The organism is Rhodococcus sp. 27YEA6 (genome assembly GCF_044908235.1).
In the GTDB taxonomy this organism is placed as follows: domain Bacteria; phylum Actinomycetota; class Actinomycetes; order Mycobacteriales; family Mycobacteriaceae; genus Rhodococcus_F; species Rhodococcus_F qingshengii.
Genome location: NZ_JBIYCY010000008.1, coordinates 55338 through 113008, shown reverse-complemented (window position 1 = coordinate 113008; position 57671 = coordinate 55338). Strand labels below are relative to the sequence as shown.

Annotated in this window: 56 protein-coding genes and 1 pseudogene (2 of these 57 cut by a window edge); 25 read left to right on the top strand and 32 right to left on the bottom strand. The window is 63.1% G+C overall.

Annotation, left to right across the window (positions count from 1 at the left end; genetic code table 11):
* On the bottom strand, positions 1-49 hold the 5' portion of the coding sequence (locus tag ABH939_RS20910) for a cyclase family protein (protein WP_007735859.1). 905 nt of this gene lie to the left of the window's left edge; only the first 49 of its 954 coding nucleotides appear in the window; the start codon lies at positions 47-49; the stop codon falls past the left edge of the window.
* 115 nt (positions 50-164) lie between these two features.
* Between ABH939_RS20910 and ABH939_RS20905 the strand changes: the two genes are divergently transcribed.
* Positions 165-1091: a TetR family transcriptional regulator gene (locus tag ABH939_RS20905; protein ID WP_404650066.1), complete on the top strand. Its 927-nt coding sequence runs from the start codon at positions 165-167 to the stop codon at positions 1089-1091.
* A 22-nt stretch (positions 1092-1113) separates the two neighbouring features.
* On the top strand, positions 1114-2865 hold the full coding sequence (locus ABH939_RS20900; protein ID WP_404650065.1) for an oleate hydratase: 1752 nt from the start codon (positions 1114-1116) through the stop codon (positions 2863-2865).
* Between the two features lie 7 nt (positions 2866-2872).
* Here ABH939_RS20900 and ABH939_RS20895 read toward each other — a convergent pair whose 3' ends face one another.
* Both ABH939_RS20895 and ABH939_RS20890 read right to left on the bottom strand, forming a co-directional pair.
* Positions 2873-3250, bottom strand: a complete 378-nt coding sequence (locus ABH939_RS20895; RefSeq protein WP_003943558.1) for a DUF5313 family protein — start codon at positions 3248-3250, stop codon at positions 2873-2875.
* Positions 3251-3280: 30 nt separating this feature from the next.
* Positions 3281-4252, bottom strand: coding sequence for a GlxA family transcriptional regulator (locus ABH939_RS20890; RefSeq protein ID WP_007735863.1), 972 nt, complete (start codon positions 4250-4252; stop codon positions 3281-3283).
* Between the two features lie 71 nt (positions 4253-4323).
* On the opposite strand from ABH939_RS20890, the gene ABH939_RS20885 reads away from it, so the two are divergent.
* The 3 genes from ABH939_RS20885 (at position 4324) to ABH939_RS20875 (ending at position 7719) form a co-directional block, all read left to right on the top strand.
* Positions 4324-5640: an MFS transporter gene (locus tag ABH939_RS20885; RefSeq protein WP_030536659.1), complete on the top strand. Its 1317-nt coding sequence runs from the start codon at positions 4324-4326 to the stop codon at positions 5638-5640.
* A 78-nt stretch (positions 5641-5718) separates the two neighbouring features.
* Positions 5719-7272: a succinic semialdehyde dehydrogenase gene (locus ABH939_RS20880; protein ID WP_003943578.1), complete on the top strand. Its 1554-nt coding sequence runs from the start codon at positions 5719-5721 to the stop codon at positions 7270-7272.
* A 3-nt stretch (positions 7273-7275) separates the two neighbouring features.
* A complete protein-coding gene (locus ABH939_RS20875) occupies positions 7276-7719 on the top strand; it encodes an SRPBCC family protein (RefSeq protein WP_030536658.1) in 444 nt (147 codons plus the stop codon).
* 61 nt (positions 7720-7780) lie between these two features.
* Here ABH939_RS20875 and ABH939_RS20870 read toward each other — a convergent pair whose 3' ends face one another.
* Positions 7781-8737: a proline dehydrogenase family protein gene (locus tag ABH939_RS20870; protein ID WP_064688029.1), complete on the bottom strand. Its 957-nt coding sequence runs from the start codon at positions 8735-8737 to the stop codon at positions 7781-7783.
* A gap of 115 nt (positions 8738-8852) precedes the next feature.
* Between ABH939_RS20870 and ABH939_RS20865 the strand changes: the two genes are divergently transcribed.
* Positions 8853-9257: a hypothetical protein gene (locus ABH939_RS20865; RefSeq protein ID WP_228232358.1), complete on the top strand. Its 405-nt coding sequence runs from the start codon at positions 8853-8855 to the stop codon at positions 9255-9257.
* Positions 9258-9266: 9 nt separating this feature from the next.
* On the opposite strand, the gene ABH939_RS20860 is transcribed toward ABH939_RS20865, so the two are convergent.
* The 4 genes and pseudogenes from ABH939_RS20860 to ABH939_RS20845 form a co-directional block, all read right to left on the bottom strand.
* Complete coding sequence (locus tag ABH939_RS20860; RefSeq protein ID WP_007735878.1) at positions 9267-10082, bottom strand: siderophore-interacting protein; 816 nt, start codon at positions 10080-10082, stop codon at positions 9267-9269.
* A gap of 144 nt (positions 10083-10226) precedes the next feature.
* Positions 10227-11466: pseudogene (locus ABH939_RS20855) on the bottom strand (DUF222 domain-containing protein).
* Between the two features lie 92 nt (positions 11467-11558).
* Entirely contained in the window at positions 11559-12176 is a 618-nt protein-coding gene (locus tag ABH939_RS20850; RefSeq protein WP_003943536.1) for a response regulator transcription factor, read from the bottom strand.
* On the bottom strand, positions 12173-13375 hold the full coding sequence (locus tag ABH939_RS20845; protein ID WP_312639017.1) for a sensor histidine kinase: 1203 nt from the start codon (positions 13373-13375) through the stop codon (positions 12173-12175). The genes ABH939_RS20850 and ABH939_RS20845 overlap by 4 nt, the downstream gene beginning before the upstream one ends.
* A 114-nt stretch (positions 13376-13489) precedes the next feature.
* Here ABH939_RS20845 and ABH939_RS20840 point away from each other — a divergent pair, with 114 nt between their 5' ends.
* The 3 genes from ABH939_RS20840 to ABH939_RS20830 all read left to right on the top strand — a co-directional run bounded on the left by ABH939_RS20840 (position 13490) and on the right by ABH939_RS20830 (position 15825).
* A complete protein-coding gene (locus ABH939_RS20840; protein ID WP_234551151.1) occupies positions 13490-14536 on the top strand; it encodes an ABC transporter permease in 1047 nt (348 codons plus the stop codon).
* The gene (locus ABH939_RS20835; protein WP_404650063.1) at positions 14533-15273 is read left to right on the top strand and encodes an ABC transporter ATP-binding protein; all 741 of its coding nucleotides are present in this window, start codon (positions 14533-14535) and stop codon (positions 15271-15273) included. The genes ABH939_RS20840 and ABH939_RS20835 overlap by 4 nt, the downstream gene beginning before the upstream one ends.
* Positions 15274-15384: 111 nt before the next feature.
* Positions 15385-15825, top strand: a complete 441-nt coding sequence (locus ABH939_RS20830; protein ID WP_003943598.1) for a PAS domain S-box protein — start codon at positions 15385-15387, stop codon at positions 15823-15825.
* A gap of 6 nt (positions 15826-15831) precedes the next feature.
* Here ABH939_RS20830 and ABH939_RS20825 read toward each other — a convergent pair whose 3' ends face one another.
* Positions 15832-16458 carry a TetR/AcrR family transcriptional regulator gene (locus ABH939_RS20825; RefSeq protein WP_003943606.1) on the bottom strand — a complete coding sequence of 209 codons (627 nt, stop codon included), beginning with the start codon at positions 16456-16458 and terminating at the stop codon, positions 15832-15834.
* 51 nt (positions 16459-16509) lie between these two features.
* Between ABH939_RS20825 and ABH939_RS20820 the strand changes: the two genes are divergently transcribed.
* Positions 16510-17481, top strand: a complete 972-nt coding sequence (locus tag ABH939_RS20820; RefSeq protein WP_404650062.1) for a hypothetical protein — start codon at positions 16510-16512, stop codon at positions 17479-17481.
* Here the strand turns inward: ABH939_RS20820 and ABH939_RS20815 are convergent.
* The 5 genes from ABH939_RS20815 to ABH939_RS20795 all read right to left on the bottom strand — a co-directional run bounded on the left by ABH939_RS20815 (position 17428) and on the right by ABH939_RS20795 (position 22572).
* On the bottom strand, positions 17428-18720 hold the full coding sequence (locus ABH939_RS20815) for a YcaO-like family protein (RefSeq protein WP_336870747.1): 1293 nt from the start codon (positions 18718-18720) through the stop codon (positions 17428-17430). The two genes, ABH939_RS20820 and ABH939_RS20815, sit on opposite strands and share 54 nt — an antisense overlap.
* Complete coding sequence (locus ABH939_RS20810) at positions 18717-20057, bottom strand: YcaO-like family protein (protein WP_404650061.1); 1341 nt, start codon at positions 20055-20057, stop codon at positions 18717-18719. The genes ABH939_RS20815 and ABH939_RS20810 overlap by 4 nt, the downstream gene beginning before the upstream one ends.
* Complete coding sequence (locus ABH939_RS20805; protein ID WP_404650059.1) at positions 20050-21480, bottom strand: CocE/NonD family hydrolase; 1431 nt, start codon at positions 21478-21480, stop codon at positions 20050-20052. Before ABH939_RS20805 ends, ABH939_RS20810 begins: the two co-directional genes overlap by 8 nt.
* The gene (locus ABH939_RS20800; protein ID WP_404650058.1) at positions 21477-22289 is read right to left on the bottom strand and encodes a hypothetical protein; all 813 of its coding nucleotides are present in this window, start codon (positions 22287-22289) and stop codon (positions 21477-21479) included. The genes ABH939_RS20805 and ABH939_RS20800 overlap by 4 nt, the downstream gene beginning before the upstream one ends.
* 94 nt (positions 22290-22383) lie before the next feature.
* Complete coding sequence (locus tag ABH939_RS20795; protein WP_228401636.1) at positions 22384-22572, bottom strand: streptamidine-related RiPP repeat protein; 189 nt, start codon at positions 22570-22572, stop codon at positions 22384-22386.
* Positions 22573-22664: 92 nt separating this feature from the next.
* On the opposite strand from ABH939_RS20795, the gene ABH939_RS20790 reads away from it, so the two are divergent.
* The 5 genes from ABH939_RS20790 to ABH939_RS20770 all read left to right on the top strand — a co-directional run bounded on the left by ABH939_RS20790 (position 22665) and on the right by ABH939_RS20770 (position 27524).
* On the top strand, positions 22665-23924 hold the full coding sequence (locus tag ABH939_RS20790; protein WP_209910774.1) for an MFS transporter: 1260 nt from the start codon (positions 22665-22667) through the stop codon (positions 23922-23924).
* 84 nt (positions 23925-24008) lie between these two features.
* Complete coding sequence (locus tag ABH939_RS20785) at positions 24009-25076, top strand: iron ABC transporter permease (RefSeq protein WP_209910777.1); 1068 nt, start codon at positions 24009-24011, stop codon at positions 25074-25076.
* Positions 25073-25867, top strand: a complete 795-nt coding sequence (locus ABH939_RS20780) for an ABC transporter ATP-binding protein (protein WP_042453274.1) — start codon at positions 25073-25075, stop codon at positions 25865-25867. The genes ABH939_RS20785 and ABH939_RS20780 overlap by 4 nt, the downstream gene beginning before the upstream one ends.
* Entirely contained in the window at positions 25864-26844 is a 981-nt protein-coding gene (locus ABH939_RS20775) for an ABC transporter substrate-binding protein (protein ID WP_404650056.1), read from the top strand. Before ABH939_RS20780 ends, ABH939_RS20775 begins: the two co-directional genes overlap by 4 nt.
* Positions 26841-27524 carry a SagB family peptide dehydrogenase gene (locus tag ABH939_RS20770; protein WP_075831745.1) on the top strand — a complete coding sequence of 228 codons (684 nt, stop codon included), beginning with the start codon at positions 26841-26843 and terminating at the stop codon, positions 27522-27524. The genes ABH939_RS20775 and ABH939_RS20770 overlap by 4 nt, the downstream gene beginning before the upstream one ends.
* A gap of 1 nt (position 27525) precedes the next feature.
* Here ABH939_RS20770 and ABH939_RS20765 read toward each other — a convergent pair whose 3' ends face one another.
* From ABH939_RS20765 to ABH939_RS20750, 4 genes are all read right to left on the bottom strand, one after another.
* Positions 27526-27810: an SHOCT domain-containing protein gene (locus ABH939_RS20765; RefSeq protein ID WP_007735909.1), complete on the bottom strand. Its 285-nt coding sequence runs from the start codon at positions 27808-27810 to the stop codon at positions 27526-27528.
* Positions 27807-28259 (bottom strand): DUF6325 family protein, encoded by a 453-nt coding sequence (locus ABH939_RS20760; protein WP_007735911.1) that lies wholly within the window; start codon positions 28257-28259, stop codon positions 27807-27809. Before ABH939_RS20760 ends, ABH939_RS20765 begins: the two co-directional genes overlap by 4 nt.
* A 3-nt stretch (positions 28260-28262) precedes the next feature.
* On the bottom strand, positions 28263-29909 hold the full coding sequence (locus ABH939_RS20755; RefSeq protein WP_050657053.1) for an MFS transporter: 1647 nt from the start codon (positions 29907-29909) through the stop codon (positions 28263-28265).
* Between the two features lie 68 nt (positions 29910-29977).
* Positions 29978-31225: a hypothetical protein gene (locus ABH939_RS20750; protein ID WP_223304489.1), complete on the bottom strand. Its 1248-nt coding sequence runs from the start codon at positions 31223-31225 to the stop codon at positions 29978-29980.
* Positions 31226-31243: 18 nt separating this feature from the next.
* On the opposite strand from ABH939_RS20750, the gene ABH939_RS20745 reads away from it, so the two are divergent.
* Positions 31244-31831, top strand: a complete 588-nt coding sequence (locus ABH939_RS20745; RefSeq protein ID WP_065456370.1) for a DinB family protein — start codon at positions 31244-31246, stop codon at positions 31829-31831.
* Between the two features lies 1 nt (position 31832).
* Here ABH939_RS20745 and ABH939_RS20740 read toward each other — a convergent pair whose 3' ends face one another.
* Together ABH939_RS20740 and ABH939_RS20735 are read right to left on the bottom strand one after the other, a co-directional pair.
* The gene (locus ABH939_RS20740) at positions 31833-33395 is read right to left on the bottom strand and encodes a YfcC family protein (protein ID WP_221742491.1); all 1563 of its coding nucleotides are present in this window, start codon (positions 33393-33395) and stop codon (positions 31833-31835) included.
* Entirely contained in the window at positions 33392-34768 is a 1377-nt protein-coding gene (locus ABH939_RS20735) for a M20/M25/M40 family metallo-hydrolase (protein WP_080726737.1), read from the bottom strand. Before ABH939_RS20735 ends, ABH939_RS20740 begins: the two co-directional genes overlap by 4 nt.
* 150 nt (positions 34769-34918) lie before the next feature.
* Between ABH939_RS20735 and ABH939_RS20730 the strand changes: the two genes are divergently transcribed.
* The 4 genes from ABH939_RS20730 to ABH939_RS20715 are packed head-to-tail and all read left to right on the top strand — an operon-like array spanning position 34919 to position 41897.
* A complete protein-coding gene (locus tag ABH939_RS20730; protein WP_019746323.1) occupies positions 34919-35554 on the top strand; it encodes a TetR/AcrR family transcriptional regulator in 636 nt (211 codons plus the stop codon).
* A 24-nt stretch (positions 35555-35578) separates the two neighbouring features.
* Positions 35579-37276, top strand: coding sequence for an AMP-binding protein (locus ABH939_RS20725; protein ID WP_064073621.1), 1698 nt, complete (start codon positions 35579-35581; stop codon positions 37274-37276).
* Entirely contained in the window at positions 37273-40470 is a 3198-nt protein-coding gene (locus ABH939_RS20720; protein WP_404650055.1) for a carboxyl transferase domain-containing protein, read from the top strand. Before ABH939_RS20725 ends, ABH939_RS20720 begins: the two co-directional genes overlap by 4 nt.
* A 56-nt stretch (positions 40471-40526) precedes the next feature.
* Complete coding sequence (locus ABH939_RS20715; protein ID WP_404650053.1) at positions 40527-41897, top strand: sulfatase; 1371 nt, start codon at positions 40527-40529, stop codon at positions 41895-41897.
* Here ABH939_RS20715 and cysC read toward each other — a convergent pair.
* From cysC to ABH939_RS20675, 8 genes are all read right to left on the bottom strand, one after another.
* Positions 41894-43774, bottom strand: coding sequence for an adenylyl-sulfate kinase (cysC, locus tag ABH939_RS20710; protein WP_058038087.1), 1881 nt, complete (start codon positions 43772-43774; stop codon positions 41894-41896). The two genes, ABH939_RS20715 and cysC, sit on opposite strands and share 4 nt — an antisense overlap.
* Positions 43774-44688, bottom strand: a complete 915-nt coding sequence (gene cysD, locus ABH939_RS20705) for a sulfate adenylyltransferase subunit CysD (protein ID WP_404650052.1) — start codon at positions 44686-44688, stop codon at positions 43774-43776. The genes cysC and cysD overlap by 1 nt, the downstream gene beginning before the upstream one ends.
* Complete coding sequence (locus ABH939_RS20700) at positions 44685-45494, bottom strand: trehalose 2-sulfotransferase (protein WP_007735934.1); 810 nt, start codon at positions 45492-45494, stop codon at positions 44685-44687. The genes cysD and ABH939_RS20700 overlap by 4 nt, the downstream gene beginning before the upstream one ends.
* Before the next feature lie 122 nt (positions 45495-45616).
* A complete protein-coding gene (locus ABH939_RS20695) occupies positions 45617-46558 on the bottom strand; it encodes a copper resistance D family protein (RefSeq protein WP_404650051.1) in 942 nt (313 codons plus the stop codon).
* Between the two features lie 4 nt (positions 46559-46562).
* Positions 46563-47081: a copper resistance CopC family protein gene (locus tag ABH939_RS20690; protein WP_003944137.1), complete on the bottom strand. Its 519-nt coding sequence runs from the start codon at positions 47079-47081 to the stop codon at positions 46563-46565.
* A complete protein-coding gene (locus ABH939_RS20685; protein WP_404650050.1) occupies positions 47081-47743 on the bottom strand; it encodes a YcnI family protein in 663 nt (220 codons plus the stop codon). The genes ABH939_RS20690 and ABH939_RS20685 overlap by 1 nt, the downstream gene beginning before the upstream one ends.
* 52 nt (positions 47744-47795) lie before the next feature.
* Positions 47796-48311: a hypothetical protein gene (locus tag ABH939_RS20680; protein ID WP_003944165.1), complete on the bottom strand. Its 516-nt coding sequence runs from the start codon at positions 48309-48311 to the stop codon at positions 47796-47798.
* A gap of 14 nt (positions 48312-48325) precedes the next feature.
* Positions 48326-48979, bottom strand: coding sequence for a DUF6474 family protein (locus ABH939_RS20675; RefSeq protein ID WP_003944178.1), 654 nt, complete (start codon positions 48977-48979; stop codon positions 48326-48328).
* Positions 48980-49103: 124 nt separating this feature from the next.
* Between ABH939_RS20675 and ABH939_RS20670 the strand changes: the two genes are divergently transcribed.
* Both ABH939_RS20670 and ABH939_RS20665 read left to right on the top strand, forming a co-directional pair.
* On the top strand, positions 49104-50660 hold the full coding sequence (locus ABH939_RS20670) for a TM0106 family RecB-like putative nuclease (protein ID WP_404650114.1): 1557 nt from the start codon (positions 49104-49106) through the stop codon (positions 50658-50660).
* Between the two features lie 138 nt (positions 50661-50798).
* The gene (locus ABH939_RS20665; protein ID WP_030535863.1) at positions 50799-53126 is read left to right on the top strand and encodes a bifunctional diguanylate cyclase/phosphodiesterase; all 2328 of its coding nucleotides are present in this window, start codon (positions 50799-50801) and stop codon (positions 53124-53126) included.
* Positions 53127-53181: 55 nt separating this feature from the next.
* Here ABH939_RS20665 and ABH939_RS20660 read toward each other — a convergent pair whose 3' ends face one another.
* Positions 53182-53949 carry an SDR family NAD(P)-dependent oxidoreductase gene (locus ABH939_RS20660; protein ID WP_003944195.1) on the bottom strand — a complete coding sequence of 256 codons (768 nt, stop codon included), beginning with the start codon at positions 53947-53949 and terminating at the stop codon, positions 53182-53184.
* A 158-nt stretch (positions 53950-54107) separates the two neighbouring features.
* Here ABH939_RS20660 and ABH939_RS20655 point away from each other — a divergent pair, with 158 nt between their 5' ends.
* From ABH939_RS20655 to ABH939_RS20645, 3 genes are read left to right on the top strand one after another with little or no spacing between them, the layout of a single operon-like run.
* Positions 54108-54698: a hypothetical protein gene (locus tag ABH939_RS20655; RefSeq protein ID WP_030535862.1), complete on the top strand. Its 591-nt coding sequence runs from the start codon at positions 54108-54110 to the stop codon at positions 54696-54698.
* Positions 54691-55341 (top strand): DUF6308 family protein, encoded by a 651-nt coding sequence (locus ABH939_RS20650; RefSeq protein WP_030535861.1) that lies wholly within the window; start codon positions 54691-54693, stop codon positions 55339-55341. The genes ABH939_RS20655 and ABH939_RS20650 overlap by 8 nt, the downstream gene beginning before the upstream one ends.
* 35 nt (positions 55342-55376) lie before the next feature.
* Positions 55377-56834 (top strand): DUF222 domain-containing protein, encoded by a 1458-nt coding sequence (locus ABH939_RS20645; protein WP_404650048.1) that lies wholly within the window; start codon positions 55377-55379, stop codon positions 56832-56834.
* Here the strand turns inward: ABH939_RS20645 and ABH939_RS20640 are convergent.
* The 3 genes in view from ABH939_RS20640 to ABH939_RS20630 are tightly spaced (at most 3 nt apart) and all read right to left on the bottom strand, a layout consistent with a single transcriptional unit that may run on beyond the window.
* Positions 56812-57042 carry a GNAT family N-acetyltransferase gene (locus ABH939_RS20640; RefSeq protein ID WP_404650113.1) on the bottom strand — a complete coding sequence of 77 codons (231 nt, stop codon included), beginning with the start codon at positions 57040-57042 and terminating at the stop codon, positions 56812-56814. The two genes, ABH939_RS20645 and ABH939_RS20640, sit on opposite strands and share 23 nt — an antisense overlap.
* A 3-nt stretch (positions 57043-57045) precedes the next feature.
* A complete protein-coding gene (locus ABH939_RS20635) occupies positions 57046-57363 on the bottom strand; it encodes a hypothetical protein (protein WP_260457088.1) in 318 nt (105 codons plus the stop codon).
* On the bottom strand, positions 57360-57671 hold the final stretch of the coding sequence (locus tag ABH939_RS20630; protein ID WP_007735953.1) for a TetR/AcrR family transcriptional regulator. It continues 372 nt past the right edge of the window; 312 of the gene's 684 nt are visible here — the last part of the coding sequence; its start codon lies off the right edge, out of view; its stop codon occupies positions 57360-57362. The genes ABH939_RS20635 and ABH939_RS20630 overlap by 4 nt, the downstream gene beginning before the upstream one ends.

Here is a 57671-nt window from a genome sequence, read left to right as displayed (position 1 = left end):
TGCTGGGTGCGTCGCGCAGGAGTTCTCCAAGATATGGCGCCTCGGTCATGGTGATTCGATCCTCTCGCTACCGACACCGAACGATCGCTCGGGCGGACCTGGGTCTTTGTGATCCACATCATGTTCAGGCTGATAACTAGTAGTCAACACGTTCATAGATTTCCGTGGTCATCGCATTGTTGGAAATCCAATGTTCGGTAATACTGAACACTGTGACCGAATTTGAGAATGCTGTCCTGATCGGGGCGTCGATCCGGCAAGCGCGGCGTCACAGCGGGCTCTCGCTGCGTGAATTGGCCAGGCGTCTCGATGTCAGCCCGGCTACCCTCAGCGCTGTCGAGACCGGAAAGACCAGAGTCAGCGTCGACCGGTTGGCGGCAATCGGCGGGATTCTCGGAGTGCGTTTCGACGCTCTGCTCCCGGCGGCGATAGTGCGTCCGCCGGAACAGCCGCGATGGGGAGGCGACGACGCCGACCCGGACGCACATTTTCGCCCGAACAAGTGGCGAAGGTTCGGTCCGAGTTCGTTCGATCCGGTGTTGGCTGCAGCGCTCGCGGAGATGGTGAAGACCGGATATCACGGCGCTGCGATGCGTGAGATCGCCAAACGTGCGCAGATGAGTGTTCCGGGTCTGTATCACCACTATTCCAGCAAGCAACAGATGTTGGCCGAAATTCTCGACCTCACCATGGCTGAACTGAACACGAGATCGTTGGCGGCTATCGACGAGGGCGAAAGTCCCTCCGAAAGGCTGGCTTTCCTCGTCGAATGTGTGACCTTGTTCCATATCTATCGGCGTGATCAAGGATTCCTCGGCGCCAGCGAAATGCGCAGTCTCACAGCCGAGAACAGGTTGCGCATCACGGAATCACGCAACTACCAGCAATGGTTGATGACGAAGCAGGTGGACGACGGAATCGCCGCCGGTGTGTTCGAGACGGATCGGCCGCGACAGGCCGCGCGTGCGATTGTCGTGATGTGTGTCTCTGTCGCGCAATGGTATCGGCCGAGCGGACCACAAACGCCCGAGGAAATTGCACGCGACTACGCGCGTTTTGCGCTGGATCTGGTGCGCCTTCAGCGACCGTGACGGACGTCATCCGGTTCGGGTGATGCGCCAGCGGGCAAAGGGGTCCATGCTTGGAAGGTATCCGTACCGCGACTCGAGTAAGGAACGAAACCCAATGTCTTCCAAGCTGTCTCACAAGACCTACATGATCGGTGCCGGCATCGGAAACCTCTCGGCTGCCGTCTATTTGATTCGAGACGGTGAGTGGAGCGGTGAGGACATCACCATCATGGGGCTGGACATGCATGGAGCGAACGACGGCGAATCTGCCGCTACCTTCCAGCACCAGTACGGTCATCGCGAGCTGGGCAACGACGCGGGCTTCATCAATCGTGGCGGTCGCATGCTCAACGAGGAGACCTATGAGAACCTCTGGGACGTGCTGAGTGTGGTTCCGTCGCTGGACAACCCGGGAAAATCGGTGACGGATGACATTCTCGATTTCGACCACGCGCATCCAACGCACGACGTCGCACGATTGATCGATCGCGACGGCATTCGCAACAAGGGTGAAAACGACTACAAGCACATGCAATTCGACAACAAGGATCGGTACTTGTTGACGAAGCTGATGACGATGCCGGAGTCGGACGAGGCAAAACTCGACGACATCAGTATCGAGCAGTGGTTCGAGGACACTCCGCACTTCTTCACCACCAACTTCTGGTACATGTGGGAGACCACATTTGCTTTCAAGCGGGTGAGTTCGGCGATGGAGCTGCGCCGGTACATGAACCGAATGATTCTCGAGTTCAGTCGCATTCAAACTCTTGCCGGTGTCACCAGATCCCCGTACAACCAGTACGAGAGCATCATCTTGCCGATGCGGGCCTTCCTCGAAGGCAAGGGTGTGAAGTTCGTCAACGAACTGAAGATCACGGAGTTCGTGTTCAAGGACACCCCGCTACGAGACGAGATCATCGTGACGGGACTCGATTACGAAAACGTCCGCACCGGTGAGAAGGGCCGAATCGACGTGGCGGAGGGCGATTTCGTCTTCGACACCAACGGCAGCATCACCGACAGTTCTTCGATCGGCGATCTCGACACCCCGATCGTCGAAGACATGAGATACGCACCGAGTGCGCTGCTGTGGAAGCAGGCCACCGAGCATTTCTACGATCTCGGGAATCCCGACAAGTTCTTCGGGGACCGGGCGCAGAGTGAGTGGACCAGCTTCACCGTCACCACTTCGTCACACGAGCTCATCAACGAGATTTCCCGAATCACCAAGCAGCTCCCCGGAAATGCGCTCAACACATTCGTGGACTCGAACGTGCTTCTCTCGATCGTGGTCCACCATCAGCCGCACTACCACGCGCAGAAGGAGAACGAAGGAGTCTTCTGGGGTTACTGTCTGTTCCCGCGCAAGGACGGCGACTACGTGAAGAAGCCGTTCATCGAGATGACCGGGCGGGAAATGCTGGAAGAGACGCTCGGACACCTCGAGGCGCTCGACGAGAGCGGTGCGCTCGCCGCGCGTCGACAAGAGATTATGGACAGCGTCGTGAATTCGATTCCCAGCCATATGCCTTACGCCAGTGCGCTGTTCAATCGGCGCGCCGTCGGCGACCGGCCGCTGGTGGTGCCGAAGCACTCCAAGAACCTGGCGTTCATCAGTCAGTTCGCGGAGCTGCCGTTCGACATGGTGTTCACCGAGCAGTACTCGGTGCGCTGCGCTCAGGTAGCCGTCTACAAGTTCCTGGGGATTCCAGAAGACAAGCTCACCAAGATGCATCACTACGAGAAGGATCCGAAGGTCCTCGCCAAGGCCGCAGTGACGATGTTCCGCTGAGGGGTGCTCAGCGACCGTGCCGCTTCTCGTAGTCCTCGCGAGTGCGATCGGCACGGCGCTGGGCCTTCTCGTCGAGCAGTTCGGGATCGAGTCCGTGGCTCAGCAGGCGGTGACGGCGGTAGATGGTCCCGAGCGCCACGACGAAGTACGCGAGCGGGATGAGCAACAAGGCCATCATGGCCAAGGGAATCCAGATCGGTCCCGGGATCAAGAGGAACAGCAGAAGAATCAGCGTCGCCGGCACGGTGAAGCGGATGATGTAGCGGGCCTGGGCACCCGGTCCGACCAGATCGTTCCGCACCCAGTCCTGGTACCGGTCGGGGAGCGTCTTCCCCAGGAGGTATCCGCAGTACTGAGGAAAGTTCGGGCGAGTCTGTTCGGCCATGGCATCCAGGATAGTGCCTGGTACTGCCGCTTACACCGGTGCCTTGAACGTGCGTCGGTAGGCGCTCGGTGAAACGCCGAGCGCCTCGTTCATGTGTTGACGCATGGATGTCGCAGTCCCGAAGCCGGTTCGAGCAGCAATCGCATCGATCGACAGATCGGATTCCTCCAGTAGTTCCCGCGCCCGATCGACACGTCTGCTGGTCAACCAGCGGTTCGGTGTGGTTCCGACTTCGTCGCGGAATCGACGGCTGAACGTGCGGACGCTCATGTTGGCGCGCGTCGCCAGGTCCGCCAGGGTGATCGGGTCGTCGAGATGTTCGAGGGCCCAGTGCCGAGCGTCGGCAGTCGATTCCGAAGGCTTGTCGGCCAGGGGGCGTCGGATGTACTGAGCTTGGCCACCGTCGCGCCACGGCGGTACGACGCAACGCCTCGCGACGGTGTTCGCCACTTCCATGCCGTGGTCACGCCTGACGATATGCAGGCAGAGGTCGACTCCCGACGCCACCCCGGCCGAGGTCAGGATGTGGCCTTCGTCGACGAACAGCACGTCCGGATCCACGTTCACCTTGGGATAGACACGCTGGAAATGGTCGGTGTTGCGCCAGTGCGTCGTGGCGCGGAGTCCGTCGAGCAGACCCGCCGCGGCGAGGATGTACGACCCGGTGCAGATCGAGACCAGCCGAGTGCCCGGCCGGATGTGTTGGAAAGCTGCGGCCAACTCGGGGGAGAGGTAACCGTCTTCGTAGGCCGGACCCAACTCGTACGACGCGGGGATGACGACGGTGTCGGCGGTGGCGAGCAACTCGCTCCCGTGGTCGACCGAGATGCTGAAGTCTGCGTCGGTCTGCACGGGATTGCCGTCGACGGTGCACGTCAGGATCTCGTACAGCGGCCGATCCTCGACGTCGAGGGCACGTCCGAAGATGCGCGCCGGGATGCCGAGTTCGAAGGGGATGACTCCATTCAGAGCCAGTACGACGACGCGATGCGGACCAGACATGGCTTGATTCTTTCATATATTGGCAATCTGGCCACTGTTCTCCATCGAATCCGAACTGCAGAATTCTCTCTGTGACTTCTGAGACCGCTCTCCCCGAATCAGGCCAACAGCAGGTGAGCCCGCCGCGCTTTCACCGCGCCTGGTCCGTCGCGATCGTGGCATTCCTGGCGTTGGTCGGTGCGGCGAGCTTCCGCGCTGCCCCATCGGTGCTGATCGATCCGCTGCACGAGGATTTCGGGTGGTCGCGCGCCAGCATCTCGGCGGCCGTCTCGGTCAACCTGATTCTGTACGGGTTGACCTCGCCGTTCGCTGCTGCCTTGATGGAGAGGTTCGGTATCCGGGCGGTCGTCACCTCGGCGTTGGCGCTCATCTCGCTCGGCAGTGGTCTCACGATCTTCATGACCTCGAGTTGGCAGCTCATTCTGCTGTGGGGTGTCTTCGTCGGTCTCGGTACCGGTTCGATGGCGCTGGCGTTTGTCGCCACCGTCGTCGATCGCTGGTTCGTCGAGAAGCGTGGTCTCGTGACCGGCATCCTGACGGCCGGTGGTGCTGCCGGTCAGCTGGTGTTCCTTCCGGTCCTGGCGAAGATCGCCGAAACGTACGACTGGAAGAGCGTCGCCTTCACAGTTTCGTTTGCCGCACTGGCCGTTGTGCCGTTCGTTCTGCTGTTCCTGCGTAACTATCCGTCAGACGTGGGTACGACGCCTTACGGAGCGCCCGCCGATTACGCCCCACCAGCCAAGCCTGTCTACCAGCGCGGCGGCGCCGGGGGCCGGGCGATCTCGGTGCTGGTGATGGCGTCGAAGACCAAGGTGTTCTGGCTTCTCGCCGGTACCTTCGCGATCTGTGGCGCGAGCACCAACGGCCTGATCGGCACGCACTTCGTCCCGGCGTCGCACGATCACGGAATGCCGATCACCACGGCCGCGTCACTGTTGGCGTTGATCGGAATCCTCGACATGGTCGGCACCATCGCTTCGGGTTGGTTCACCGACCGCATGGACTCGCGAAAACTTCTCGGCATCTACTACCTGTTCCGCGGAATCTCGCTGCTCTTCCTGCCGCTGCTGCTCGCCAACACCGTGAATCCGCCGATGATCGCGTTTGTCATCTTCTACGGGCTCGATTGGGTGGCGACGGTTCCGCCGACCGTCGCGCTGTGCCGTCAACACTTCGGCGCCGACGCTCCCATCGTGTTCGGTTGGGTGCTGGCATCGCACCAGATCGGTGCGGGTCTGGTGGCCTTCTTGGCCGGCCTCGTTCGTGATCAGATCGGCTCGTACGACGCTGCCTTCTTGGTGGCCGGCGCGCTCTGCGCGATCGCTGCAGTCATGTCGTTGTTGATCGCAAAACGTCCGAAAGAGGCAGTATTGGTTGACTCTGTCTGATTCGGCACTGTGATCGGTACCACCGACGGGGTAAGTTGTGTGTAACTCCAAGAACTACTCACCAGTAGGGGTACTGAAATGCCTGCTCCGTCCGCTGCGACCTTCTCGCGGCTCGCCGATCTGATCGCCATCGACAATGTTGCCGATCGCCCGACGAAGTCCATCACCGAGGTGTTCACCGGCAAGGAGCTGGCGACCATCCCCGTCGGCACCGCCGACGACGCACTTGCGGCCATCGCCCGTGCCCGCGTCGCCCAGAAGGAATGGGCCAAGCGCTCCGTCCTCGACCGCGCTGCCGTCTTCCACCGCTACCGCGATCTCATCCTCGAGAACCGCGACGCCCTCATGGACATGGCTCAGGCCGAGACCGGAAAGTCGCGTACCGCAGCTCAGGAAGAAGTCCTCGACATCTCGATGACGTCGCGTCACTACGCACGTGTGGCGCCGAAGCTGCTGCGCCCGCGTCGCGTCTCCGGCATGCTCCCGGGTCTGACGAAGACCGTCGTCCGCTACCAGCCCAAGGGCGTAGTCGGCGTCATCTCGCCGTGGAACTACCCTATGACGCTGGCCGTGTCCGACGCCATCGCCGCGCTGCTCGCCGGCAACGCCGTTGTCCTCAAGCCGGACAGCCAGACGCCGTACTGCGCGCTCGCCTGCGTCGAACTGCTCTACAAGGCGGGTCTGCCTCGCGACCTCTTCGCCGTGGTTCCCGGGCCGGGCTCCGTCGTCGGCACCGCCCTGGTCGAGAACACCGATTACCTCATGTTCACCGGTTCCACCGCGACCGGTCAGCTCCTCGCCGAGCAGGCCGGCCGTCGACTGATCGGCTTCTCCGCCGAACTCGGTGGCAAGAACCCGATGATCGTCGCGGCCGGCGCAGACCTGCGCGAGGTCACCGACGCCGCTGTGCGTGCGTGCTTCTCCAACTCTGGTCAGCTGTGCATCTCCATCGAGCGCATCTACGTCGAAGAGTCCATCGCACCCGAGTTCATCCGCATGTTCGGTGACCGCGTCAAGAAGATGAACCTCGCCGCCGGATACGAATTCGGAATCGAGATGGGCAGCCTCGTCTCCGAGGCGCAGGTCAAGGCAATCTCCGCTCATGTCGACGACGCAGTGGTCAAGGGCGCCACCGTCATTGCCGGTGGCAAGGCTCGGCCGGACATCGGACCGCTGTTCTACGAGCCCACCCTGCTCACCGGGGTTCCCGAAGACGCCGAGTGCTACCGCGACGAGACCTTCGGGCCGCTCGTCTCGATCTACCCCGTCAAGGACGTCGAAGAGGCCATCGCTGCGGCCAACGACACCGAGTACGGCCTCAACGCCAGTGTGTGGGCGGGAAGCAAGGCTGCCGGTGAAGCCATCGCAGCGCGCATCCACGCCGGCACCGTCAACGTCGACGAGGGTTACGCACCGACCTGGGGCAGCACCGCAGCACCGATGGGCGGTATGGGTGTCTCGGGCGTCGGTCGTCGTCACGGCGCCGAGGGGCTGATCAAGTACACCGAACCGCAGACCGTTGCCACCACTCGCGTCATGAATCTCGGTGGACCGCGCGGACTTCCGGCCAAGGTGTGGGCAAAGCTCATGCCTCACGCCATCAAGATCATGTCCTGGGTTCCGGGCCGGTAACGGGTGGAAACCGCCAGCGCGTACATCGAGGCAACGCCGGTATCGGTGTGGAAGGTTGTCAGCGACATCGAAGGTATGGGTCGCTTCAGTCCTGAAAACACCGGTGGAACATGGACTTCCGGAACTCCGGGCACTGTGGGTGCAAAGTTCAAGGGCACCAACAAGCATGGTCTGATTCGGTGGAGCACGCACTGCACGGTGGTCGACGTGGTCGACTGCCGGAGGTTCTCCTTCGAATCGGACGAGCCGAAAGCGCGGTGGACCTATGTGCTCGAGCCTTCGGGAACGGGCACCGTGCTTACCGAGACTCGTGAGATCTATGCGACGCCAGCGCTTTACGTGCGCATGATGTCGGGTAGCGGCCTACTCGGTCGGGGTCGAGATCAGCTGATGCAGACCGGAATGGAAACCACCCTGGCGCGCATCAAGGCGTTTCTGGAGAGCTAGAAACTGACACAAGTGGGGCTGCACTCGATTCGAGTGCGGTCCCACTTCTGTTGTTGGAGATCTAGTTTGCAGTGCTGATGAGCGCAGCGTCGATGAGCGCGGTGTAGACACGCTCCGGTTCTTCGGCGATGCGATTGAGTACGTACAGCCACCACTGTGTTCCGAAGATGACGTATTCGCGTGTGGTGAAGCCCGCTCCTCGGAGTGCGTCCAGTTGCTCGGTGCCGAGGCCGAGCAGCATCTCGAACTCGACGTGCTCGCCTCTGAGCTTCGAATCATGTTCGGCGCGTAGTGCTTCGAGGATGTCGCGGTCATGTGTCGCGATGGAGACCTGGTGACCCGAGTCGACGATTCGGGCTGCGTAGTCGAGATACGCGCTGCGCAGTTCGGCACTACCGCGTGGGTAGGCGACGGACTCGGCTTCGAGGAAGGCGCCCTTTACGAGACGGATGCGACCGGGTCGGTCCAGCAGAGCGGTGAGATCCTTTGCCGTGCGGTGCAGTCGGGCCTGAACGGTGATCCCCACGTGAGTGAACCGCTCGGCCAGTCGCGCGTGCATGTCGAGGACCAGGTCGGTGCGGTCGGACGCTTCGGCGGAGATGATCAGCTCAGCACCGGCGCGTTCAGTGGTCTCGGCCAGGCGCACGACATTGCGAAAGCACTGCTCTGGATCGATCACCAAGCCGATGTGCGAGAGGTCGAACGACACGGTGCTGTCGACGCCCGACGTTCCGATCCGTTCCGCCAATTCCACGAACACATCGGTTTCGGCGTTCGCGAGTTCGGGATCCCGGACGCTTTCCCCGGTGTATTCGATGCTCGCCTTGTGTCCTCGCGCGAAGATCGAGGGGAGTCGGTCGAAAGCGTCGTCGATGGTTTCGCCGCCGATGTAGCGAGCGGCGACTTTCCGTGCGAGTGCTGCCGTCGCAGCGTCCGCCATGGTGCGTTCTTTCAGGGATTCGTCGAGTGCGAGGCGGCGTAGGGCGTCCGCGGCCTGGGCTTGTAGATCCGTGTTCACGGCTTCAGCGTATCCGGACGAGGGTGCGGGAATTATTCTACGAACTCTTGCGTTCGATCTATTGTCGATATATCGTCGATACGTCAAACAAACACAGACAGTCCAGGAGGACAACATGTACGCCCCACACAACAACCCAGAAATGCAAGAACGTCGCGAGCATGGCCGCCGAGGCCCGCATCGTGGACACGGTTTCCGTCGAGGATTCGAGGGCGAGCGACCCGAGGGTCGCTTCGAAGACCGAGCAGAAGGACGCCCCGAAGGCCGGCGCGGTCGACTTGACCAGCGCGGACACGGTCGGCCTCACTTCGGTGAAGCCGGCGCCGCGCTCCGTCCCGCGATGGGCCTACTCCGAGGTGCCGCTGTCGCGGTAGCCGCAGGTGGGACCGCCGAGCAGGTAGCCAAGGCCGAGGCAATTCTCGCCGAGGCACGCCGAGCACTGTTCGAGATGCTGGCGGAAAAGCCGGCTGACGCGCAGCAGGCTCACGCAGAATCTACCGCCACGCTGCCGGCAGAGTGATCACGGCGCTCAGGCGCCGACGGTGACTTCCTCGCTGTTCATGCCGGAAACGTGGCCGTCGGCGCCCTCTCGCCAGTACCCGACAACATTGTGCTTGTCGCGAGCAATTCCTCGAACTTCCCTCAGATGCTTACGAATGCGACGGCTTGTTGCGCTTTCGCATGCCACCCACGCGTAGATGTCGGCCGATTCGGATTCGGGAAACTCGACCTTCTCCACAGCCTCGAACAGTGCGCTCGGCGCCTTTCCGAGGCCACTCCCCACGAGCCACGTGTACGTGACGTCGCCGCGAGTGACAAATTCCTGTCGATCCTCTTCGGTTTCGACCTCGATGATCGCCTGTGCGACATCGCCTTCACGAAGTTCTTCGACAATCCTGCCCAGTCCGGGGAGACCCGTGGCGTCTGCGACCAGCAGCTGCCAGCGAGGACCCGCCGGTGCTTGGTAGTGGGACCGCGAACTGTCCGACCAGAAGACGCCTAGTAGGTGACCTGGTTCGGCCCGCAGGGCCCAATCCGCTGCAATACCGCCAGGGTGCACGACGAAGTCGATGTCCAGACGTCGGCCGCCGTCGTGCACCTTGCGCACGGTGTAGTGCCGCCACGGTGGCTCGGTTCCGAGATCGGCCTTGCCGTAGTCGGGATTGTTGAAGTAGTCGTATTCTGCTTCTGTTTCACCGGGTTTCGGGAACGCGAGGTCGATGCGCTCGTCGCCTTGTCCGCCGGTCGGCCAGTGCCAGTCGCCTTCTGCCTCGATGCTGATTCGCCGCATGTGCGGGGTCAGGGACGTGACGGTGACAACGCGGGCGGGTTCGCAGAAAGACATGCCTCGACCCTATGGGTCCGGCGTGTCGAAGTGGAGACAGATGCTGTCGCAAGACGGACATCGAGCGCAGCCGAAAAGGCCAGCGTATGCCCCGGGGCATGATTCTTCCCCGGTGCACACGCTGGCCTTTTCAGTTATGTCGGTTCACGCCGCTGTCGGTGGGCTGTTCCCGCCGATCGGCTGTTGATACGGATCGATCGACATCGGTGGGTAGAACACTGTTTTTCGGATCCGGACCGATCTCCACCCGCCACTCCGTGTGGTGCAGCGTCCGGTGGTGATGACCGCACAACAAGATCAGATTGTCGAGATCTGTTGGGCCACCATCGTTCCAGTGAACAATATGGTGGGCATCGCACCACCCCGACGGTGTCCCGCACCCCGGAAACGCGCACCCACCATCACGAACCGCCAACGCCCGCCTCTGCGGCACCGTCGCTGTTCTCGCTTCCGTACCGCACTCGAGCGGAACACCATTCTCATCCAACAAAATCCGCGTCACGGTGCAGTCGCACGCCAACATCCGCGCGGTATCGATACTGATCGGACCTACCCAATCCGTCCACGCAAACCCGAGTTCATCGGTCGACGGCAGGAGGTCTTTCAGAACTTTAAGGTCCGTCATATCTTTTGCCGACGCGGTGACCGTGATGTGTGGTTTCACCCCGCCCTCGATCGGACCCAACCCCGCCCGCTCGTACCGCCGCAACAACTCGCAAAACCCATCCGCCCGCCGTAGCGCCGGGGTGCGGGTGTCTTTGACGCCGTCCTTCTCCGGTGTCGGAGCAGACAGGCTCGACAGCAACGTGATCAACCGGGCCCCGTTCACAGCATCCAGGTCGCCCTTCACCGACACGCGCCCGTACAGGCCTTTCGAGGCGTAGAACTCATTACGCTCCGAATCTTCCCCGACCGGAACACCGTCCTCACGCTTTCCGTACTGCTTCTCGATCCGCCGGATCGCCGCCCGCACCGCATCGCAATCGGCAATGTTCTTCGACGCCAACCCCAACAGAATCCCGCGGGCCTTGTCCACATCCGCCGGCGTCATGTTCTTCGGTGGATGCTGACAAAACGACGCCACCTGACGGGCTTTCAACGCATCCACGTCACCACGATGGAATGCATCCGCGACAACAGGTTCGAGCAACAGCAACCGCGCCAACCCGACCAGCAGACTGCACTCACCGATCTCCAGATTCGTCGACCCATGCAACCACTGCGCGATCGCCCGAAAACCCTTCCCACCGAGAACCTCACGGGAAAACATCTCCACGATCAGCAACACCATCCGCGACTGCAACTCGTTTCGGACACGCACCAGATCCAGAACCTCACCCTTGAGGTCCTCGCCATCCAGTTGCCACGCTTCCCGACTGTCCATGCTAAAAATCTAATCGAACAAAGTTTCGAACACAAGAGAATCGCAGGCGAAAATTGCTGCTGTCCAGCTACTTTCGACAATTCGGGCAAATGTCAGATCGAACCCAGCTCCCGCGCACGAGCTACCGCCGACGTCCGCGACTTCACTCCCAACTTGCCGAAGATGTGAACCAGGTGCGACTTGACCGTGGTCTCACTCAGGAACAGTTCTTTGCCGATCTCTCGGTTGGAGCGACCCGCCGCCACCAACTTCAGAACTTCGATTTCCCTTGGGCTGAGGCTGGTTTCGGGTTTGCGTACCCGAGTCATGAGCTTCGACGCGATGGCGGGGGAGAGAACGCTGTCCCCGCTCGCAGCGGCGCGGACGGCTGACAGCAACTCGACCGGTGGTGTGTCCTTGAGTAGGTACCCGCTGGCCCCGGCCTCGACAGCGCTCAAGATGTCTGCATCCGTGTCGTAGTTGGTCACGACGAGTACGTGCGGCGGATTCGGAAGCGCGCACACCGCGCGGGTGGCGTCGACGCCCGTCTTCCCGGGGCCGAATCGCAGGTCCATGAGCACGAGGTCGACCGGCGTGGTGGCGCAGAAGGCTATGGCTTCCTCGGCGGTGCCCGCTTCGCCGACTACCTCGATGTCGGCTTCGCTTTCGAGCAGCGCTCGTAGCCCGGCGCGCACGATCGCGTGATCGTCGGCGAGCAGCAGGCGGATCACGGTTCGCCGACTTCGAGAGGAAACGTCACTGCGACGGCCGTGTGTCCCGGCTCGGACTCGATGGAGAAGATCCCGCCCTGCAGTTCGACGCGCCGGCGAATTGCATTGAGGCCGAAAGATTCCGCCGGGCCACGTTCGAGAACTGCCACGTCGAAGCCGCGACCGTTGTCGACCACGTCGAGGCTGACGGTGTCGTCGGAATAGGTCAGTGTCACAGCCATTCTGGTTGCATCGGCATGGCGGAGAACATTGGACACCGCGCCCTGAGCGATGCGCACCAATGTTGCTTCGAGGGGCATCGGCAGCCGCACTGCCTCGCCTTCGACGACGGAGCGCGCTTCCAGTTCAGGACTGCTCGCGCGTTCGCAGATTCGACGAAGCGCGTCGGCGAGCGACTGACCGTCCAAGGCCGCGGGCGTCAATTCGGCTATGAGTTGGCGGGTTTCGGCAAGACTGTCCGCGGCAGTTTCCCGTGCGAGGCTGATCTGACGGATGGCCGGGCTGTCCGGGTCGGCGCGTTCGGCAGCGTGAAGGAGCATCTGGATGCTCGAAAGTCCCTGGGCCACGGTGTCGTGAATCTCGGCGGCGAGTCTTTCACGTTCCGCGAATTTTCCGGCATCGCGAGACGTCGACGCCAATTCTTCACGGGTATTCATCAACTCGTCGATGAGACGACCGCGCTCGGCTGCCTCGCGGTACAGCGCTTGATATCCGAGGCCGATTGCAACCGCTACGGCAGCGCCGATGATCGGGCCGACGGCGCCGGCAATCGTCCATCCACGATGCAGGCCGGTGCCGACCACGGCGACAGCCGTTGCCGCGGTGACGGCGAGAAGACTCCAGGGGCGTCGCAGAATATGGAGATAGAGGAAGAAGAGTCCGAACGCGAGGTAGGCGGCGTCGGCGGATACCGCCATCGTCGCGATCCAGACGAGGGTCAGCACGGCCAGCCACCAGCGGGCAGCGTTGCCGCGCAGCCTTTTGGCGACCCCGAAAAGATAGATGGCAACAAAGATCACGGCCAACGCGATGATTGTTGCGGTCAGGTCGGATTCGTCGATCAGCGCTCGAAGAAACACCACACCGGCCAGCGCCATGACAAGGACATGCAGGCCCAGTTGTAGGCCGGCGAAGACAGGCGTGAGCGGAGATCGGTGCATCTCGCCCAGCTTAGCGAGGTTCGGGCCTGGTTCATCCATCAAAAGTTGTAAACCGGGATGGTTCTTTCGAGCGCTGGAATGTCGATCCGAGGTGCGATGGAAAGAGTCTGCATCCGCGAGAGCGTAGAGGCAAGCACAGGAAAGGAATTCACAGTGTTTGTCGCAATGAGGGACTTACGGGCAGCGCGAGGTCGTTTCGCGCTGATCTCCGTCGTGGTTCTGTTGGTTGCACTTCTGGTCAGTTTTCTCAGCGGGTTGACTGCAGGACTTCGCCATCAGAACGTGTCGGCCATCGAGGCCATGAATGCCGACACGGTGGTGTTCGCCGACACCGGAGCCGGGGCGTCGTTCGACGAGTCGGCGCTCACGCAGGACCAGGTCAACGCTTGGACCTCCACGTCGAAGGACGTCGATCCCATCGGAATCGGTCGCGGGAAAGCGGGATTGGCCGACGGAAATCAGAAGTCGGTGGCCCTGTTCGGCGCTGATGGCGGTTTCGGTGACGTGACGCCGTCGGCGTCAGGCACGGTGGTGTTGAGCGAAGGTGCCGCCCGCGATCTGGGGGCGGGCGCCGGCGATCAGGTGAGTGTCGGTACGCAGCAGTTCACCGTCAGCGCCGTTCGCGGTGACGACTGGTACAGCCATTCGCCCGTCGTCTGGATGACGCTCGACGACTGGCAGGCGGCCAATCCACGCGGCGGAGTTGCGACAGTACTGGCTGTCACCGGAGCCTCCGACGCTTCCGCAACGGACAAGGCGGCTGCGACGACGTCGACGACGGTCAGCGGTTCGCTCGACGCGATCGGTTCGTACAAGTCGGAGAACGGGTCGTTGACGTTGATGACGCTCATGTTGTTCGCGATCTCAGCCTTGGTGATCGGTGCGTTCTTCACGGTGTGGACGATCCAGCGAACTCCGGACATCGCGACGCTGAAAGCGCTCGGTGCGACTACCGCTTCGCTGGTGCGCGACGCACTGGGTCAGGCGCTCATCGTTCTGATTGCCGGTGTCACCGTCGGAATCGGGCTGACGGCCGTGGCCGGATCGCTGATCGGTGACGCCATGCCGTTTGTCCTGGACGCATCCACCACCGTCGTACCTGCCGTGGCATTGATCGGGCTCGGTCTGCTCGGCGCGGCCTTTGCACTTCGATTCCTCTCGACCACCGATCCACTCACAGCATTGGGGAGCGCACGATGACCATGACAACCGGCACCACAGTTCTCGACATCCAGAACGTCGATCTGACGTTTCCCGATGGGCAATCGCGGGTGACGGCGCTGGACGACGTGTCTCTGCGACTGCACTGCGGCGAGATCGCCGCGATCACCGGGCCCTCGGGTTCGGGCAAGTCCAGCCTGTTGGCGGTGGCGTCGACGCTGATCCGTCCGGATTCCGGGCACGTCTATCTCCGGACGCCGGAAGGCAGCACCGACATCGCTGCGCTGAGTCGGCGGGCGGCGTCGGAGCTGCGACGCTCGTCGATCGGCATCGTCTTCCAACAGTCGAACCTCGTGTCTTCGCTGACTGCACTGGAGCAGCTCGAGGTGATGGCGCATCTGGGGCAGTCCGTGTTCACGTCACGGACCCGTCGCAAGGCCGTGAAATCAAAAGCGATGGATTTGCTGGACGCTGTCGGGCTCGCGGATCAGAGCGGAAAACGGCCGTCCCAGCTGTCGGGCGGGCAGCGACAGCGCGTCAATCTCGCGCGAGCATTGATGAACGATCCGCAGCTTCTCGTGGTCGACGAGCCCACGAGTGCGCTCGATCAGGAGCGCGGTGCCGCTGTCATGGATCTGATCATCGGCGTGGTGCGGGAACGCGAGGCGGCAACCCTTCTCGTGACACACGACCGAAGTCACCTGTCTCGGATGGATACTGTCTATCGTGTTGTTGACGGTTCCTTGGCGGAGGATCAGGAGGCGCTCGCGGCGTGACTCAGGCGGGCACGATTCGGGCATTCGTCACTGCATCCGGGCGGGAAGTCAACCCGCGATTTGCTGGGCAGTTAGACTGTTGTCGACTCGGGCAACTTGAGAGGACGTGTTATGGAACGCCGCCGCAACGTTGCGCAGCCGCCACAATCGCCGATTGCGGATCTGGAGCAGATGCCTGCCCTGATTCTCCTCGACAGGCTTCCGGTGCCGGTCATGGCCGTTCACCGCGACGGCAGCATCGTTTTTGCCAATCCGTCCTTCGCTGACATGCTGGGATATCCCAAGAAGGCCGTCTCGGCGTTGCGTTTGCAGGACATCCTCTACGACAAGGATGCCGACGACGTCAGTGCAGAGCAGGCCCATCGTGAACTGAGTTCCGAGCCGGGCTCGGTCAAGGAGTTCGTGCACTCCGACTCCACGTTGGTGCGCGCGACGGTCAGTCAGTCTCTGCTCCGACGGGACGACGACACGATCACCCTTGCCGTCCTCCACGATCTGACGGAGCGCCTGTGGAACAACCCACGGCACATCGACGACAAGCCCACCAAGTAATCCCAGCTACTTCCGGGATTTGACGGTTCGGTCCAGGCCGAGGGTGGCGGCAAGGGTGTTGACCACCCATTCTTCGTACTGTTGGCCGGTCCAACCCGCGCCGACCACGAGGTCTGTATAGGTCTCGGGACTGAGCAGCGTGAGTGCGACGTTCACGGCTGTTTCGAGGTCGACGGTTGGCGCTTTTTCGACGATGCCGACCATCAGATGTTCCTGCACCGTGCGTCTCTGAGTGCGGTTGATTTGCCACAGACGGGCGGCGTCCTCGTCGGCGGAAGCGGCGGCCCGCAGTGCCAGCAGGATGTCTGCGGTGCGTTCCAGAATGAGCCGTCCGTGGTGAACCTGAATCCGGAGTTGTCCGAGTGGATGTGGGGCGCCGAGTGCTGCCGCCACCCACGGACGGTCGAGAGTTGCCGTCTTTTCCTCGTCGCCCGCAACGGCCACGTCGAGTAGTGCTGACAGCACGCTCGGCTTGTTGCCGAACACGAAATAGACACTCTGCACCGACACGCCCGCCGCCGCGGCAAGCTGCTTGATCGTGGCGGCCGCGTAGCCGGGATCGACAAAAACCTCACGCGCTGCCTCGATGATCTTGCGCCGCGCCGACGTGTCTTCCCGAAGAACCTCAGTCATGATTAGAGTTTAACTCTAGAGTCGAACTCTAGCGACTCGGGAGGCGAAACAATGACAAAGGTTCTTGTACTCGGTGGCTACGGTGCCGTCGGGATTCCCCTGATGAAACAACTCGCGAAGGTCCCCGAAATCTCCGCGTACTCCGCCGGCCGTGATCCTGCCCGCGCGGACGTCGTCGTTGATCTTAAAGAACCAGGCGCGTATTCGGCTGCGGTTCGAGACTTCGATGTTGTGGTGAATGCCTCGGGTTTCGAGGATGTTCGCCTGGCAGAAGAAGCGGTACGCGGTGGGGCGGCATTCGTCGACATCACGGCGACCTCGAGCTACTGCGAAGAATTGGAAGCGGTCGACGGACCCGTTCTCATGGGCGTCGGGTTGGCGCCGGGATTGACCAGTGTCCTTGCAACCGAGGCGCATCGACTCGGCGACGGACCCGTGGACATCCTGATCGGCCTCGGCGGTGGAGAACTACACGGGCCGGCCGCAACGGCGTGGACGTACGGGATGTTGGGCACGAGGTTTCCTGATCCCGACGGACGATCGGTCCGCAACTACACCGGGATGAAGACGTTTCGAATACCGGCCGATGCGACCGGCTACCGCACCGGTCCTGCTGTGCGGGCCGACTTTTCGGACCAGCATGCGTTGACGCGAGACCTCGGTGTTCCGGTCAGGACGTACCTGCGATTGGACACGTCCACCGCGACGCTCGGACTTGCGGCCATGACGTGGGCACCCGCGCTACAGAAGGTCGTGCCGAAGAAGCTGTGGGGCTCGGATCGTTGGGTAGCGATGGCCCGAGCGGATACCGGCCCGGCGCTGTGGGTTTCGGGGCGTAGCCAGTCGGTCGCGACGGCAGCTATCGCCGCGCGCGCCGTGCAGGTGATTCGGGATGCCGCGATCTCGAAGCCGACGTGGTTCCACGCGGTGGAAACCACCGAGTCGTTGCAAGCGGCGGTTCCCGAACTGTCAGTGCGGCAATGGGATGGTGCGCGCCGATCGTCCGGCAAGACAGTCCACTAGTCGGGGCGAGCCGAGAAACGGCAATCCGGCGGCCGCATTGGTGAGACAACCGGGTACGACGACGCGGACGACGTGCAGGCCGGCGTGGAGAACATCAGTTGTGGTGAGATCGACCCATGCCGGCCGGAAACCGGCTGCCGTCAGAGCGCTTTCGGTGCCGGCGGCTGATGTCAGAGAGTCGAGTCCCACCTCGCCGACGACGGCACCGACCAGCTCACTCTCGAATCGTGCTTGGATCTCCGGGTCCAGGTGAAGTTGCAAGTGGCATCCGTAGTCCATCACGTCGGCAAAATCCGATCGGTAGGCGCCTGCATAGCTTCGGTCAGCTCGCCAAGGCGCAAGCGGACTGGTCGGGGAGGCCGCGGCTCGACCGATGCCGCTCTCCGGGTCGTCGTAGTCGGCGGAAAGCAGCTGCAGCTGAAGCGCTTCGCCGAGCGACTTGAACGCAGCCGTCTGCGCTTCTTCATGGCAGGCGGTACCGATGGTCGAGTATCCGGTGAGTCCGTCGTGGACGAGGGCGCCGAGCACCGGGATCCCGAAATCGCTGTCGAATGACAACCACCTGGTCGAGAGGGTGCCGTGATTCCCCAGTCGCCGAAGCACCTCGGGAATGCCGGTGACGACCCGAACACCACTCCGCCCGGTCCAGGACAGCGTCATCGCGTCTCGTTCGACTATCTCGCGCAAGGCATTGTCGATTGCGAACTTCACCGAGGGTCCGGCGGCGAGACCCGCCTGAGCTACCGGAGAGATCGCCGGACCCGTCCGGGCGACGAAATGAGGATACGAACCCCAGACGAGTTCGGCCGGTACCCAGATATCCGAACCCGTGATCAGGTCGGCTCCGCGAGTCCAGTCCATCTCCAGATCGGCGGTTGGTTCGACGAACGGGAACTGTGGCCGCGCGTACTGGGCGGCGTCGAAACGCGCGAGTTGTGACAGGTCGATGCTTGCTCCGATCAACGCATCGGCCGACCCGCGGACGATCGGTTTGGCGACGATGTTGCCGCAATATCGTTCCACCGCTTCGCCTATCGCAGCTGCGGTAGGCCGCGCACGGTCACCCAGATCGAAGCAATATCCGGCGCCGGCCGAGTCACTGGACCAGGGTGAAAAGCATTCTGAATCACTGACATACGAGTGAATCAGTTTGAACTCGGGCGGAAAGTGCTGGGGAACAACGGCGTCGACCAACTCTCGAATGATCCCAGTTCGGCGGTCGACGAGCAAAGATCTCATGCGAGAGGTACCGGCAGATGCAGATGGGTGGTTGATGCGCTGGTCAATCTGCTACCTCCAAGAAGGGGAAAAGCTGCTGGGGCGTTGTTGTACAGGCCCGGAGTCAGGACGCGGACGACGTGCAACCCGGCAATCGAGATGTCGCCGGTGGTGAGATCGACGGAAATCGGCTGGTGTCCCCGTGACGTCAGAAGCGCTACGAGAGAAGCCAGATCCAACGGCGCTTCGTCGGGAATCTCTGATACCGAGAGTGTTTCGGTGTAGTCGAAGAGATGTTCCTCCGCGGCCAGGGCCATCGTGGGATCAAGATAAAGCTGGGCAACAGTCGGCAGATCGACGACGTCTTTCCATTGCGGATCGAACTCGTCCCGGTAACGACGGTCGGCCCGAAAGGGTTTGTACAGGTGCGCCGGCAGCGTTCCGTCCGCCACGCTGCGCCAGGTCGGCCCGTCGGGGTCGGCGAGGTCGATCGTGATGGCAAGTACGGCATACGCCTCGACAAGCGCCTTCGAGACTGCCGCCTCCACCGTCGGTCGACAAGCTGTGCCCAGCGCGACCAGTCCACGTCGGTCATCGCGGATCCACGCTGTGGCGACGGGAATGCCGAAGGGGGAGGGAAGCAGAAGCACTCGAACGCTCCGGGTCTGGCTCTCCAGATCCCCGAGTTGGCGGTGCGCAGGCAACCGCTCCCAGTCGGAAAGCTCGATCGCCGGCTGTGACCGGTCCCCGCACCACCACAGCGCGGTGGCATCGCGTTCGAGAAGTTCCAGCAGAGCTGACATCTCGGCCTCGTCGCGTGAGCGTCCCGCTGCGATTCCGGCGTACTGCAACGACGCGATCGGTGGCTCGCAGCGACGGGTGCCTGTGTAGTACCCGAGATAAGTCAGGGCCGCAGGCACGTAGGTGGGCACCTTTTCGTCCATGGTGTGACCCAATGCCCAGCGAATGTTCAGATCAGAGGTGAAGGGAACAAAGGGGAATCCGGGAAGGCGGTACTGATCCTCGCTGTACAACGCAAATTTCGCCGGATCGACGACCCGTGAGCCGGCCAGTTCCAGCGCTGACGCACTGCTGCGGACCAGATCTTCGGGGACCACGTTGCCGCAATATCTTTCGACGGCCTCACCGGTTGCCGCCCCGCGGGCCGCTGCGTCGTTGCGTATCGAAGCCCCGAATCCGTAAGGGTCCGCGCGAAACAGTGAACCGCTGCCGCCGAAGTTTCTGGTGTCGGCCACCCTCGCGGCCCAACCGACCCAGCCCGTCGGCATGTCCGAGCGAATGTGTGGTTCCAGTGAGGTCAGCACGCCGCTCCGGGCGTCGACCAGCAAGTCATCCACCGTCAGTTCCTCCGAGTATCGGCAGGGTCAACGACCCGGAAAATGATTGGTGCAGTGCGGTACTGCGTGTTCCTCGATAGCGATCACCGTCTCCGAGATTGCGTGCGAGGCGGGGGAAGTCCGAGCCGGCGATCCGCAGCGTCAAGACATCACCCGCGCGCACAGTGTGCAACACGGGATCCAGATCGATGGTCACCATCGTCGGCTGCAGGCTGACACCCGCGCCACGTGCGATCGATCTGGTAACTCCAGCGGGATCTACGACGCTCAGTTCGGCGATCCAATCGGCTTCGCCCTCGGGTGAATGCACTTTCAGCTCCACCGATGGTGTTCCGGAGAGTACGGAGTCGTGCTTGATATCGAAAGTCAAGACAACACAGTTGTTTCGGTCCCGTGAGGCGTCATACAGGAAGCTGTAGGCCGCATCCTTCCGATCTGGTTCGAGATGAACGCGATTCGCACCCGTGACAAACGGTTCGGTCGACCATTCGCCGACACCCCGGTCGAATACCCGATTGATGGTCAGGGGCCGCGCAGCGAATACCGATTCCATCCACTCGACCTGAAGGCGGCCGAAACTTGTCTCGCCGACCCTTCCAGGGCGGAGGTCGTGCGCCCAGGGGCCCACGATCAAACTCTGCGGCCCGCGCCCCACGGACGTGAAGTGCCGCAGTGTCTCCCGAATCATCGCATCGTCCCAACCGCCGATGTGCAGCCCGGCGATGTCGAGTTCGGAGAGTTCGTCCGCGGACACCAGATCATCGCCACCGAAGTCTTCGCGTTTACGAGCGCGAAGGATCGGCGTCAACCAGCCCGGTGAATCGGAGGTCAGACCAACCTCCTCGATCATCGACTGCACCGGGAGATGTTCCAGCAAAGACGAATCCGAGCGCATCAGGGCAGGGATGAAACCCTCACGAGAGGAAGACGAATCTCCGTGCTCGCCCCACCACGCCAGATGCTCGGCGAGGAGAAGTATCCCCGAGGGATCACGTTTGACGCGGTCGCTTCCGATGGTCGGCACCTTGGAGACGACGCCGTCTACACGAAATGACCGATCGGCGCTGTTGGTCTCGGTAGCAAATGCCCAGGCGGTTCCGGCCGCATACGAAGCCCCGCTTGCGATGACGCACTCCGGTGTCCACGGCTGATCCTGCAGCCACTCGGCCAGGGCGGCGCTGTCCTCGCGCTCGTGGACGTAGGGTTCCCAAGATCCGGTGGAATCGTGCCGTCCACGTACGTCCTGACAGATGAAGGCAATTCCTCGCAATCGCCATTCGATCCCCTCCGCCAGATGCCATCCACGCCCGTACGGGGTGCGGATCACGATCAGTCCCCGCGGTGAAGAATCCGGTGGGAGAAGCACATCCGTAGCCAACGAAGAACCGTCTGCTGCCGGGATCTTCACGCCGAGTGAGATCACCGGAGCGTCGGCGCGGGTTCGAGAACGCCGCCGGGCAGTGGTAGCACGGGATGGCGAGTCATCATGAGGGTTCGCGGATTCATCCGGATCTGGTGGTGAAGGTGTGATGGCGGTGCGCCATGTACACCAGCCACGACGTCCGAACATGCAAGCGCACTGGCCATTGCGGCTGCGGTGGGTGAAAGTCCAAGCGGACGACGTTCGCTGCCGGCGAGGTGATTCCACAGTGCCTGCAGATGATCCGGGACGCGCGACGCGGCAAGCCGTCGACCGCAGACGTCCCGGTAGCTTGCGCTGCCGATACCGTCGAAGAAGGGTCCGATGCAGATATCACCCAGCTCCGCGTGGACGCGTTGCCACGGTGTTTGGTTTCGGCGGCACCAGGTATCGAGTTCCGACCACTCGTCGTGAGGAGGAGCACCGGCAACCGACAGTACGAGGTCCGAAGACGCAACGTCGTCTTCGATTGGCGCAGTGGTGGATACGACCTCGAGATGCGTAAGAGCCTTGGAGAGCAGGGCGATGCAAGCATCGGCAACGGGCCCGATCCCGTCCATCAGCACACGCTGTGGGCGCGGAATCTCCGGCGCTTGACCTGGAACAGCCAGCACGCCGCGAGAGACGAGGGCGTCGGCGATCTCGATAGCTTCCGGGCCGAGCACCGAACCAGAGCGCCTGAGAAAGTTGTCGAGTTCCGCGAGGTCTTCGGCCGGCGCGCCGATCGTGACCGCGTTCTCGTCCGGTGTCAGGTAATGCCAAACACCGTCCGGGGTCGGATACAGCTGGTGTCCGTCGGCGAGGGCGTACACGGATCTCCTTGTCGGTGCCCGCACCCGACGAGTCGGATGCGGGCGGGGTCATCGGCAGATCAGACTGTCGAAACAGTCTGGATCAGGGGAGGTTTCAGCTCTGGAAGCTGAACGGGTTGTCGACGAGGGCGTTGGTGCCCACACCCTGCAGAGCGTGTGCGGACGTTGCCTCGGCAACCGGCTCGAAGGTGAACGGGTTGTCGACGAGAGCGTTGGTGCCGACGCCCTGGAGTGCATTGGTCGGAGCCGAGTTGGAGATGCTGTCGAACGAAATGTTGCTCATTGTCATCCCTTCCGTAATGGAAACCATTTCCATTACGATGTCACCGTACGAAAGATCGCCACGGAGAGCAACAGGTACAAGAGAGTGCATACATGAGCGAGACCCCGACGACGGGATCCGTCGAAGCGCAACCACATGTCTTTCGGGACAGATCGTTTCGATTGTTCTTCACGGCTCGTACGATTGCCGTAGCCGGTGCGGCGGTCACCGGAGTGGCCATGCCGATCCTGGTGTTCGACATCAGCCGGTCTCCGTTTCTCACCTCACTCGCGGCTGCGGGGACGGTTCTGCCGTATCTCGTGTTCGGCTTGTTCGCCGGCGCCGTGGCAGACCGAGTCAACCGGCGGACGGTCATCCTGTGTGCGCAGGCCGTAGCTGCACTTGCCTTGGCGAGTATTCCGGCAGCGCAGGCACTCGGCGTATTGACGGCGTGGCATGCCGTCGGCGTATCGATGTGCATCGGAACGTGTTTCGTGTGGTTCGACGCCGCTGCTTTCGGAGCGCTGCCTGCTCTGGTCGGTCGGCAGAGGATACCGGCGGCCAACAGCGCGCTGTGGACGTCCAGCACGCTGATCGATGTTGTCTTTCCGGCGATAGCCGGCGTGCTCGTGGCCTCGATCGGCCCGGCCTACGCATTGGGTGCTGATGCACTGGCTTACGTACTGGCCGGGCTGGCCATGGCCTCGATCGGAGCCTCGTTTTCGATTACTCCTGCGGCGCCGAAGAAGTCGGGAACCGGAATTGCGCGTGACATACGCGAAGGCCTCAACTTCCTCTGGCAGTCGCCGCTTCTGCGGGCCTTGACCGGCGTCGGCTTCGTCAATTCGCTGACGCAGGGTGCGGTTACGGCTCTCCTCGTGGTGTACGCGTCCGAGAGGCTGGGGATTGCGACGTCGAGTCCGATGATCGGTGCCGTGTGGACGGCCGTCTCCGTGGGTGGAGTGGTCGGCGCACTCGTGCTTCCACGGCTACCGGCGCGGTGGCCGGTCGGGGCGATCACGGTCGGGGCGCTGACCATCGGCCCGGTGGTGCTGTTCGTCGTTGCGACAACCGGCAATACCGGCGCCGCGATCACGGCGCTCGTCGTCTACTCCGGCTGTGCGACCGTCACCATCCTCAATGGCATCGGTGCACGTCAGCGCCTGACTCCGGATCGTCTGCAGGGGCGCGTGAACACCACGGCGAGGATGGTCGCCTGGGGTGGTTCGCCGGTCGGCGCCTTGATTGCCGGGGCAATCGCAGGACGCTGGGACATCGGCACTGCCTACCTCGTTGCGTGCATCTTTGCGCTGGTCGGGGCGCTCTTCGCGTGGGCGAGCGCGCTGCGGACCGACCCTTACCCGCACAGATGAGCATGTGACTATTAATGAAAACGACTGTCGTTATGGTTAGATCCACCTGTTCATGACTGCGAACCCCACCTACTCAGGAGTGCGATGACGCTGACCAGCGAGGCAGCACGACGAGTGCCGTCGCGTCCACATCCCGTCGGCGAGCGCGGGTACGTCCCGTTTCTGTTGGCCACGGCGGTTGTGCTTGTCGCGGTCTCCACCGTCGCGGTGTGGTCGGGTGCCGCGTCGGTGTCCTTTGCCGACGTGTTCGCGGTGTTGTACGCGCACGTCGGCGGTCCGCCGGTCGACCCGCTGCTCGATCGGATCGTGTGGGGATTGCGGGTACCGCGCATTCTGATTGCGGCATTGGCGGGCGCCGGATTGTCGTTGGCCGGCGCCGTGCTGCAAGCGTTGGTGCGCAACCCGATTGCCGATCCGTACATTCTGGGCGTGGGTTCCGGAGCATCCTTCGGTGCAGTACTGATCATGACGACCGGCATCGGCACCGGCCTGTCGATCGGTGTCCCGGTGGCAGCCTTCCTGGGGGCCATGGTCTCCCTGATCGCGGTTCTCGTACTGGGTCGGCGAGAGGGAATGCTCGTCCCGCTGCGCATGGTCCTGGCCGGAGTTGCCATCGGCTATCTGCTCTCGGCTGCAACAAGTTTTGTGCAGTTGCGCGCCGATCCGAGTCAGCTTTCGGGAGTGCTCTTCTGGTTGCTGGGCTCGGTGAGCGGGGCCAGTTGGTCGGATCTCGGTGTGCCCGCCGCGGTGATCACCGTCTGTGCGGCAATTCTGTTGACACAATCGCGCCAACTCAACGCGTTGGCCATGGGAGACGAGAGCGCGCAATCGGTCGGCGTGGACGTGCGCCGTACCAGGTTGCTACTACTGGTGATCGCGTCGTTGCTGACCGCGGTTGTCGTATCCGTCGCCGGGGGAATCGGTTTCGTGGGGCTGCTCGTGCCGCACGCCGTACGACTTCTGGTCGGTTCCGATCACGGCAAGCTGCTCCCCGCGACCGCGTTGGTTGGTGCCACCTTCCTGGTGATTGTCGATCTTGCGGCTCGGATGTTGGATGCGCCCAACGAATTACCGCTCGGGATCATCACCGCCGGATTGGGTGCACCGTTCTTCCTCTGGTTGCTTCGACGGGACGGCGGTGCGCAGTCATGAGATTGTCGGCCAGCGGAATTCACGTCGTTCGGGGCGGACGCCTCGTGGTTTCGGGTGTAGACCTCGAAGCGCCCGAGGGAAGCGTGGTCGGACTCGTCGGACCGAACGGCAGTGGAAAGTCCTCCCTCCTTCGCGCGTTGTATCGCTCGATGAAGCCGCGAAGCGGAATCGTGAAGGTGGACGAGGTGAATGTTTGGGACGATCTCTCGCCTCGATCGGCGGCACGCATCATCGGTGTTGTGGGGCAGGAGCATTCATCCGATTTCTCGTTCAGCGTCCGCGAGGTGGTTGCAACGGGTCGGACGCCGCATCACAGCGCGTTCTCTCGACTCGGCGAGATCGACCGAGACATCGTCAGCGCAGCACTGGTGCGAACCGGCATGCAGGGCTTTGGATCACGTCTCTTCGCCGAACTGTCCGGCGGAGAAAAGCAGCGTGTGATGTTGGCCCGGGCGATCGCTCAACAACCGTCGGTGCTGGTCCTGGACGAGCCCACCAACCACCTCGACATCCGTGCTCAACTCGAATTGATGGAATTGGTCGCCGAACTCGGTACCACGACGATTGTCGCGATCCATGAACTCGCCTTGGCCGCAGCGTATTGCGACTACGTCTGTCTGCTCTCCGGCGGGGTAGTTGTCGCGACAGGACCAACGGCCGAGGTCCTCACCGAGGACCTGCTGTCCGAAGTATTCGGGGTTCAGGTGCATCTCGGCACTCATCCGTTGACCGGGCGCCCCCTGCTCTCGTTCGCCCCTCCGCTCCTACACACGAAAGAAGCAGTGTCTTGAAATCCTCGATACGTACTGCCGCGCTGTTGTGCTCGGCCGTTACCGCCACCGCAGTACTGGCCGCATGCGGAAACTCCACGGCGGATTCGGCGGCGTCGTCGTCCGAGAAGATCACCGTCACCAATTGTGATCGCGAGGTCACGGTGCCCAAGACGGCGGAGCGGATTGTCTCGCTGTATCCGTCGATGACGGAACTTCTCATTCAGCTCGGCGCCGCCGACCGCATTGTCGGACAATCGAATACCGACCTCTCTCCTCCCAGCCCCGAACTCGCTGATCAGTTCGCGGCCGTGCCGGTACTGAGCGCCGGAGTTCCCGCGAAAGAAGCATTGCTCGACGCCCGTCCGGATCTGATCGTCTCCGACGGGGAATACTGGTTCGACGGTGACCGATTGCAGACCATGGACGAATTGCGTGACCTCGGCATCCCGATCTTCGTGAACAGCGGCTACTGCCACAAGGCCGTCACCGAAGGCAGGATCGACGACGTCTGGTCCGACCTCGACGGTCTCGGCGCCTTGACCGGAACAAGTGACGCGGCAGCAACCCTCCTGGCCGACGGCAAGAAGTCCCTCGCAGCAACCGAGGCATCTGTCGCCGGGCAGGAGCCGGTTCCCACTGTGATGGTTCAGGTTTCGGAGGGACAGTCCTATGCTCTGGCCAGGGGCCTCTACAGCAGTGTGCTCGAGGCCGCCGGGGGAAGCAATCTTTTCGAGAACGACCTTCCCGACGGAAAGTACTTCGGCCAGGTAGCCACGGAATCGGTGCTCGCGAAGTCGCCGAAGGCTATCCTCGTCGTCTACTCCACCGAGTCGGCTCGGGAATCCACCCTGGATGCTGCGCGGACGGCATTTGCCGGAACCCCCGCCGCGGCGTCGAATGCGATCTTTGCCGTTCCGGAGGCATGGTTCGCCGGCGAGTTGGTCTCGATCGACGGGGCCGGCGAGGTGTCTCGCCTGCTGCACCCGGGTTCGTGACCGCACTCGAGCGAATCGAGGCCGTCGTATCGCTGCATGCAGTGTTGGACCGGACGGTGAGTCCGTCGGAGCTACCGTTCGACGAGCACGCACTGCCGCCGGTGACGTGTGAATCCGTGGAACTGCCGGCCGCGACGCCACTGCCGGCCTGCGGGTTCGCGGACGTCTTGCAGGCACGGCGGAGCCGCTACGACCCCGCACAGACGGCACTCCGAGCAGGCGAGCTGTCAAACGTGTTGCACCACAGTGTTGTCAGCAGCCCGACGGCGGGCGGGATGCGCGAACTGACGCTGTCGTTTGTTCTCAGCCGACCCGGAGACGAGCTCGGAGCCGGGGTATACCGATATGCCCGAGGCCGTGCCGAAGCTGTCCGGCCAGGCGACGTGCGAGAGCACCTTCGAGCGAGCCTTCTCCAACCCGAGTTCGTCGACGTGTTCCCGGTTCTTTTGTTTGTGGTTGCCGACGTGGAAGCGCCGCTCGAGAAGTACGCGATGCGGCACTACCGCACGATGCACGTGGATGCCGGTGTGCTGGTTCAGAATCTGTACCTCGTGACCGAGGCGATGGGACTTGTGGGCTGCGCCATCGCAGGATTCACGGATGCGCGAGTGGCATCTCTGTTGAATCTCGCGACGACGCAGCTTCCCGTCATGGCTTTTGCCCTCGGGAGGCGCAGCTAGGTCAGGCGAGGATGCGCGCCTTCTGGGTCTCGAACTCGGCCTCGGTCAATACTCCCGCATTCTTGAGTTCGCCCAGCTTGGTGAGCTGTTCGAGCTTTAAGTCCATCGATGCTGCCGGAGCTGCCTGCGGTGGCAGGGGTGGTAGATCGGGAATCGGAGGCACCGGCTGGGCCTGCGCTGCGCGAGCCTGATCTTCGGCGGCCCAACGGGTCCGCTGACGGCGCTGAACATTGCCGTGAATGGAGCTTGCGACGGCTACCCGGCCGGCTCGCCTCAAGAAACTCATGCGTCCTTCTCCGTATTGCCTGGTGCGGTGTTGTCGAGTGCGGTGGCAAGTTCGTCCAAGCTCAGGTGACCTTCGGTGACAATCTTTGCGCCGCTGCGTGTCCACGCGTCGATCACCGGCAGTATGGCCAGTTCCTCGTAAACGAGCACGGCGGCAACACTACCGGTGGCCAACTCGTCACCAACGGCGGCGATGTCGCCGGCGTCGAGCAGTCCGGAGGCTGCGCCGTCGAACTGCGCCAGATCGAAATCTGCGAGTTCGAAGGTCGATGCCGGTACGACGGCCACTGATCCATCGGCGGCTTTGGTGACGAACTCGAGGTCGAGGATGCGGATCACGCCGGAGTCGACGAGAGTGAGCAGCTGCTCGAATCCTGCGGAGGTCGGTGCACCGCCGGGAAACTCGACGGCAACGTATTCGATCGGACCGAATTGGTCTTGGTTGGACATCGGTTACTTCTTGCCCTTCGTGGGTTGCGGTTCTTCCAGAGCAGGTACTTCGTCGGGCATGCGGCCGGCCGGAATGATGGCGAGCAGGGAGAGTCCGGCGAGGACGAGTAGCGAGGTTCGCAGGGCGCGCAAGCGCGCTTCGGTGTTGATCCGGATGGCTTCGTCGATCTGTGCTTGTGTCGCCGAGGTGTTTTCGAGCGTCACGACGAGTTGATCGTTGGGGACGAAGTTGACCTGGTCGAGATTGATCCCGGACTCGACCTTGAGTGATGCCGGGATGGTGGGGTTGTCGATCAGCTGCGAGCTGACGAGGGAACCGAGGATTCCGACGGCGAAGACGCTGGCCACCGCGATGCCGACGCTGCCGGACATGTTGTGTACCAGTCCTCGCCAGGCACCGACGTCGCCGGCCAGTTCCTTGGGGGCTGCGGTGAGGAGGGTGTTGAACACCAGCGCAACGATGGCGCCCTGCCCGAGGCCGAGGGTGATCAGTCCGATGACGACAAAGATCTGATGCCAGTCGCCACGAATGGTGAAGGCCAACAAGATGAGTCCAGCGGCAACGACGACGAACCCGGCTCGTGCGATCAGACGCGGGGAGTACGTCTTGTACAGACGCGCGACGACGGTGCTCGCGATGAAGATCGAAAGTGTGTACGGGATGATCGAGAACGACGTCTGCAAGCTGCTGCGGCCCTGGATGATCTGCATGTACAGCGGAATGAGGAAGTTGGCCGCGGTTCCCACGAACATCATCGTCGCCATGCAAATCGTGGTGGCGCGCTCGGCGCCGGTCTTGAGGACGTCGAGGTTGAAGAGCTGAGGCTTGTTCTGCGCCTTGCGGCTTCGCGTCCACTGGAAGAATCCCTGCGCGCAGATGGTGCCGAGGACGATCAGGATGGCCGCGGGTGAAACACCGATGACCGAGAACGGCGCAGCGTCGGTGGCCAGGATGACGCCCCACGAGTTCAGGCCGCTGAAACCGAAGCTGAGCAGGATGACGGCAACGGCAGCAATGGCGGCGCCGGCCCAGTCGATGGTGATGTCCTTCTGCGGGGGAACAGGTTTGACCCGGAAGCTCAGGATCAGGTTGACCACCGCGAGAGCCACGACGAGGGCGAACGAGTATCGCCACCCGATCGTCGTCGCGAAGGAACCGGCGATGAGCAGCGCCAGCACACCGGCCGCCGGGATTGCTGCTGCCAGGTAACCGATGGCCTTTGCCTGCTGATCGCCACTGAAGTTCGTGGCGATGAAGACCGTCAACGCGGGAGCGATGAGGGCGATCACGGCGCCGGATGCAGCTTGGGCCACGAACAGCATTGCCGGGCTCTGACTCAGGGCGACCGCGGCCATTGCGAGGCCGTGAATCGCGACGGCAATCTGGAAGACCAGACGCGTTCCGTAACGGGCGCCGATCTTGGCCCCCAACAGAATGAAGGCAGCCATGGCGAAGGTGCCCGCGGTGATCGCGGTGCCGACACTTGTTGCGGGCGTGTCGAGATCGGTGGTGATGCCGGCCATCGAGACGGTCAGGGCGTTGACGGCGAACGACGCCTGAATCTGGGTGAGGACCACCACGATGAGTGGTAGCCAGGAGGCGGTGCTCACGGCGGCCGTTGTGGCGGCCGCGCCAGGCTTTACGGACATGATGGGTCACGCCTTCCTCGACACTGCGTGTACTCGCGACGTGCCCGGATCAGCCACGCACGGCTACATTAGCCGGAATTGTGCTGAATGGTCGCCTGCAAGTGGTTGGTTTCTTCGCGGTAGACCACCATCTCCCGGTGCAAGGCGCGACGGAAGCGCGGTTGCTCGGCCAAGAGTACGGCCAGCACGGTCAGCAACAGCCACGTCGCGGCCGCGCTCGCGAGGAGCAGCAGGACCGGAATCCACGGACCGCCCATCTGCTCGAGCAGCGTCGTCTTTGCCCAGACGCGCCAGTAGAGCATCAGATTGACGATCAGTCCGACACCGTACGAGATGACGAAGGACAGCAGGAACTGCTTCCACGTGCCGTCGTGGCGCCGCGCCGTCATCGGTTCTGCCCGCAGCGGCAAGCTCACCGACATCACGTTCGCGACCCCCAACCAGAGCAGGATCATGGTCAGCACCTGGCCGCACGCCTTCACCAGGTCGGCACTGCTTCCGGAGCGCCACGCGAGGACGGCGCTGAGCAGGAACCCGGCGCTGCCGACGAGGAGCAGCATCACCGCGTTTTTCGCGACGAGCACGTGCCAGAGCCTCGTTCCACCGGACAACGCAGCGCGCACGCGGCCGGCGTCGAAGCTGAGCGCATTGGTGCACACGACGCTTCCGACCACACCCGAGAGTGCGTACAGCGCAAGGTAAGGCAGTCGATCTTCCTTGGTGTCCCACTGGAAGAGGCGAATGAATGCCAGGTACGCCAAGCCCATTCCGAGGCTCAGCCCCAGCCGAAAAGCGATCGACCGAGGCTTACCACTCACCACGTGCCGTGCTTCCTCACGGATCCGGGAGCCGAGATCCTGCACATGCCGGACGACGGGGTTGCCCGAGTTCAGCGGGACGTAACCACGGATCGCGGCGGCGACGGTATCGGTGTCACCGGCATCGAGCGCGGCGACGCGTGCTTCGAGAACCGCAAGGTGGGCGGCGCGCAAGGCTATCCGTGCGGTGGTCACCGCGGCGACGGCGTCGGCCTCGGCCTGCGCGGCGGTGCCGATGCCGGCGTCGGCGGGCAGCGTCGGCTGCAACGTCGTGATCAGTTCGAGTTGGCGCGCCATGTGCGGCGACGGTGACAACCCGCTGTACGACGGTCGGCTCAGCGCTGATCGTTCGTCGTCGAGCGAATCACGGACGGCCGCGGCAGCCTTGCGGACGGCTGCCGGGTTGTGCCAGCGCACCGACCGGGCGTCACGCTCGGCGGCGACGGCCCGAGAGGCAACCTCGGTCAGATCCTCGACCGCTGTCAATGTCTGCTCCACTCGGTTTAGGTTGGTTTCATGACCACCAACTCGGAAAAGGAAGATCTCCAGCGGTACCTGCAGGCAGCACGTGATGCGCTCGTCTGGAAGCTCGACGGGCTGTCGGAGTATGACATTCGGCGCCCGATGACCCGGACAGGGACCAACTTGTTGGGTCTGGTCAAACACATGATCGGCGTCGAGCTCGGGTATTTCGGTCCGACGTTCGGCCGTCGGGTTCCCGATCTCCCCGCGTGGTTGCGTTCGGAGGAACTCAACGTCGACATGTGGGCCCGCGCCGACGAGTCCACTGCCGACATCGTCGAAACCTATCGCCGCACCTGGGCTTTCGCCGACGCCACGATCGAGGAGCACGATCTGGACGCCCCCGGCTTCGTGAAGCACTGGCCGGAGGATCGTCGCGACGTCACGCTGCACCAGATACTCGTTCACGTTGTCACCGAGACCCATCGGCACGCCGGCCACGCGGACATCGTGCGGGAGCTGATCGACGGCGCCGCGGGGATGAAAGCGGGCGACAACAATCTGGCTCCCGGCGATGAGGCGTGGTGGGCCGAGTACACCGACCGTCTGGAGACGGCGGCACGCCAGGCCCACCACGCCTGAACTACTCGAATACCGCTGCTGCGCCGATCACCACGACAACGATCACGAAGTTGATCAGTAGCAGTGGCCAGACGAAGCGCAGGAACTTGTCGTAGCCGACCTTCGCCATGGCCAACCCGCCGACAACGACGACGTTGGTCGGGGCAACCATCAGCATCAGGCCGTGGCCCATCTGGAAGGCGGTGATGACGAGTGCTCGGCTGACTCCGGCAAAGTCGCCCAGCGGCGCGAGCAGCGGCATCGCCAGGGTGGCGTGACCGGAACTGGACGGGATCAGGAACGCCAGCGGGATGTTGACGAGCATCACCAGGATCGCGAAGACCCCCGCCGAAGCGCCGCTGACCAATTGCTCCATCGCGTTGAGGATGGTGTCGAGGGTTTCGGTGTTGGTCATGATCACCGAGACGCCGCGAGCGAGCAGGATGACGATCGCCGGTCCGACCATGTCGCCGGCTCCACGCGTGATCAGGGAGACGATCTTCTTCTCACCCATCTTCGCGACTATGCCGACGAGAACGGCGGCGAGGATGAACAGCATCGCCAATTGCGGGAACCACCAGTTCAACTCGAACCAGTAGGGCTCGGTTGCCGTGACGTGGTACGCGTCGTACTCGGCCGGACCGGTAGTGGCGCCGAAGATGCTCGACCACGGGATGACGGAGAAGATCATCAGTCCGAAGGTGAGTCCGGTGATGAGCAGTACCAGCTTCTGAGTTCCGGTGAGCTTGCCGTCGATGTCCACCGGCTCGGCCGGCTCTTCGTCTTCGTCGTCCGCGATGTCGAAACCGACAAGCGACTTGGACGGATCCTTCTTCACCTTTGCGGCGTAGCGGAGAACGAATGCCACTGCCACAGCGGTCAATACGATCCACAGGATCACGCGCAGCACGATGCCGTCACCGATGGAGACGCCTGCCTCACCGGAGGCGACGCCGATCGAGAACGGATTGACGGTCGACGCCATGTTTCCGACCAGAGCGCCGAGGATGATCATGGTGGCCGCGACCATGCGGTCGTAGCCCAGTGCCGTCATCAGCGGTATGAGCAGGGCGTAGAAGCCGAACGTCTCGACCGAGAAGCCCATTGTCGAACCGAGCAGCGAGAACAGCACCATGATGACGGTGATGAGCAACCAGCCCTTGTCGCTGAGCTTGGTAGCGAGTTGGGAGACAGCGGTTTCGAGACTGCGGGTGGCAAAGCTGACCGAGATGAACGCACCGAGCGCCATGATGAAGAGGACTACGCCGACCGAACCGAAGAGCCGTCCGATGTTGTCGGTGTCGACGAACCCGGTGATCGAATCCTGGACGCCGTAGAGGCCGTTGACGGGGGAGAGGATCAGTTGCTGGATTCGTTCCCAGAACGACAGCGGAGACGTGACGGTTTCGAAGCTGCCGGGAACGGGTGAGCCGTCCACGTCGACGCCGAAGCGTCCGGCCGGAATGAACAGTGCTGCAATCCATACCAGGACGGTGACGATCGCGAGCATCGTGACCGCGCCGGGGAACTCGAACTTCTTCTTGGCCGGAGTAGGTGCGGACCCCGTGTCGGTTTCGGTGCTCATTTCTTCCCCTCGAAGGTGTCGGCGTACTCCTGGAAGAACAGTGCTTTGGCGACGACGGCCTTCTCGAGCTCGTCGAGCAGGACGCGTTCGTTGGGGCCGTGGATGTTCGCGTAACCGTCGGTGGCGCCGAACAACAGCTTCTCGGCGGTGGGCACTGCTGTATCCAAGGCCATCACGAGGGGGATCGAGCCGCCGCCTGCCATCAGCCCGGCCGGCTCACCCCACGACTGCGATAGTGCAGACAATGCCGCGTCGAAGGCCGGTCCACCTTCGGCTGCCGCAAACCCGTCGCCGGTTTCTCCCGCGGTGACGGTCAGTTGCAAACCGAAGGGGCGCAGGGCTTCCAGGTGCCGGACCAGAGCAGCCTGCGCCTCGGTGGCAGGTTGGCGCGGGTGTACGCGCAGATTGATCACGGCGCGGGCCGTGCTTGCGACGGCGTTGACCGCACCGTCCACAGGGGGAGCGTCGATTCCCGTCACGGTGATGGCCGGGCCCGACCAGATGCGTTCGCCGATGCCGCCGGTTCCGAGCAGCGGAAGCCCGTCACGGATCTCGGCGAGGGTGCGGAACTCGTCCTCGGTGTATGAACTGCCGGTCCACGGTTCGCGCATGAGGCCGTCGACCGCCACGTCACCGTTGTCGTCGTGCAGCGACGCCAGTGCGCGGATGAGCGCGAGGCGGGCGTCCGGTGCGGCGCCGCCGTAGAGGCCGTTGTGCTTGTCGGCTCCGAGAGTGGTGAGTTCGACGATCACCTGGGCCGATCCGCGCAGTGCGACGGTCAGGGTCGGTGATCCGGGTCGAACGCTCCCGACGTCGGCGATGACCATTGCGTCGGCCGCAAACAATTCGGGGGCTTCCGGCGGATAGTTGTCGAAGGGGCTGCCGAATTCTTCCTGGCCTTCGATGACGAGCTTGACCGTCACTGGCGGCTTTCCGTCGAAGACGCGAAGCGCGCCGATCATGCCGATGACGTTTGCCTTCGAATCTGCCGTACCGCGGCCGTAAATCGCGCCGTCACGCTTGCTCGGTTCGAAAGGCGGTGAATCCCAGAGTTCGACGTCGTCGGCGGGAACGACGTCGTAATGCGAATACATCAATACGGTCGGGGCTCCCTCTGGACCGGGAACTGTTGCAATGATGACCGGCGCAGTTTTACCTGTTATTTCGAGTTTCTCTATCTTCGTGACTCCGGACTTCTCCAATAGAGAAACGATCAGGTCGTGAGCCTCGAACAGGGGCTCGCTGGGGAAACCTTCTGTTGCTATCGACGGAATACGAACAAGTTCGACGAGTTCCGACTCCAGTGCCGGCATCAAAGCTGCAACTGTTTCCTTGATTGTGGAATAGGAGGGCGAGGCGGATTCTTCCGGCACGGAATTGACTCCTTCTGGGAAAGGCGAAAAACATTAGAGGCAGAGTCTTACACCCGATATGCGGGGTGTGAAAGGGTGACCCGAACAAAAAGCCGAAGTGGGGCGCCGGGCTCGCGATTCTTGACATTGACGTCAACGTCAACACACACTGTGACGGTGACCACCAGTGAAACGCAGGAGCGAGCGCGGACAGCCCGCAAACTCGGCGACGGTCCACGCCGTGCCGGACTGCTCGACACCGCTGCCCTCTGCTTCGGCGAACTCGGATACGACGCCGTGACGGTCGAGACGATCACGACCAGGGCTGATGTGTCCCGGGCGACCTTCTACGCGTACTTCTCGTCGAAGGACGAGGTCTTCCGCGCCGTCGCCGAAATGATGTGCCGACGCTTCCTCGACGCTCAGCACATGGAGGGCCCGGCGGCCGAGGATCTACGCGAAGTTCTCCGAACGACCACGTCGGCGTTCATCACGGCCGTGTACACCTACGGTGACCTGCTCGCGGTGATCGAGCATCGGGCGCGGGTGGATTCCGAGGTCGAGCGCAGTTGGTCGGCGGTTCGCGAAAAGCTCGTGAGCCGCTACGTCCGCTTTGTCGAACGGATTCGACAGGTTCACGACGTAGATCCCTGTGTTTCGCCCCCGGTGCTCGTTCAGATGATCTCGGACGCACAGATGGCCGGTGGAGCACGACTGAGTAAGGCGAGTGTCGAAGAGCAGAACCAGTTCATTGCAGATATGACGACGATGTCCGAGCGGTTGATCGGGTTCGAAGAGTCGAAATAGATTTTTTTACGAATGGAGTGATCGGTGGCAGAACAAGACGTGCTCGAAGCGGCTCTGGCGGAGATCTCTGCGCTGCAACACGCGCATTGGCCCGCCGGCATTCCCCGCGCCGTCGAGTATCCGCTCGAAGGTGGGGGACTTGTCGATTACTTGCGGCATTGGGCGATCGAGCGGCCGGATACTCCTGCCATCGTCTTCTACGGCCGGGTCATTACGTATTCCGAATACGACGAGCTTTCGGATCGTTTTGCCGGATGGCTGCTGTCACTCGGAGTCGAACGCGGCGATCGCGTCGGCGTTCACCTGGTCAATTGCCCTCAGTTCCATATCGCGATGCTCGGCATTCTCAAGGTCGGTGCCGTTCACGTGCCGATCAATCCACTCTTCCGTGAACATGAATTGATTCACGAACTCAACGATGCCGGCGTCAAGGTCCTACTGACGCAGAACACCTTCTCGAAGTTGGTGAAGAAGGTTCGCTCACAGACTCCACTCGAACACGTCGCGAAGACTGCAGTGTCGGACATGCTGACGGCGATCCCGACCGTCGAACTGCCCTTCGAGGTCGACGATCCGCGCCTGAGCGACTGGCAGTCGATCATCACCAGTGAGCGGGCGACTCCTGTCGCCACCGAACTCGATTCCCTCGCCGCCCTGAACTACACGGGCGGAACGACGGGAATGCCCAAGGGCTGTGAGCACACTCAGCGCCACATGGTTTACACCGCGGCCACCGCGACGCTTGCGGGCGGTGACCAGGTGGGTGCCAATCCGCCGGTGTCCCTGGTGTTCTTGCCGATCTTCTGGATCGCAGGTGAGGACTTCGGCATCCTGGTTCCGCTCGTCAACGGCGGAACCGTGGTCCTGCTGAATCGTTGGGATGCGGAGACCACGCTCGACGCTGTCGAGGCTTACGGCGTGACCTCGCTGGTCGGAACTGTCGACAATTACGTCGAACTGATGGACACGCCAGGATTCGCGGAGCGAAATCTCTCGACACTCCAGAACGTCATGGCAGTTTCGTTCGTTCTCAAACTCGATCCGGCCACGCGCCAGCGGTGGCGCGAGGCTACCGGCGGCGTTCTGCGCGAAGCGAGCTACGGCATGACCGAAACCCACACCGCGGACACGATCACCCTCGGCTTCCAGGACGGCGACTACGACCTGAAAAGCGAGCCGGTGTTCTGCGGAATTCCGGTGCCCGGCACCGACGTTCTGATCGTCGATCACGACGGCAGGCCGGTTCCCGTCGGCGAGCACGGGCAGATCATCGTGCGCAGCCCGTCCATCCTTTCCGCGTACTACCGCAACGAGGCGGCCACCGCCGACGCCATCCGTGACGGCTGGCTGCAGACCGGTGACGTCGGAAAGTTCAGTGAGCGTGGCGGTTTGCACTATTTGGCGCGGAACAAGGAAATGATCAAGACCAACGGCATGAGTGTCTTTCCCTCCGAGGTGGAAGCGCTGCTCATGCTGCACCCGGCGATCGAAAAGGCTGCGGTGGTGCCGAAACCGGACCCGGACAAGGGGCAGGTGGCTTTTGCGTTTGTCCAACTGGTCGAGGGTTCCGACACTGCGGCCGACGAGATCGTCTCGTGGGCCAAGGAGAACATGGCCACGTACAAGGTGCCCGAAGTGGAAGTGCTCGAGGCGCTTCCGATGACAGCGACAGGAAAGGTGCGCAAGGGCGATCTGTTCGAGCGCACTCAGGGGGACAAGTGAGACTGCTGATTGCGAACCGCGGCGAAATTGCGCTGCGGATCATTCGAACTGCCCGTGAACTCGGGATCGAGACGGTGTCGGTGTACGCCGAGGACGACGCGTCCAGTCCGCACGTCGCGGCGGCCACGGAGTCGGTGCCGCTCGGAGCGTCGGGCGCATCCGCGTACCTGGATCAGAGCGCACTGCTGAAGATCGCGGCCGAAACGGGCGCCACGCACGTGCACCCGGGCTACGGATTCCTCAGTGAGAATGCCGAATTCGCGCAGGCGTGTACCGAGGCGGGCATCGTCTTCGTCGGCCCGGACGCCCAGGTTCTCCGGACTTTTGGCGACAAGGCCAGCGCCCGCACTGCGGCGGTCGACTCAGGAGTGCCGGTCCTGCCGTCGACATCGGCGAACGCCGACCTCGACGAGGTGCGTGAATTCTTCGAGCGCAACTCCCGCGGCATCATGATCAAGGCGCTCAGCGGCGGCGGTGGCCGCGGCATGCGCGCGGTGCGTGACCCGAAAGCACTCGACGACGCGTACCGTGTGTGTGCGGCCGAAGCCCAGTCGGGATTCGGCAGTTCGGCACTGTTCGCCGAGGTACTCAGTGAGCACGCTCGGCACATCGAAGTGCAGATCGTGGCGGCACCGGGGCAAGGTGGAACCCACGCGCTCGCTCTGGGTGACCGCGATTGCAGCGTCCAACGTCGCCATCAGAAGTTGATCGAGGTTGCGCCCGCGCAGGGGCTGTCGGGGGCCCTGCGCGAGCGTCTTCACGCTGCGGCGGCGAGGCTGTGCGCCGAGGTCGGCTACCGCGGCATCGCGACGGTCGAGTTCCTCGTCGAGGAACGCGGCTTCGTCTTCCTCGAGGTCAATCCCCGAATTCAGGTGGAGCACACGGTGACCGAAGAGGTCACCGGAATCGACCTCGTCGCCGTGCAGCTCGCGATCGCGGACGGAGTTCCGTTCGAGAACCTGGAACTGCCAACAGGGATCATCGCTGTCGAGAAGGGCTCGGAGACAGTCGGATCCGTGGCAAACGCTTCGGGAATCGCGATCCAGACCCGCGTCAACATGGAAACCATGACGCCGGACGGCAATGCGTTGCCCTCCTCGGGCACGCTCGACAACTTCACTCCTCCGGGCGGGCCCGGTGTGCGCGTGGATACCTTCGGTACGGTCGGGCTCTCGCCGAGTGCGCGTTACGATTCGCTCTTGGCAAAGGTGATCACCCACACGCGTCGATCGGATTTTCCTGCCGCTGTGCGCAAGTCGATTGCTGCTCTGAGTGAGTTCACCATCGACGGCGTGGCGACCAACATCGAGTTCCTGCAGGCAATACTGTCGGACAAGGACTTCCGCGACGGCCTGGTCGACGTCGACTGGTTGGGTTCTCGATTGGCGGACCTCGTCCCCGACGTTGGCCCACAAACGCCCTCCTCGTCTGTGGACGTGGCACCGGACGAGGATGTGGTCCGTGCACAGATGGCGGGCATCGTCGTCGAACTCGCGGCAGTCGGTGACGGCGTCCATGCGGGTGGCCAGGTTGCCGTCCTCGAGGCGATGAAGATGCAGCATGTTCTCTCGGCGCCCGGTGATCTCGAAGTGGTCCGGGTCCTGTCGTCACCGGGGAGGTCGGTGGGTGCGGGCGAACCGTTGCTCGTCGTCCGTAGTGCAAGCGCGGGATCGAAGCTCGCCGAGGTCGACGAGGTGGACCTCGACGACGTGCGTCCCGATCTCGCGGAGATCATCGCTCGCCACGAGGTGACCCTGGACGCGGCGCGGCCTGCGGCAGTGGCGAAGCGCCACAAGCTGGGACGCCGGACTGCTCGCGAGAACGTCTACGACCTGGTCGACGACGACAGCCTGGTCGAGTACGGCGCTCTCGCACTGGCTGCGCAGCGCAGTCGGCGAAGCGAGGAAGACTTGATCGCCAACACTCCTGCTGACGGTCTGATCGGCGGAGTGGCGACCATCAGCGGCGGCGAGAGCGTCGTGATCTCGTACGACTACTCGGTGCTCGCCGGTACCCAGGGCATGCGCAATCACGCCAAGACCGACCGCCTGCTCGAGATCGCCGATCGCAAGCGAGTTCCGGTAGTGCTGTTCGCGGAAGGCGGCGGTGGTCGCCCCGGTGACACCGATGCAGGGGCGGGAGCGGGCCTGGAACTGGGAACCTTCCGTGCCATGGCGGCGCTGAGCGGCCGCGTACCCATGGTCGCTGTCGTGTCTGGCCGCTGTTTCGCGGGCAACGCGGCCCTGGCTGGCGCGTGCGACGTCCTGATCGCGACACCGGACGCCAATATCGGGATGGGTGGTCCTGCCATGGTCGAGGGCGGCGGGCTCGGAAACTTTCGCCCCGAGGACATCGGCCCCATCGACGTGCAGCGCCGCAACGGCGTCGTACACCTGGTGGCTGACGACGACGCTCATGCAGTGGCGCTGGCCAAGCAGTACCTCGGCTACTTCCAGGGTGCGAGCGGAGAGTGGACGGCTCCGGATCCGCGGCTCTCGCGGCATGTGGTGCCGGAGAATCGCCTGCGCTCGTACGACGTTCGTGGAGCGATCGACGCAATCGCGGACGTCGACAGCGTCCTGGAACTGCGTCGAGACTACGGACGCGGTGTAGTCACCGCACTCGTTCGTGTCGAAGGAGTGCCGTACGGTGTGCTGGCGAACAGCAGCGAGCATCTCGGCGGCGCGATCGACGCGGAAGCCTCGGACAAGGCTTCGGATTTCCTGGAACTGCTCGAAGCGCACCGCATCCCTCTGGTGACGCTGTGCGACACACCGGGATTCATGGTGGGCCCGGATTCGGAGGAGGAGGCGACGGTCCGAAGGTTCGGCCGGTTCTTCGTTGCCGGTGCTCGCCTCACCGTGCCGTTCGGAACGATCATCCTGCGCAAGGGTTACGGGTTGGGCGCCATGGCAATGGCCGGTGGTTCCTTCCACGCCCCCGAGTTCACGGTCGCGTGGCCGACGGGCGAGATCGGGCCGATGGGTCTGGAAGGTGCTGTTCGTCTCGGTTTCCGCAAGGAACTCGAGTCCGTCGAAGATCCGGTGGCTCGGGAAACGCTGTTCGGTCAGTTCGTGGAACTGGCCTACGCACAGGGCAAGGCGCTGATGGCGGCGACCACGTTCGAACTGGACGACGTCATCGATCCGGCCGATACCCGCGGATGGATCAGACAACTCGGCAGAAACAGTTGAGATCCTGCTGATTCGAGCTGTTGCCGCACGTGGGCGGGGCAACTAGCCTTGCCCACGTGTCGGCTGCGCGAGATAACGTCCTGATCATTCATTGGCACGACCTGGGGCGGCACCTCGCGAGTTACGGTGTCGCCGGGGTCAACAGCCCCCATCTCGACCGGCTGGCGGCAGAAGGCATCCGGTTCACCGACGCACACGCGACGGCGCCGCTGTGCTCGCCTTCGCGCGGATCGCTCTTCTCGGGCAGGTATCCGCACAACAACGGTCTGATCGGGTTGGCGCACCACGGCTGGGAGTACCACGCTGAGGTGCAGACGCTCCCGCAGATCCTCTCCGACAACGGTTGGTACACCTCGCTCTTCGGCATGCAGCACGAGACTGCGTATCCGAAGCGACTGGGCTACCACGAGTACGACGTCACCAACTCGTTCTGCGACTACGTGGTTCCGCGTGCCCAGAACTGGCTACGACGCTTCCCGCCCGAGCCGTTCCTGCTCACCACGGGATTCTTCGAAACGCATCGCCCGTACCCCGCCGATCGCTATACCCCGGCGGACACCGCAGCCCTGGAGGTCCCCGGATACCTTCCGGACGTGCCACAGGTGCGCGAGGATCTGGCCGAATTCCACGGCAGCGTAGAGGTGGCCGACGCCGCGGTGGGGGAACTGCTCGCGACCCTCGAGGAAGAGGGGCTCGACGAGAACACCTGGGTCTTCTTCCTCACTGATCACGGCGCGGCGTTCCCGCGTGCCAAGTCGTCGCTCTACGCCCCGGGTACCGGTATTGCCTTGATCGCTCGGCCTCCCGCGCGGTATCGCAGTGGCGGAAAGGAATACGAGACACTGTTCAGCGGTGTGGACCTTGTTCCGACCATTCTCGATCTCCTCGGTATCGATGTCCCCACCGAGGTGGAAGGGCGCTCGCACGCCGATGCCCTCGTCGATCGTGGAACCGAGCCGTCCGAACCTGTCCGGACCTCCTTGTTCACGGAGAAGACCTTTCACGACAGTTTCGATCCCATTCGAGCGGTGCGTACCAAGGACTACAGCTACATCGAGAACTACGCCGTCCGCCCCGCTCTGGATCTACCGCTCGACATCGAGGACAGTCTTTCCGGAAAAGCGCTCGGCACCGAGCATCTGGCGGTACGCGCACCCCGGGAGCTGTACGACCTTCGTGCCGACCCTGACGAGAAGATCAATCTGATCGATCGACCGGAAGTCTCGGCAATACAGGCGGAATTGTCCTCGCAGCTTCACACGTGGCGCGCCGAAACCGATGATCGTCTCCCGGACGAGGCATTGGGAAGCGCGATGGCGGTGCACCGCATGGCGGCGTACCTCGAGAAGATCGGTGTCCGACCCAACGTGCGGTCCGCCTACAGTGCGGACCGCGGTTACCTCGAGTCGGACACCGAAAACCCCTAGGGCCTTGCGGCTTCGCGCTCCTCCAACAATGCGATGACCCGCTCGACCAGCTCGTTGATGTCAGCGCCGGTTGTGTCGAATGCCAGGTCCGGGTCCTCCGGCGTCTCGTAAGGCGCGTCGATTCCGGTGAGCCCCTTCAGTTCACCCGCCCGCGCACGAGCGTACAGGCCCTTGGGATCTCGACGTTCGCATTCTTCGACGGGAGTGGTGACGGCAACTTCGAGGAAGGTGAGTCCGGCAGCTTCGTTGAGAGCGCGCGCAATTGCTCGATCCGAACGCAGCGGCGAAACCATCGACGCGATCGCCACGACGCCGGCGTCGGCGAACAGTCGAGTGAGATGCCCGACGCGTCGGATGTTCTCGGCTCGGTCTCCCGGCGAGAACCCGAGATCGTCGGAGATACCGTGGCGGACGTTGTCACCGTCCAGCAGATACGCGGTGCGTCCCGCGTCGACCAGCGCACGTTCGACAGCGACTGCGACGGTGGATTTTCCGGATGCAGGTAGGCCGGTCAACCAGATCGTCGCGCCCCTCTGGGTGGTAGACGCCCACCGCCGTTGACGTTCGAGTGAGGACGGATGCCACTTGATGTCGTTGCGGGTCTGCTCACCGGGAACGACGACGCGTGGCTCGAGAATGGTGCCGGCGCCGACGGTGTCGTTACTCTGCTCGTCGATCAGGATGAAGGCGCCGGAGTCCCGATTGTGGTCGTAGGTGTCGGCGACCACCACGGAACTGGTTCGGAGCGTGACCGTTCCGATGTCGTTGAGTCCCAATTCGACTGGGCTGTCCTGCTCGTCGAGCGTTTCAGGATCGAGACGGGTGTGCAGTTCTTGGACGGTCGCTCGCACGGTCCGGGACGTGTGTTTGAGCGCTATCCGATCGCCCGCGCGCAACGGTGTGTTGGACAACCAGCAGATCGTGGCTTCGAGTTCTCGGGCCAGAACCGGCAAATGAGCCTGCGCACCGCCACTGACCAGAACGTCGCCACGTCCGACGTCGATGTCGTCGGCCAGTTCCACCGAAACCGACAGTGGTGCAACGGCAGTACTGCGGTTGTCGTCGAGAGTGTCCAGACTGATCACGGTGCTCTTCGATCCGGACGGCAGGACCACTACCTCGTCTCCGACGCTCAGTGTGCCTGCCGAGATCCGGCCGGTGTACCGGCGACGATTCTGCGGATCGGGGCGCGAAACCCATTGCACGGGAAGCCGAAGCTCCTCGATGTGGGTCGCGGGCGCATGGAGTTCGACGCCTTCGAGGTACTCGAGCAGCGTCGGCCCCTCGTACCACGCGGTGTTCTCGGACCGCGTCACGACATTGTCGCCGGCTTTCGCGGAGACCGGTATGGCGAGTACGTCCTCGCGTCCGACTTGCCGTGCCAAGGCCCGCAATTCTTCCTGCACCTGAGCGAATCTCGCTTCGTCGAAGTCCACCAGATCGATCTTGTTCACCACGGCTACAAGGTTCGGAACACCGAGCAGTGCGGCGATTCTGGCGTGCCGACGGGTCTGACGCAGCACGCCGGTCCTCGCGTCGACCAGCAGGACCGCTACGTGAGCGTTGGATGCTCCGGTGAACATGTTGCGCGTGTAGCGTTCGTGCCCCGGGGTGTCGGCGAGTACGTAACTTCTTGTCGGGGTGGAGAAGAATCGGTACGCGACGTCGATCGTGATGCCCTGTTCACGCTCGGCACGTAGTCCGTCGGAGAGTGCAGCCAGGTCGGCGACACCGTGCTCGTCGGTCACGGAATCGAGGTGATCGGTTGGCAGACTGTCGGTGTCATGCAACAGTCGGCCGATCAGCGTGCTCTTGCCGTCGTCGACGCTACCCGCCGTGGCCAGTCGCAGGAGTTGGCGAGTGATGGTGGTCGTCATCAGAAGTAGCCCTCACGCTTTCGGTCTTCCATCGCGGCGACCGACGTTCGGTCGTCTGCGCGAGTCTCGCCTCGTTCGGAAACCGTCGCGACCGAGATTTCGGTGACGACGTCGTCGATAGTGGTGGCGTGCGATCGAACGGCGCCGGTGATGGTCAGATCGCCGACGGTTCGATATCGCACCCACTCGGTCGTTGCCGCGGCGTTCTCGGCGTCGGTGCTGAATTCGGAAGCAGCGAGGAGCATTCCGTCGCGCTCGAATACCCTCCGCTGGTGCGCGAAATAGATGGACGGCAGTTCCAGTTCCTCCTGGGCTATGTAGCGCCAGATGTCGAGCTCGGTCCAGTTGCTCAGCGGGAAGACACGAACGGACTCGCCGCGTCTGATCCGACCGTTGTAGAGCGACCACGGTTCGGCCCGTTGCGCTCGCGGGTCCCACTGGCCGAACTCGTCACGGAAGCTGAGGACTCTTTCCTTGGCGCGCGCACGTTCCTCGTCCCGGCGGGCGCCGCCGAACGCGGCGTCGAACCTTCCAGCTTCGAGAGCGTCGAGCAGGGTTCTGGTCTGCAGGCGGTTTCGCGATCCGCTGGTCTCGGTCGACTCCTGCACTCTGCCCTGGTCGATCGAATCCTGAACGGAAGCAACCAGAAGTGTGTGCCCGCCCTCCTTGATTCGGCGGTCGCGAAATTCGATGACCTCCTCGAAATTGTGACCGGTGTCGACGTGCAGGACCGGGAAAGGGAGTGGGGAGGGCCGAAACGCCTTCTCGGCCAGACGAAGCAGGACTATCGAGTCCTTGCCGGCCGAGAAGAGCAGGACCGGTCTCTCGAGTTCTGCCACCACCTCTCGAATGATGTGAACCGCTTCGGATTCGAGAACTCGGAGTTCGTCGACGACATCGGTGACGGTGCTCATGTGACGGGATATCCGTTCTGTTCGGCGTCGATGCGATAACGCTGCACCCATTCGCGGGATCGTCCGTCGCTCTGACGACGCAGCGGCGGTGGCGGGGCCAGTTGTCCGTCGAGGCCGAGGGAGATGAGGGTTTTTGCGACCACGGATTGCGGGTCTTCGGTGAGATCGCGGAACCCGACTTCGATGGGAGAGATGTCCTCTTCCTCGAACCAGCGCTTCCATTGGCGTTCCTGCTCACCGAGAATCGTCACCAGGTGCGCGATTCCGACTGCGTTGTACTGTGCACCGTCCGAGAGATTCGGTGGAGTCGCGTCGTCGCGCCAAACCTGTGTCTGCACGGCGCGCCACATCGACACAGCTTGAGCGACGACATCTTCTCGATAGACGTGGATGAACTGCAGGTCGTGATCGAGGGTGTCGTGGAGTGCGGAACGTAGGTCCGTCCCACTGCGCCAGGGCAATCCGGCCGCGCGATCGAGTAGGAGCGGCGTCTGGTTCCACATCAGCTTGCCACCCCAGACTCCGTTGGGGGTTCGGCCGAGTTCGAGAAGTTGTGTGCGCCACTGTTCGGAGGTGCGAGTGTCCGGCGTGCCCGGGTGGAACGGGGCGAGCAGACCCAGGACGGACTCGTCCGTGACGTCTTCGAACCACTGCCTCGGTTGCGGCGATCGCGAGGTCTCGGGGAGGTACTGGAAGAACTCTTCCGGCTCACCCGCGACCCCGGTTGCTCGCAGGGATTCGACCAGCAAAGTACTGCCGCTGCGCTGCGAAGCGCAGACGAGAAACGAGCGTTGGGCCTCCGTCATGCGAGCAACGCTAAGGGGGGCCGGAAACCGCCGCAAGCTGGGAAAATAAACTCACGTAGAGGTTAAATCTCGACGTGAAACGTTAAATGTGCGGGTCACGAAATGTCGCGCCGAGGCACGTCTTACGCAGTTGTCGCAAGGGCCGCGGCAAGCCCGAATGCGATGGCCATGAAGACAACTTCACCGATGGCGCGACGCAGGGATCCGTCCGAACTCATGCGGTGTGCAGCGCTCGCGACCACCCATGTCCGGCGCCACCACCATCCCAGGGCGACGAGCAGTCCGATCGCCACGATCTTGGCGAGGATCACCCGGCCGTATGCGGTGTCGTAGAAGGCGGAGAGTGAGTCGAGTCGCACGACGGCGTTGACGATACCGGTGACGACCAGCGCGAGGACGCATCGCCAGGCGAGAGCGGAGTACTTGGGCAACCAGATCGCCCAGGCACCGCGCGACGGTACGGCAAGCGCGAGTGCGGCGAGCACGCCGAACCACAAGGCCGCAGCGAGGACGTGAACGGCGTCGAGGATCGATCCGAAGCTCTGCTGCGCCATGTGCCCGGTGATCGGGCGGGCAGCGAGCGCCAACGCGGAGACGACCAATGCCGGTGCGACGGGCACCGTCTCGGGATTGGTGAATCCGTAGATGCCGTAACAGACGACGGCAAACGCGCACGCGATGATCGCGACGCCGACGCGGCCGACGTTGACCTCGGAGACGAATGCGCCGAAGTGCCCGATGGTCAGCGAGGTGACCGGGGCGCCGTCGGCCGCTGCGGCATTGAGCACGAGGAGCGTGATCTCGGCGACGAGCCACACTGCTGCCACCGCGGTGAGCTGAGTCCACATGACGGCGGGGGTTGTTGCCGGGCGGCGTGCACTGCGGCCCATCCAGGCGAGCGTCGCGATGCCGAGCGTCAACGAACCACATCCGATCGCGAGAACGCGGACCGTGCTCGACGATTCGGGTCCCGACGGGCTGGCGAGGCCCCAGGCGATCAGGACTCCCAGCAGAGCTGTGGGTACGGCAAACAGCAACCACCACCTGTTTGCCGTACCCGTCACGCGATCAGCTCGACTTCGGCTTACGGAGCACGAAGAACAGCGCACCGCCGAACACGACGACGCCGGCGACGATGAAGATCCACACCGGCATGCTGCCGGACTCCGACTCACCCGTACTCGACGCGGCGGCAGCGCCGGGAGTGCCCGACCCCGCCTCGGTGAGGGTGAACGTCAGGGTTCCGTTGACGGGGTGACCGTCAGCGGAGGTGACGCGGTACGCGATGGTGTAGACGCCGGTCGGCCCGAGATCGCCGAGGTCTGCACTGACAGTGGGTCCTTCGACGGACGGATCGCTCTTGGTCCAGAGGTTGCCGTCCGGGCCGGTGACGGTCAGCGCCGCGAACTGTGCCTGCAGAGCCTCGTTGAACGTGACCGAAACCGTGTCAGGCGCAACCTGAATGGACGCACCGTTTTCCGGGTTGGAGCCGACGACCGCGGAGTGTGCACTGGCCGTGCCCATTCCGAGCATCGTGGCCAGCATCGCGAGCATGCCGACGGCGATGACCTTGATCCGGGTACTCATCAGCGCTTGCTCCTGACCAGTGCGCCGAGGCCGAGTGCAGCGCCCAACGCGCCGAGCACCAGGCCGACGCCGCCGAGCCAGCGGGCGGTGTTGTCCGACGAAGAGTCAGAGGCTTCGGATGCGGCGGACGTCTCGGCAGCAGGCGCTCCGTGGGCATCGCCGGTGGACGCGGCGAGAGTCAGCGTCGGGGCGGGCTTGTCCGGCTCGCTGCCGTCGGCAAGCTCTTCCTGATCCCAGTTGACGACGTTGCCGTCGCTGTACGTCTGGACGGCCTTGAACTCGACCTCGTCCTGCTCCGGCAGCGGGCCGGCAGAAAGGACGAACTGCTGGAACTGGCCGGGGGCGATTCCGACGCCGGGGTCGGCGGTCCACGTCACGGACTTGGCGACCAACGAGGTGGGGTCCTTCTCCACGACGGCGGTCCAGCCGGGCATCGGTTCGGTGCGTGCCGACTTGAGGTCGGGGAGCGCCACCGTCAGCTTGGTGGTCGAAGCGGTGTCGGATTCGGTGGGCACGCGGAACGTGAGAACGGAGTATCCGCCCTGCGCAGCTCCTGGTGCGACGACGCTGACGTGTGCTGAAGCAGTTCCGGCGGCCAGCAGCACGGCGCTGCCGGTAGCGACGGTCGTGACAACCGCGCGCGAAATCAGGGTGTTCTTCATGTCGGGAAGTGTCCTCTTGGTCTGGTGAAGGGGTGGGGCGTTCTACGAATCTTCAGACCAGGGCAGGAGGACCGCGCCGCGAGATGCTGGCGCGAAGTAGAGCGTCGACAGGTCCGTGATGGATTCCGGTCGAGACGGTGTGGCCGCGGGAAGTGACGGCGGCGGGAGCCAGGGACGCCAGGACGACGTGAAGAGCGTGGGTGACAACGCGGTAGAGGCGCTCGGCGGCCAGGACCGCCACCGCACAGGCGACGGTGGCACCGGCGTGAGCACCGAGCATCACCAATCCCGGAGCGGGCGAATGAGCGTGCTCGGAGAGCGTCATGGTGGTGTGCGCGGCGAGCTGACCCAGGCCAAGGGCCACGATCAGGGCAGCGGGCCCCCGTGAGAGGGCGGGAAGGGTGGCCGTCACGGCGCCGACGGTTGCGCAGACGGCGAGCAACAGGGTCAGCGACGACGACTGTGGCAGCTCGCCTCCGCCGATCCCGTGCGCGGCGACAGCGAGAGCAGCCGAAGCGGAGCCGACAGCTGTCCCCCGGAGGGTCGCGGTCTGCTCGGCTGCTCTCACTGGCGTTCTCAGGTCTAGCGCACGCCGAGACGTGCGAGCAGATCTGCTTCGACGCCGTCGAGTTCGGAAGAAATCGCCTGGTGAGCTGCTTTACGGCGAGCCTGCGGCATCTGCTCGGCAGCGCGAACTGCCGTGCTGAGGTCGCCGAGGCGCTCACGGATGGCGGCGGCGAAACGCTGCGTCTCCGCGTCGTCGGGCTTGCGGCTGAGGATCTCGGTGACCGAGCTCTCGGCGCCGGCGATACGAGCGCTCAACTTCGCGCCGTGACCGGTGTAGTCACCGAGCTGGTCGACGGCGATGCCCATCTTCTGTGCACGCGTGGTGTCGAGCTGGGCGCGCACCGCCGTGGCTGCGCGGTAGGCGATCGGCAGGAGAACGGGGGCAAGCAGACGTGCCACTCCCAGGTACTTACGCACCTTGGCGACGGTCAGGCCCTGATTCGCAGCGGCCTTCTCCTGCGCCTTCAGGGTCGCGATCTGCGCCTTTTCGATCTTGTGCTGTGACTCGATCTCGGCTTTCTCCAGCTTCTTGAGCGACTTGGTCTCGACCTTGTCGCGCTTACGCTGGCTCTTGGCGTTGAGCTTCGCCTCGACCTCAGCCTTGTGCTTGAGAGCCTTTGCCTCCGCCTTGCGGGTGGCACGAGACTTTCGCTTCTTGAACAACCCCATCGAAAAGGACCCCGTTTCCAGGTGTTTGTGTGTTGCCAGGTACCTGCGCTTCGGCTTCAGCCTAGGGGAGCACATAATCTTCGTCATCGTGTGTTCCGTTAACAACCCCGCGCCCCAGCTCCCGATCATCGATTCGGGGGCGTTGACCCGATGCCGTCATCGGGTGCGTCTGGACGGGTTGTTTCCCGGGAAATCGGCTTCGGAACCCGTCGACACCGGCATCAAGCAGCGCCAGGATGCCGCGATCGCGAAGCGCGCGGAGATCGCCGAACTCGTGATCGGTGCTGCTCCCGAGCGTTGGGTGAAGATCAACCCCGACCAATCGGCGTCGGCTCAGGCTCGTGACACTCTCACTGCCTGTGAGGCCGGCGCAGACCGGATCTGGGGCGCGGTCTTGCCGGTCGAGCGCGACACCGGACGCAAGGGCCGCTGCGAAATGCTGATCCGTGACGACGAGGGTGGCGGGTACATCCCCGTCATTGTCGTCAATCACAAGGTGACCGATCCCGGCCAGGGCGCGATCACCTCGGGGCTCTTCGAATGGGAGCCCGCGGCCGATCCCAAACGCAAGGTCCGCAGTCAGGTCCGCGATCAGATGCGCGTCGCGCAGGTCTATCGGATGCTCGAGCGTCGTGGGCTGGCGAGCCCATCGCTGACGGCAGGCGCGATCGGATACAACGGAGACTGCATCCTCGTCCACGACCTCAGCGCGATTCTCGACGATTACGACAAGCGTTTCGCCGACCGTATCGCTGTGGCCCGCGGTGAGGTGCTGACGTCTCCGTCACAGGTGAGCGAGTGCAAGTCGTGCTCGTGGTGGACCGAATGCAAGCAGGAGTTGGTTCGCAACCGCGACGTCAGCCTGGTGGCTGTCGGATCGCGGGCCGAGCTTCTGCGCGACGTCGGCTGCAACACGATCGATCAGCTGGCCGCCTGGGACGGTGAGCCGCTCGAGGATTGGCCGCACGGAAATTTCGACGACGCAGTCGTGATCGCCAAGGCGTGGTTGGCAGATGCTCCGTTGGTGCGGCGGTTCGAGAAGATCTCGGTGACTCGGGCGGACATCGAGATCGACGTCGACATGGAGAGCTATCAGGAGCACGGCGCGTACCTGTGGGGGACGTTGCTCAATGTCGGCGGCTTCTCGATGTATCGAGGATTTGCGACGTGGGATCCGCTGCCGACGCGTGACGAGGCGCGGTCGTTCGCAGAGTTCTGGGGCTGGCTGATGGCGGAGCGTGCCGCGGCCGCTGCTTCGGGTAAAACCTTTGCCGCATACTGTTATTCGCGTTCAGCCGAGGACAAGTGGTTGTTGGACTCGGCGCGCAGGTTTGCCGGTGAACCCGGGATTCCGAGTAAGGACGAGATCCGCGAGTTCATCGACAGTCCGCAGTGGGTCGACATCTATCAAGCAGTGAGTGATCAGTTCATCTGCCCGAACGGAAAGGGGCTCAAGAAGATTGCGCCCGTCGCCGGCTTCAACTGGCGTGACGCCGAGGCCGGGGGTGAAGCGTCGATGGCGTGGTACCGCGAGGCGGTCGGCTACGACGGTGAGCCGGACGAGACGCAGCGGACACGCATCCTGCAGTACAACGAGGACGACGTCATTGCCACCAAGGTCCTCCGTGAGTGGATGACGGACCGCGCGGAGAAGGAAATTCCGCTGGCTTCCGAGTTGTAGCGCTGATCCGTTCTGTCGCAATTGTCTGAAACATCCTATTTAACAGTATGTTTCAACTCGTAGTTTCTCGTCATCGTGTGTCCGGAACCCGCATCCGCGCTACCTTCATCTGGTCGGCTCCACGATGGAGGGTGTTGCATGCTGAGCAGGCTGACTTCGAGTGCGAGCGACGCCGAACTGTCTGACGTCGAGCGGCGCGACCTCTTCGCACGCCAGATACTGCAGGTGACGACGGTCGCGCCACTGGCCAACATGGTCAATGTACTCAGCGTGTGCGCTTTGCTTGTGTATGTCGTACCCCCCGGTCACAACGAGTTTCGGGTGATCTGGGGTTCTGCGGCCTTCTTGGTCGTCCTCAATTCGGTGCGCGTCTGGATACCGCGAGTCGTCCTGAAGGGCCGGTACACGCCCAAACATACGACGAGGTACGACTACTGGGCGCTCATGCTCGAGGTGATCCTGCTCGGGCTTCTGCTTGTCGTTCTCGCCGCCGCGATGCTTCCCGTGACGGACAACTCGCGAAAGCTTGTGCTTCTAGCGACATTCGCCGGAGTCATGGGCGCCGGCGCCGTAGCATTGTCGACGGTTCGGTCGATAGCGGTAGCGTGGATTCTGGTGCACAGCATCGGATTGCTCGTCGTTATCCTGCCCAAGAGAACTACGGAATATGCTGTCCTCTCGTTCCAGTTGGTCGTGTACTCGGTGACACTGATTATCGGCGTCGTGTACCTCTGGGCGTCGTTCCGAAGTCGTTGTCTTGCCGAGTTCGAGGCTGCTGCCGAGCGCCAGACGGTCAGTTTGCTTCTCGACGATTTCGAGGGTGGGTCACGCGACTGGCTGTGGGAAGTCGACACCACCGGGACGTTGTCGCACACCTCCGCTCGGCTGTCGCAGATCTCGGGAGTTCCCGTCTCCGACTTGCGAACCCTGTCGCTGCGCGGATTGTTGGATCGGCTCGACGTGGGTTCGACGAAGAGTGGCCGAGCCGCGGTCCAGGTCATCGGAGATCACCTCGACCGCCTCATGCCGTTTCGAGAGGTCGTCATTCCCGTTCGTGTCGACGGCGTCGACCGATGGTGGTCTCTGTCGGGTCATCCCAGGCTATCCGAGGCCACGGAGTTCGTGGGTTGGCGAGGCGTGGGCTCGGACATCACCGAGAAGTACAACTACGAGCGGCGAATTCTGTGGCTTGCTGCAACCGACGGACTGACCGGGCTCCCGAATCGCCGGACGTTCGGCTCGGAGCTGTCCGACGCGCTCGGCACCGTCCGAACCGGCGAGGAAGTCCTTGTCGGAATCCTCGACCTGGACAATTTCAAGTCGGTGAACGACACGTTAGGGCACCCTGTCGGTGACAAATTGTTGATTTCCGTTGCTGCACGGCTCAATCGGGTGGTCGACGGCGCCATGTGTGCGCGAATCGGTGGTGACGAATTCGGCGTCGTCTTGCGGGGAACAGGGGACGGCGGAGAGGTGTTCGCTCGCTATCTGGATGCATTGCGTGAGCCGTTTTACGTGCGGGGGAATCGCATCGAGGTTCGTGCATCGATCGGCTATGCCGGCGCACCCGCAGATTCCGAAGATGCGGACACGCTTGTCATGTCCGCCGACCTGGCGCTGTATGCGGCAAAATCCGCCGGCAAGAACCGGGTAGGAAGATACTCACCGGTGCTGCGGGCGCGGGCCAGGGAGCGAGCATCGGCCCTGCAAGAACTTGGGCTTGCGATCGAGTCTCGGCAGTTCGAGTTGTACTACCAACCGCAGGTTCGTGCGGACACCGGCCGCGTCGAGGGTTTCGAGGCACTGCTTCGCTGGAATCACCCGGTGCGGGGCGTGCTTGCACCGCACATTTTCATCGATGTCGCGGAGGAGACCGGCTTGATAGTCCCTCTGGGGCTTCAGGTACTGAACATGGCGTGCGCCGAAGCCGCGACGTGGCCCGACGACACTTACGTGACGGTGAACGTCTCTCCGGTGCAACTGATGTCGTCCGGGTTCGGATCGGCCGTGAACGATGCGCTGGAGGCAAGCGGTCTGTCCGGCAAACGGCTTCAGCTGGAAATCACAGAGACGGGAGCAGTGGAGGAGCTTGCCGTCGCCGAGTTGGATCGCCTGCGTGCCACCGGAATTGCGATTGCCCTGGACGACTTCGGAACCGGCTATTCGTCTTTCGAGAGTTTGAAGAAACTGCCGTTGGACATCCTCAAGATCGACCGGTCGTTCATCACCGAACTGAGCGAGGGTGATTCGGCAGTTGTCACTTCGGTGGTCGAGGTGGCGAAGGCGCTCGGTATGCAGTCATTGGCGGAAGGCGTGGAGACGGCCGACCAGCTGAGGCTCTTGCTTACCGCCGGTTGCGAATTGGTTCAGGGTTACTACATCAGCCGACCGATGCCGGCGAAGGAAGTAGCCGAGTACCTCAGCGCAACTGCCCACTCCAACGGTGGGTATTTTCATTCGTTCTGACAACTGTGCGCCTTTATTAACCGCGGGCGGTTAATAAAGGCGCACAGCAGGGAGGTTAGCGCGGCGCCATGCGCAGTGCGCCGTCCATGCGGATGGTCTCGCCGTTGAGGTAGTCGTGCTCGACGATCATCTGCGCGAGCTGCGCGTACTCGGACGGCTGGCCCAGGCGGGACGGGAACGGAACGCCGGCCTCGAGGCCCTTGCGGTACTCGTCGGTGACGCCTGCGAGCATCGGGGTGTCGATGATGCCGGGAGCGATCGTGTTGACGCGGATGCCGAACTGCGCAAGGTCACGGGCAGCCGGAACCGTCATGCCGTGCACGCCGCCCTTGGAGGCGGAGTACGCGATCTGGCCGATCTGGCCTTCGAAGGCAGCAACGGAAGCGGTGTTGATGACGACGCCGCGCTGGCCCGACTCGTCGACGGCCTCGGTCTTGGCGATGGCGTCGGCGGCCAGGCGCATGACGTTGAAGGTGCCGAGCAGGTTGACGGTGATGACCGTGCGGAACAGCTCGAGGTCGTGCGGACCCTTCTTGGACAGGATGCGTCCGGCCCAGCCGACACCGGCACAGTTGACGACGATGCGCAGCGGGGAGCCCGACTCGACGATCTGGTTGATCGCTGCTTCGACCTCTTCGCCGCTGGTCACGTCGGTGGGGATGAGGGTGACGCCGGCGGGGACGTTGTCGCCTGCGCGCTCGATCGACGCGGGCAGATCCAGGCCGAAGACGGTAGCGCCGGCGTCGGCGAGGCGCTTGGCTGTTGCGGCGCCGAGGCCTGATGCCGCTCCGGTGACCAGTGCTGCGGTTCCCTTGATTTCCACTTCGTGTGCTCCTCGAGTTAGCGATCGGTAAGGCGGTGGTACGTGTCGAGAACCATAACGCGAGGGTGTACGTGAGGGCGAACGCGCGAGACCCGCGTAGGGCTGGGTACCTTGGACGCGAGGTCTGAGAGCAAAGCACCGGACGAGAGGGGACCTGCGTGAGCAAGGCGCCTGTGCGTCCCGCCGCTTCTGTCGAGAATTTCGAGCGGTTGCAGCGCGACCCGCTCTTCGAAGATCTCGCCGAACTGATTGCCGAGGTTCTCTCCTACGCGTTCGACGCTCCGGCCGCCGTCGAGATCGAACAGTGGACGATCAGTTGCCTGCCGTCGACCAACCGATCCGCGGAGCGCCATCGCTTGTTCACGCTCAATATCGGTCCGATGGAGATTCTGAGCGTCGAGTGCCATCTGGTCGGCGGTAAGCCGATCGAGCACGTCATGTCCGTCTACGTATCCAGTTCGGCACTGGAATCGCGAACCGGCTGCAGCATCGAAGAACTCGACGCCAAGCACGATCTGGTCGCCATCAGACGCACCGAGTTGGCGTCCGCCGACGGCGACGGGACCGTGATCGACTGCAGTCTCGAGGACTCGGATGCGTTGGAACAGTTTGCTCAACTGCCCGTCGACATGACGACGGTTCGTCCGCTCGCGGAGCATCTTGTTGCCAAGGGCAAGGGCCCATTTCGGCAGTATCACAACGCCGGGTTCGCCAAATATGTACTGGAAAGGTCGCTCGACCATGGTTGATCAGTTGCCCATCCGACTCCCGCGTGTGCTGCGAGACGGGGACGATGACGGCGCGGTCGACGTGCTGCAGGAATATTTCACGAGGCCGCTCCGAAAGACCGGTTATCTCCGAACCGGTGCGTTGTGGGATTCCTGGGATCCCAGTGGCAATCGCGATCGTGATGCGAACATCTTCACCGCGGAAGATCTTGTTGCGGTGACTCTTCTGTCGGTTCAGGTTCCGGCGCAAGGAGCCTTCTTCCTGCTCGGGGAGAACAATGCCGAACTGAACCGACTCCTGGCGGACGTGGGCCCGGATCGCGATCTGTCGAACGAACCCGATCCCTTCACTCCGGAATCCCCGGTGTGGCGGTTGGAGACGGCGCTTCGAGAGATTCACGGTGTCGGGCGAACCATGGCGTCCAAACTGATCGCGCGCAAGCGTCCGCGACTCTTCCCGATCTACGACGACGTCATCGGGCGGGAGTTGGGAACGAAGTCGGCCCACCTGGAACCTGTTCGCGTAGCCATGCGGGAAGACGAGTTGCAGAGTCGACTCCTCGATCTACGTGCACGAGCAGGTCTCGACGAATCCGTTCCGGTCATCAGGGTGTTGGACGTGCTGGCGTGGATGCAGGGTAAGGGATACAAACCGGCACTCTAGCTTTCTTGTCGGTGGGTGGGTTTATTGTCGAATGTATGTTCGATAACGGATCGACGGGCGGTGTGGGCACATCCGTCGATGAAGGCCGTCCTGTCGTCGATCCACTCATGTTGCCGGACATGCTCTTTGCTACGGCGCAGAGCGAGAACATGCTTGCCGCGCAAAAGGTGCTCGGTGCATCCATGTTGTCGGAGTCGAGATTCAACGCCGAACTCGACGTGTCCGGTGATGTCGACAAGGCGTGGCGGATCGCATGCAACGAGATCGCGGTCATGCTCACGTGCTCGCGTCGTACTGCCGAAGTCCACATCGAGATCGGTGATGCCCTACGGGAGTTCCTTCCGCTCACCAAGGCCGCCTTCGCTGCCGGCGAGCTGGACTATGCGCGTGTGCGCAAGATTGTCGACGGACTCACCGGGGCCGACCCGGAGGCGATCGCAGCACTCGAGCGCCGGGTACTTGCCTCGGCGCACCGTCTTCCGCCCGGGCAACTGGAGCGCGACATCGAGCGCCAGGTCTTTGCCTACGATCCGGATGCTGCCGCCGAACGTCGCCGGAAGATGCTGGAACACCGCGATGTTCGCACGCGAGCAGACCGTCACGGACTCGCCCAGTTGCAGGCAACACTCAGCGCGACCGAGGCCGTCGAAGCGCTTGGCCTGATCAGCGAGGCCGCCGGAAGCGTCTGCAACCACGATCCACGAAATGTCTCGACCCGTAGGGCCGACGCACTGGTCGCTCTGCTGCACGGCGAACAGGGGCTGACGTGCCAGTGTGGCAGCGAAACGTGCGAGGCAGCATTCACAGCAGCTCGATCGACTGCGCCCTCACGTCGGAAGCCGTTGTTGCACATCGTGTGTGATCTGGCGACGCTCCTCGGATTGATGTCAGATCCCGCGAGCATCGACGGATACGGGCCGATCGATCCTGATTTCGCTCGCGAGCTCGCCGCTGATTCCACCTGGCAGGCCTTGTTTGTCGATTTCCGCGCCCAGGCCGCGGGGAACCGACCGCGTCGGCAGCATGCTCCGACTGTCCTGCCGCTTGTCACCCGACGTGATCGCCCAAGTCGCGAACCGAACGGCTGCGGGGATCGGATTCGGGCAATGCAACGGTTGGTCGCGCGAGCCCCGGACATAGTTCGAAGATCGGATGGGCATGGCGCCCAGCCCGATCCACCTCCCGGCGCGCTGACCTATGCTCCGGGAGCGGCTCTGGCCGCATTGGTGCGGGCCGTCGACGGTCACTGCCGGTTCCCTGGTTGTTCGGTGCCCGCGAACAGGTGCCAACTCGACCACATCACCGAGTTCGATCCTTCCGATCCGAGACGTGGAGGGTGGACCGTTGTGAGCAACCTCCAATGCCTGTGTCGTCATCACCATCAGGTGAAGACATACAGGTTGTGGACGCCGGTGATGCTGGAGGACCGTGCCATTCACTGGACCGATAAAACCAGCGGGTTGACGGCTGTCACGGTTCCGGAGAGGCACTGACTTCGAAGATGGTTTCCAGACCGTCTTCTTCGTCCCACTGCTCACCGACTTCGTTGAAACGGTACTGGCTGATCAGATTTCGTGATGCGATGTTGTCCGGACTGATGGTCGCTCGAACGGTGTGTACTTCGGATTCGCGACTCGCGACGTCGAGAAGTATCTCGAGGGCGGCCCGTGCGTAGCCCTGGCGCCGGAACGCCGGGTCGATGCGTTATCCGACCTCCACCATCCCGCGCGCATCGGGGCGACCGTGGAATCCGGCCAACCCCACCGGCGTCGAGGTGCGGGCATCGACTGCGATGCGGGTGATCCACGCGCTGTCGAGGGGATTCTCTGCTATCTGCTTGCTACGGTAGCGCCACAAGCCCTGGCATTCTTCGCCGAGGAGATACGGGGTCAGGAGGTCGGGTGCGAGTTCCATTGCAAGATTAGCGTTGTCTTCACCCAGTGCGTGGAGGGCGAGTGATGGAACCTGGACCAGTTGAAGTCCACGTCCGCCGAGTGTCCAGGGTAGTTCGGTGACTGTCACAGGTCGGCGATCGGTGTCGACAGCGTTATGTCGACACCGATGCTCCGGAGATTGCCGTCGAGGACTTGCCAGATGGAGCGTTCGAGGAATTCGGCCAATTCCGCACTGGTCACATCGGAACCCGGCTGGCTGAGCCAACGGTTGACGCTGACGTCGACCAATCCGATGACGCCGAAAGCCAAGGGTTCAGCCATCTTCGACGGTTTGCCACGGCTGGTGAGGATCGTGCCCAACAAATTTCCCAATTGGACGGCGATTGCCGTCTTGGTTCCGGTCACCACTTTCGAACCGGTGGCCCGCGTACTCGG

Coding starts and splice junctions, on each gene's coding strand:
- ABH939_RS20900 (WP_404650065.1), top strand. CDS start 1,114: ATGCGCCAGCGGGCAAAGGGGTCCATGCTTGGAAGGTATCCGTACCGC.
- ABH939_RS20895 (WP_003943558.1), bottom strand. CDS start 3,250: ATGGCCGAACAGACTCGCCCGAACTTTCCTCAGTACTGCGGATACCTC.
- ABH939_RS20890 (WP_007735863.1), bottom strand. CDS start 4,252: ATGTCTGGTCCGCATCGCGTCGTCGTACTGGCTCTGAATGGAGTCATC.
- ABH939_RS20880 (WP_003943578.1), top strand. CDS start 5,719: ATGCCTGCTCCGTCCGCTGCGACCTTCTCGCGGCTCGCCGATCTGATC.
- ABH939_RS20865 (WP_228232358.1), top strand. CDS start 8,853: ATGTACGCCCCACACAACAACCCAGAAATGCAAGAACGTCGCGAGCAT.
- ABH939_RS20860 (WP_007735878.1), bottom strand. CDS start 10,082: ATGTCTTTCTGCGAACCCGCCCGCGTTGTCACCGTCACGTCCCTGACC.
- ABH939_RS20845 (WP_312639017.1), bottom strand. CDS start 13,375: ATGGATGAACCAGGCCCGAACCTCGCTAAGCTGGGCGAGATGCACCGA.
- ABH939_RS20835 (WP_404650063.1), top strand. CDS start 14,533: ATGACCATGACAACCGGCACCACAGTTCTCGACATCCAGAACGTCGAT.
- ABH939_RS20830 (WP_003943598.1), top strand. CDS start 15,385: ATGGAACGCCGCCGCAACGTTGCGCAGCCGCCACAATCGCCGATTGCG.
- ABH939_RS20825 (WP_003943606.1), bottom strand. CDS start 16,458: ATGACTGAGGTTCTTCGGGAAGACACGTCGGCGCGGCGCAAGATCATC.
- ABH939_RS20820 (WP_404650062.1), top strand. CDS start 16,510: ATGACAAAGGTTCTTGTACTCGGTGGCTACGGTGCCGTCGGGATTCCC.
- ABH939_RS20815 (WP_336870747.1), bottom strand. CDS start 18,720: ATGAGATCTTTGCTCGTCGACCGCCGAACTGGGATCATTCGAGAGTTG.
- ABH939_RS20795 (WP_228401636.1), bottom strand. CDS start 22,572: ATGAGCAACATTTCGTTCGACAGCATCTCCAACTCGGCTCCGACCAAT.
- ABH939_RS20790 (WP_209910774.1), top strand. CDS start 22,665: ATGAGCGAGACCCCGACGACGGGATCCGTCGAAGCGCAACCACATGTC.
- ABH939_RS20785 (WP_209910777.1), top strand. CDS start 24,009: ATGACGCTGACCAGCGAGGCAGCACGACGAGTGCCGTCGCGTCCACAT.
- ABH939_RS20780 (WP_042453274.1), top strand. CDS start 25,073: ATGAGATTGTCGGCCAGCGGAATTCACGTCGTTCGGGGCGGACGCCTC.
- ABH939_RS20765 (WP_007735909.1), bottom strand. CDS start 27,810: ATGAGTTTCTTGAGGCGAGCCGGCCGGGTAGCCGTCGCAAGCTCCATT.
- ABH939_RS20760 (WP_007735911.1), bottom strand. CDS start 28,259: ATGTCCAACCAAGACCAATTCGGTCCGATCGAATACGTTGCCGTCGAG.
- ABH939_RS20755 (WP_050657053.1), bottom strand. CDS start 29,909: ATGTCCGTAAAGCCTGGCGCGGCCGCCACAACGGCCGCCGTGAGCACC.
- ABH939_RS20745 (WP_065456370.1), top strand. CDS start 31,244: ATGACCACCAACTCGGAAAAGGAAGATCTCCAGCGGTACCTGCAGGCA.
- ABH939_RS20740 (WP_221742491.1), bottom strand. CDS start 33,395: ATGAGCACCGAAACCGACACGGGGTCCGCACCTACTCCGGCCAAGAAG.
- cysC (WP_058038087.1), bottom strand. CDS start 43,774: ATGACGACCACCATCACTCGCCAACTCCTGCGACTGGCCACGGCGGGT.
- cysD (WP_404650052.1), bottom strand. CDS start 44,688: ATGAGCACCGTCACCGATGTCGTCGACGAACTCCGAGTTCTCGAATCC.
- ABH939_RS20700 (WP_007735934.1), bottom strand. CDS start 45,494: ATGACGGAGGCCCAACGCTCGTTTCTCGTCTGCGCTTCGCAGCGCAGC.
- ABH939_RS20690 (WP_003944137.1), bottom strand. CDS start 47,081: ATGAGTACCCGGATCAAGGTCATCGCCGTCGGCATGCTCGCGATGCTG.
- ABH939_RS20685 (WP_404650050.1), bottom strand. CDS start 47,743: ATGAAGAACACCCTGATTTCGCGCGCGGTTGTCACGACCGTCGCTACC.
- ABH939_RS20675 (WP_003944178.1), bottom strand. CDS start 48,979: ATGGGGTTGTTCAAGAAGCGAAAGTCTCGTGCCACCCGCAAGGCGGAG.
- ABH939_RS20665 (WP_030535863.1), top strand. CDS start 50,799: ATGCTGAGCAGGCTGACTTCGAGTGCGAGCGACGCCGAACTGTCTGAC.
- ABH939_RS20650 (WP_030535861.1), top strand. CDS start 54,691: ATGGTTGATCAGTTGCCCATCCGACTCCCGCGTGTGCTGCGAGACGGG.
- ABH939_RS20645 (WP_404650048.1), top strand. CDS start 55,377: ATGTTCGATAACGGATCGACGGGCGGTGTGGGCACATCCGTCGATGAA.